The organism is Rhizobium leguminosarum (genome assembly GCF_010668065.1).
Lineage (GTDB): Bacteria > Pseudomonadota > Alphaproteobacteria > Rhizobiales > Rhizobiaceae > Rhizobium > Rhizobium leguminosarum_S.
Genome location: NZ_WUEN01000003.1, coordinates 459,686 through 514,416 on the forward strand (window position 1 = coordinate 459,686; position 54,731 = coordinate 514,416).

A 54,731-nucleotide genomic window follows, 5' to 3' on the forward strand; every position below is an offset into this window, starting at 1 on the left:
GCCAACCTCGGCAAACGCTGCGTTCCGCCAAAGGTCGGCGGCATTGCGAGATTGATCTCGGGCTTGGCGAACAGGGCGCGTTCGCTGGCGATGGCGAGGGGCACAGCCTCGGTGATCTCGCAGCCGCCGCCAAAGGCAAGGCCGTTGACGGCGGCGATGACGGGTTTTCGGAAGGCTTCCAGCCGCGCAGTCAATCGCTGTCCGCGCGCGACGAAATCGCGCATGGCGACATCGGCGCCCTGCGCCACGCTTTCTGAGAATTCGTAGATATCGCCGCCCGCCGAGAATGCCCGCTCGCCTGCGCCGGTGAGGATGATCGCCCGGATTGAACTGTCGGTTTCGATGGCGTTGAGGATCGCGAGCAAGCGGTCTATCAAGGCGTAATTCAGCGCGTTGAGCTTTTCCGGGCGATTGAGAGTGAGCGTGGCGATGCCGTCGCGGCTGTCGATCAAAACAGTGTCGGCCATTCGGTTTTCCTTTCCGGTATGCTGCGTCAGGAGAGTATGCCGCCGGCCGATGCTTGTGTATATTCACTAGTCGGTATACATAGCGACATGATCTCACACGCAATCCCGACGCGCGAACGCATCATCTCGGCGGCCGCCAAGCTGTTTTACAACGAGGGCATCAGGAGCGTCAGCGTCGATGCGGTGGCTGAAGAGGCCGGCGTCACGAAACGCACTCTTTACTACCATTTCGCCAGCAAAGACGACCTCATCGGGGCCTATCTGGAGGCGCGCGACCAGCCCAACCTCGCTCTGTTCAAACGCTGGTACGCGGAAACGATGGGCGAACCGGCGGATAAGGTGCAAGGCATCTTTCGCAATCTCGCCCGCGCAGCCCGCCATCCGAAATGGAAGGGCTGCGGCTTCCTGCGCACCTCTGCGGAACTCGTCAATATGCCTGGCCATCCAGCCATGAAAGTCGGGATTGAACACAAGAAGAGGGTCGAGGCCTGGTTGCGGGTCACATTCGAGGCGGCCGGAATCAAAACGGAAGCGCCGCAACTCGCCCGGCAGATCGTCCTGTTGCTCGATGGCTCGTTCGCCGTCGTTCTGTTGCATCGCGACCCGACCTATATGGAAGCCGCAGGCGAGGCGGCTGGTTCACTGACCCGCGCTGCGACCGCAAACGCAAACGCGTAAGGCGCTCGCTCTGAAGACCGCATCTTTCGCCTTCGGCATGGCCTGAGGTCGTTGAGCGGGAAGGGCATTATGTTGAGCCTCTAAACAACAGAACAATGCTGCACTGCCGAAAAAATCGCCACGCGCGCCGATGCGCGTTTTTTCAGCATGCCCCATTGACAATTCATCCTTGATGGCACTTCATAACATTGTTCCAGTAAAACAGACATGCGTCCATTATACTGGAACAAAAGGAACCATCCATAAGGGGAACGCCATGACCATTTCCTTTCGCACCGGCGTGATGTCGCTGGCCGTCGCCGCTCTGTTGTCCACGCCTGCGCTGGCCGAAGGCAGCAAGCTCGATGAAGTGCTGGCCCGCGGCCATCTCGTCCTCGGCACGGGCAGCACCAATGCGCCCTGGCACTTCAAGAGCGCCGACGACAAGCTTCAGGGATTCGACGTCGACATGGGCCATATCATCGCCAAGGCCCTCTTCGGCGATCCTGAGAAGATCGAGTATGTGAACCAGTCCTCCGATGCCCGCATCCCGAACATCACCACCGACAAAGTCGACATCACCTGCCAGTTCATGACTGTTACCGGCGAGCGCGCCCAGCAGGTTGCCTTCACCATTCCTTATTATCGCGAGGGTGTCGGCTTGATGCTCAAGGCGGATGGCAAATATGGCGACTACGCCGCCCTCAAGGCGGCAGGCTCCTCCGTCACCATCTCGGTTCTCCAGAACGTCTACGCCGAGGCGATGGTGCATGCGGCCTTGCCGGAGGCGACCGTCGACCAGTACGACTCCGTCGACCTGATCTATCAGGCACTGGAATCGGGACGCGCCGATGCTGTCGCCACGGACCAGTCGTCGCTCGCCTGGTACATGACCCAGAATCCGGGCCGCTATAAAGATGCTGGCTACGGCTGGAACCCGCAGACCTACGCCTGCGCCGTCAAGCGCGGCGATCAGGATTGGCTGAACTTCGTCAACACCGCTCTGCACGAAGCCATGACCGGCGTCGAATTCGACTTTTACGCCAAGTCCTTCAAGACCTGGTTCGGCAAAGATCTGACGCCGCCGCAGATCGGCTTCCCGGTCGAGTTCAAGTAACAGCCATGTGGAGCGGGATATGTTTCCCGCTCCACATTTAAAGAGTGAGAGCATGACGTTGTCCGAAAACCGCTCACATTTTTCGGCATCATGCTCTGGTCTGAAAGGGCGGCCCGCATGGGTTACACGTTGAATTTCGCTGCCGTCTGGCGCAATTTCGATTTTCTTTTGAGCGGGCTCGCGCTCAGCCTCGGCCTTGCAGTGATCTCGATCCTGATCGGCGCCGCGATCGGTCTTGTGGTGGCCTTCGCGCTGACGTCCAAAAGCCGCTTTGCGGTCGTGCCGGCGCGGGTCTATGTCACGGTCATTCGCAACCTGCCGATTCTCGTCCTGGTGCTTTTCGTCTTTTTCGCGCTGCCGCAGATGGGCTTGCGCCTCGACAAGATAAAAAGCTTCGTCCTGGTTCTGTCGCTTTATTCCGGCGCCTATCTGGCCGAGGTGTTCCGTGCCGGGCTGCTGTCTATTCCGAGAGGACTGACGGAAGCGGGGCTTGCCATCGGCCTGACGGGGATGCAGATCCGCAGCTCCATCATCGCTCCGCTGATGCTGCGCAACGTGCTGCCATCGCTGTCCTCGACGATCATCTCGCTCTTCAAGGACACCTCGCTTGCCGCCGCCATCGCCGTGCCGGAACTGACGTTTGCCGCCCGCAAGATCAATGTCGAGAGCTTCCGCGTCATAGAGACCTGGATGGTCACATCAGCCCTCTATGTCGCGACCTGTTTCCTCATCGCTGCCGTGATGCGCTTCGTCGAGCGCCGTCTGGCCCTGCCGAGATAGACCTGATGTCCCACACCTTTCTCGAACAACTCTGGATCGCCCGATACGTCATCATGAACGGCATTGGCGTAACCGTGTCGATCTCCCTGCTGGCCATCCTCGCGGGTTCCATACTCGGCGTTTTCGTCGGCTTGGCGCTCGTCTATGGCGGCGTTGTTTTGCGTCTGGCCGTGCGCGCCTATACGGATATCATCCGTGGCACGCCGGTACTCGTGCTGGTGCTGGCGAGCTACTATGTCTCTGCCGCCGTCGGCCTCGATCTCGGGCCGTTCTCGGCCGGCGTGCTCGCCCTTGCCATCTTCTGCTCCTCCCATGTCGGCGAAATCGTGCGCGGGGCGCTTCAGGCAATCCCGAAGGGGCAGACGGAAGCTGCCAAGGCGATCGGCCTCACCTTTACACAGACCTTCACCTCGGTGCTGTGGCCGCAGGCCATGCGCCAGTGCCTGCCGGCCTGGGTGAATACGGCGGCCGAGATGGTGAAGGCCTCGACGCTGCTCTCCGTCATCGGCGTCGCGGAGCTTCTCCTGCGCACGCAAGAGATCATCTCCCGCAATTTCATGAGCCTCCAGTTCTATTTCCTGGCTGGCGGTCTCTATTTCATCATCAACTACGGCATCGAGCACTTCGGCAAATATGTCGAGCGCAAGACTGCCCTGCCGTCCTGAGGAGTTCCCCCGATGGCCAAGACCATTCTCGACATCCAGGGTCTGCGCAAGACTTACGGCATCCACGAAGTCCTCAAGGGCGTCGATTGCGCCGTTGAGGAGGGCGAAGTCATTTCCATCATCGGCTCGTCCGGTTCCGGAAAGACCACCTTGCTGCGCTGCATCAACATGCTCGAAGAGTTCCAGGGCGGCACGATCAGCCTCGATGGCGAGGAGATCGGCTACCGCGCCGAAGGCACAACGCGGCGCCGCAAGAGCGAGAAGGAGATCGCGCGCCAGCGCGCGCTGACCGGCATGGCGTTTCAGCAGTTCAATCTCTTCCCGCATATGAGTGCCGCTGAAAACGTCATGCTCGGCCTCGTCAAGGTCAAGAAAATGGCGAAGCCGGATGCCCGCGCCATCGCCGAAAAATGGCTCGATCGTGTCGGCCTTTCCGCCCGCTCGAACCATTATCCCGGGCAGCTTTCCGGTGGTCAGCAGCAGCGCGTCGCGATCGCCCGCGCCATTGCCATGTCGCCGAGGCTGATGCTGTTCGATGAAGTGACCTCCGCGCTTGACCCGGAACTGGTGGGCGAAGTGCTCCAGGTCATCAAGGGGCTTGCCGCCGACGGCATGACCATGCTGCTCGTCACGCACGAGATGCGCTTTGCCTACGACGTTTCGTCACGCGTCATCTTCATGAACCAGGGCGTCATCTGCGAGGAGGGCGATCCGAAGGACATGTTCGTGCATCCGAAGACCGAACGGCTGGCGGAATTCCTCAAAACCTCGAGTTTCAATTAGGCGAAAAGAAAGATCCCGTGACGGTCGGCTGTGCGGATCGTCACGGGCGCTCTATCCAAGGGTCGACAAGCTCGATCCCCAAACCCTCGAAATCCTTTATATTGCGAGTGGCGAGAGTGAGATCGTGAGCAATCGCGGTGGCGGCAATTAAGCCGTCCATTGACGATAAGCCGCGTCCGCTTCGCTTTGCGAGCCCCAACAGGTCGCCCCAGGCTATCGCAACCGGCTGGTCCACAGGGATGACGCGCTGCTCGAAGCGCTGCGGCAAGTCCTGGGCAAGCCATTCAGCCAGCGCGTCGCGCTTCCGCCCGCTTTCCATCAATGCAACACCACGCCGGATCTCCGCGATCGATACGGTGCTGATGAATGAGCGATCCTCGTCGAGACTGTCCAGCCATTCTAGGACACGTGCATTGGGACGCGACCTTGTCACCTCGGAAAGCACATTGGTGTCCAGCAGAAGTCTCACAGCTGGAGATCATGCGGTTCGTCGCGCTGTCGTTGGAGGTCCAGATCGGCGCCACGCAGCGGCGATTGCATCAGAAACTCTGCGAGGGTGCCCTTGCGCGCGGTCTTGCGCTGCCATTCCTCGGCCGAAACGACAACGACGCTCGGTTTACCGTTGCGCATGATCGTTTGCGGCGTTGCTTGCGCGCGTTCGATAACCTCAGACAGCTTGGCCTTCGCACTGGCGACGGTCCAACTTTTATCCTCTGGTCGTGATGGCTGCATTCGCTATATCCTGACTATAGTGACTAACATGACTATATAAGCCGAACCGATCTAGCCGCAAGCAACTTTTCGGCAGGGAAGGACTTTGCCGGCTTTGGGCGGCCAACGCTGAGGAGTTTGCAAGGAATTGCGGGGACTCGCTCAATTTGCGCTCAGTCTGCATTCTCAGCGTGCAAATTCCAGGGGGAGGGATCCGAGACATCTTGGAAATCCTGAACACAGAATTTTGGCACGAGCTTTGCTTTCCTGTCTTGTATGCAAGATAGCCACACATCTGAGAGCACCCAGAAGACCATCGAGGAGACGATTGTCTCCGGGATTCTTTCAGCCAAAATTCGGCCTGGGACGCGTCTGAGTGAAAACCAGCTGGCAACGCTCTTCAGCGTGTCTCGAACCCGCGTCCGTGAAGCCATGATGCGTTTGGAAACACGCGGCATCGTGCATGTCAGTCCGAGACGAGGCTGGTTTGTTGTCGAGCCGTCCGCTGAAGAGGCGATCGCTGTCTATGAGGCACGGCGCGTCATCGAGGCCGGGTTGCTGCGCAGCATGCGTGTATTGACGGACGAGGGAAGCAAAGCTCTCGACGTGCATTTGAACGAGGAAAAGACCGCAATGGCTGCGGGCGACCGCCAGCGCCTGACGTATTTGATGGGTGATTTCCACATCCGCATCGCAGAATTGAGCGGGAACGCCATCATCGTCGATATCCTCCGCGATCTCACCGCGAGGACGATCCTCATTTCGATGCTCTATCAGTCTGAATTTCATGCAGCACAGTCCCATGACGGACACTGCCGCATCTTCGAGGCCATGCAAGCGGGCGATTTCGTCAGAGCTGCCGAGCTCTCTATCGAACATCTGGACGAAGTGGAAATGGGCCTCGACCTCACCACCCGGCCCGATCCGCTCTCGGAACTGCGCAGTTCCCTGTCACTTCCTCCCAAGACCGTGCCCTCGGTCTCCCAACTGTCAGACCCAAAAAACCACAACTTCAAAGGAGCAACTAAAACATGCTGACAAGACGAGTCTTCTTCGCAATCGCGACCCTGGCTGCAACCTTCGGCCTCGGCTCCGCGTCTTACGCCGATGCTCTCGCCGACATCACGGCGCGCGGTACGCTGCGTGTGGCGGTCCCGCAGGATTTTCCGCCCTTCGGCAGCGTCGGTACCGATATGGCGCCGATGGGCTACGATATCGATGTAGCCAATCTCATTGCCGAAAAACTGGGCGTCAAGACCGAACTCGTGCCGGTCACCAGCGCCAACCGCGTTCCCTATCTGCAGACAAACAAAGTCGATCTGGTCATATCAAGCCTCGGCAAGAATGCGGAGCGCGAAAAGGTGATCGATTTCACCACGGCCTACGCCCCCTTCTTCAACGGCGTATTTGCACCGGCCGATCTTTCGATCGCCAAGGTGGAGGATCTCGCCGGCAAGAGCATCGGCGTCACGCGCGGCGCTGTCGAAGATCTCGAGCTGACGAAGATCGCGCCGGCCGACGCGACGATCAAGCGCTACGAGGACAACAACGGCACCATCTCGGCCTTCCTGTCCGGCCAGGTCGACACCATCGCCACCGGCAACGTCGTGGCTGCTGCGATCCTCGCCAAAAATCCTCCCAAGCGCCCTGAGATGAAGTTCCTCATCAAGAACTCGCCCTGCTACATCGGTCTCAACAAGGAACAGGCAGCTCTTCTGGAGAAGGTGAACGGCATTATCGCCGCCGCAAAAACCGATGGCGCGCTGAACGCCATATCGCAGAAGTGGCTCGGCGCCGATCTCCCGTCGGATCTCTAAGGACCGGTCTCACGGATGTCGTCCCGCGCCCGCGCGCGGGACGACATGACGCTCCGTCGCCACAAGAGGGGACAATTCCTTGAGTTACCATTTCGAATTCGGCTGGCTGCTTGAATATTATCCTGAGATCATCAAGGGCATACTGATCACGCTGGAGCTTATCGCGATCGGCGGAGTGCTCGGCATATCGCTCGGCATCTTCTGTGCCTGGGTGCGTGCACTCGGCCCGGCCTGGCTGAAGCCTGTCGTTGCGACCTATGTCGAACTGATCCGCAACACGCCGTTCCTGATCCAGCTCTTTTTCATCTTCTTCGGCCTTCCGTCGCTCGGCTTCAAGCTTTCCGAACTGACGGCCGCCAACCTCGCGATGGTCGTCAACCTCGGCGCTTATAGCTGCGAAATTATCCGCGCTGGCATTCAGGCAACCCCGAAGGGCCAGTTCGAGGCAGGCGAGAGCCTTGCCATGACGCGCTTCGAAACCTTCCGGCATGTCGTTCTCGTGCCATCCCTGCAGCGCATCTGGCCGGCGCTGTCGTCGCAAGTGGTCATCGTCATGCTCGGCTCATCGGTCGTCTCGCAGATCGCCGCCGAGGATCTGACCTTTGCCGCGAACTTCATACAATCGCGAACCTTCCGCGCCTTCGAGGCCTACATTGTCTCGACAGCCATCTATCTTGTGCTGGCGATCCTGCTCCGGCAGCTGCTGGCGGTGGTCGGCGGGTTCATTTTCCCGAGGAGAGCAGCACGATGATCGAGTTCACACTCTGGGACATCCTGCGCAACCTGCTGCTCGCCACCCGCTGGACGATCCTGCTTTCGCTTGTCTCGTTCATCGGCGGCGGCGTGGTCGGGCTGGGGCTGCTGTTCCTGCGCATCAGCAAGCGCAAGGCATTCAGGACAGTCGCGAAATATTATATCGAGCTCTTCCAGGGCACGCCGTTGCTGATGCAGCTCTTCATCGCCTTTTTCGGTCTCGGCCTCTTCGGGATAGACGTGCCGGCCTGGCTTGCTGCGGGTTTCGCGCTGATCTTGTGGAGCGCTGCCTTCCTCGCCGAAATCTGGCGAGGCTGCGTCGAAGCGGTCGTGAAGGGTCAGTGGGAAGCCTCCGCCAGCCTCGGCATGGGCCGGTTGCAGCAGATGCGTTATGTCATCCTCCCGCAGGCACTGAGGGTCGCCATACCGCCGACGGTCGGTTTCTCCGTTCAAATCGTCAAGGGAACGGCGCTGACCTCGATCATCGGTTTCGTCGAATTGTCGAAAGCCGGCACGGTCGTCACCAATGCCACTTTCCAGCCCTTCACCGTCTACGGGCTCGTCGCCCTCATCTACTTCGCCCTTTGCTGGCCTTTGTCAAAAAGCAGCCAGATCCTGGAAAGGAAGCTCAATGTCGCTCATCGAAATCACTGAAGTCCGCAAGAGCTTTGGCACCACCGAGGTGCTGAAAGGCATCAATCTCGATGTGGAGGCCGGCGAAGTTATCGCCATTATCGGCAAGAGCGGTTCGGGAAAATCGACCCTGCTTCGCTGCATCAACGGCCTGGAGACCATCACTGACGGCTCCATCTCCGTGGCCGGCGCGCAGCTCCTCGATGACGAAGTCCATTTGAAGGCACTGCGCCTCAAGGTCGGCATGATATTTCAGCAGTTCAACCTCTTCCCGCACCTGACCGTCGGCGGCAACGTCATGCTGTCGCAGACCGTGGTCAAGAAGACCCCGAAGGCCGAAGCCGAGGCCACCGCCCGCAAGATGCTGGAGCGGGTGGGGCTGGGCCACAGGTTCGACGCCTATCCGGACGAGCTCTCGGGCGGCCAGCAGCAGCGCGTCGCCATCGCCCGCGCGCTCGCCATGCAGCCGACTGCACTTCTCTGCGACGAGATCACCTCCGCGCTCGATCCGGAACTGGTCGCCGAAGTTCTGGCCGTCGTGCGCGAACTCGCCGCAGAGGGAATGACACTGCTGATGGTAACGCACGAGATGAAGTTCGCCCGCGACGTCTGCAACCGCGTGATCTTCATGCATCAGGGCCGGGTCCATGAAGCAGGCCCGCCGGAGGAAGTCTTCGCCAAGCCGCAGACAGCGGAGTTGAAGCAATTTCTCGGTGTCAACTAGGAGGCAGTGAGAATAGCCGACTTGGCGGATCGAGCACTTTTATGGCGTGCTGCGTTTGCGCATCGATTATCCGCTCGGTAAGCGGGGTGCCTCTGGCCTATCTAACGCGGCTTGCTGTTCGATCTGCTGCCGCGTGGACTGCCAGGCGGTAGTTATCAAGGCCGGTTGGCAGGATGAGAACGCGAGGAGCCACTAGCGCAGTTCTTCATCCAGCTCCGCGTCGATAGCATCCAGAGCGGAAAGGGGCAGCATCTCTCCGCGCCTGAATTCCTCTTCCGCCCGCAGCAGCGAGCGGATGGCATAGCGGCGATCTTCTTCGCGTGCCATATCTTCGCGAATAAGGGTGCGTACATATTCGCTCGGCGTAGTGTACTGGCTCTTCCCGTTGGCGCGCATTTCATCGGGCAAGCTCACATGCAGGCTGCTGGTCATACAGCACCCTCCTTCAAATTTCTGAATCAATCGTTCTGGATCCGTACCTCAATGTCAATATTTGACATCGAGACGCTCGGTCTCTGCCTGCAAGAGGCTAGGCATACGGACCGGGATGCTCACTTCCCGCTGCTGGCGCCAACAAGCGCGCAGGCTCCAATCCGCAGGCGCGCGCGGGAATGGCAGGCAGGGCTGCCGCTCCCGGGATTGTCAGTCTTTTTTGCCAGTCGGCGCTGGCAGCAAGATGGGCTCTACCGAATGTTTCGGTGCCATCAGCTGTGCAAGAATGTCATCGGCCGAGTGGCTCGAACTGCCAATGCCGGCCTCGCGCAGCTGACGATCGAGGTCGCTGCCGTTTTCCAGCGCGGCCAGTTCAGCACCGGCTTCGATGCGGCCGGCAGTGATTTCCTGGCGTTTCTTGATACGTTCGAGACTTTCGACGGCGCTGCCGAGGCGGGTATTGATGCCCGACTGGCTATGGGCGATCGCCGATTGAGCGCGCAGCAGCGACTCATTGGCTTTGACATTCCCCACCTCGCGCTTCATCTGAGCAATGCGCGCTTCGGTCTCCTGGATCGTGCGCAGCATCTGCTGCTGGCGAGGCAGCAGCCGGTCGAGCTCTTCCTGGTCGCGCTGCACTTCGGCACGGATACTAGCAATGCGCTGAGCGAGACCTTGAGCCAGATCCGTGCGGCCTGCGGAGATCGCAGCGCGAGCGCTGTCGGTATCCTTGGTCTCCTTGGCGCGGTTTTCGTCAAGTCGGCGCATGACGCTCTTGTTGGACGCCATGATGCCGGCCAGATCGGATCGCGCACTGCGCAGCGACTGTTCAGCGTCGCGGATTTCTTGATCAAGGACGCGCATGGACTGGCTGTCGGCGGCCGCTTCCGCTGCCTCGTTGATGCCGCCGCGAATGGCGGTGAAAATCTTTCCCCAAGTGCTCACGCTGCAATCTCCCCGCTTTTCCATTCTTCAATCATATGTGCCGCATCGACGGCATTGGCAGCCAGAATCGCGACTTCCTCGACCACCGTCTCGGCCGGCGAGCGTGCTGACAGCGAGCCGAACAATTCATACCATTCCTCACCGTCGATCGTGGTGATGCCGAAGCTGGAGAGCGGCACGAACTTATGGGTCTTCAGCACCATACGTTCGAAGGCTTCTCGATTGGACACGTCCTTGCACGGCACCAGAACAGCGCTGACGAGGATGTCGCGCTCCCCGCTTACCGCGACGAAGACGTCGAGATCGCCTTTTTCCTTAAGAGTCACGCATATGACGTCGCCCTGTTCGGGTACGGCTACATCCACATCGCCCAGTGCGTCGGGATCGGCGGCGAACAGGCGCGTTAAAGTGGTGAGGTTCCAGGTCTCCAAAAAGTCCTCCATCGGTTGGAACATCAAAATATTTGGGTAATCGGTTTGCAACTTAAAGATCTGGTGCGCTAAATAAATTTCGCTAGGGTACGCGTTGGGAACGGGGGCGAATCGCTTGCCATTTATCGCTTCATTGATGCGGCGTGTATATCTCTCGCTCAGCGAATTGGCCTGGTCAGCCCTTTTTGTTATCCTCGTGATCCACCTGGTCGCCTCTTACCTGCTCTTCCTGCTGGCCGGCGAAGGCGATCTCGTCGGCAATCCGGTCGACTTTCTTTATTACTATATGGTGACGGCAACGACTGTCGGCTATGGCGATCTTTCTCCAAAATCGGGGCTCGGCCGATTAATTGCCGTCCTGTTCGTTCTTCCCGGCGGCATTGCCATCTTCACCGCTGTTCTTGGCAAGTTGTTGACAACTATCGGTACGATCTGGAGAAACCGCATGCGCGGATTGGGTGATTACAGCGAACGCGCCGGCCATATCATCGTTCTGGGCTGGCAAGAGGGGCAGACATACCAGACGCTGCGGCTGCTGCATGCCGAACGGCAGGCCAACGAACCGATGAGTGTTCTGGTTGCCAAGGACCTGCCGGAAAATCCCGCCAGCAATTACGCCGACTATATCAGAACCGAGCGGCTTGCCGATGCCGACGCTCTGGTGCGGGCCGGAGTGGCCCAGGCGCGCGCGATCATCGCGCGCGGCGCAAATGACGACGAGACGCTGGCTGCCGTGCTGATTGCCGAAGACCATGCGCCCAATGCTCATATCGTCGCCTATTTCGCCGACGACCGCACGGCACAGATGGTCAAGCAGCGCCGGCCGCGCGTGGAGGCCGTGGGCTCGCTCGCCGAGGAGCTGCTGTCGCGCTCCGCCCGTGATCCGGGCTCTTCGGAAATCGCCGCACGGCTGCTGTCGGCCGCTTCCACCGACACGGCGTTTTCGCTGCCGGTACCGCCTTTGCAAACGCCGCTACTCTATGGGGACGTGTTTTTAAGGCTCAAGCGTCAGCATAATGTGACGCTGGTGGGCATGCTGAGCCAGGGCATGACCGACCTCAATTGCCAGGACGAGACGCTGATGCGGGGCGGCGAGACCCTTTACTACATCAGCGGAATGCGGCTAGATCCCGCTGCCATCGCTTGGGCTCGAATGGGAGACGTATCATGATCGGCTGGTTCGGCAGAGACAAGAACGAAAGGCCCTTACCCAAAGAACTTGGCCCGTTGAGCGCCGCCATCGGGGGGGCGTTGGACATCGATTTCCTCTCCCTCGAAGCCGAGGCTTTGGCCGGCCAGCCGGCGATGCCGCTGCCACGCAGCGGCCCGTTCATCATCGCCGCCTACGGTGAGGTTTCGCTCGATGCCGCGACGGTTCTGTCGCGCTACTACGATGAAGACCATCGGATGATTCAGGTGATGTCGACGTCGGGCCAGCCGGGTGATGTCGACGACATCAGCTTTTATCAGCCCTGGGACAGCGTCGTGCCTGCCGGGCAGGGCGAATGGAACCGCTGGACCGGGCCGGACGGCCTGATCGGTCAGCCAAGCTACGATGCCGATGGCATCCTCTATAGCCGCTTCTGGGGCGAAGGCCCCGAGCGCACCCCATTGGCGGAGTTTGTCGAGAAGGTCGACGACGGTGAGGCGCAGCGCTCCATTCACCAGACCTGCATGCTGTATTATCGCCCGCTTGGCTCGACGCGCGAAATGCTTTTGATCAATGTCGAGCGCGACCTCGATCTCGGACAGAGCCAGGCAGGCAGCTCGGTGGAATTTCTGATCGGCTATGGACTCGCTCCGGCCGATGTTCGCCGCGTCTGAGGGGATCCTATCAATTTCAACGGAGGACTTTTTCAATGCTCGATTACGTGGCGGGTCTGCCTGCCTTCCTCGGCTATTTCGCCGTTGGTCTTGCCGCTTACGGCGTTTTCGCGGTGATCTACACATTCTTGACGCCGCAGAAGGAAGTCCAACTCATTCGCGCAGGCAATCTTGCCGCCGTCACGGCATTCTTGGGCGCGCTTGTTGGTTTCAGCCTGCCTCTGGCTTCGGCCGCAGCCAATTCGGTCAGCATCGTCGACTACATCATATGGGCGGTGGTCGGCATTCTGGCGCAGATCCTCGCTTACTATATTGCGAATTTCACCATGACGGATCTGCATGAAAAGATCACTGCCGGCAATATCGCCGCGGGCATATGGGGCGGCGGCATCGCGCTGGTCATCGGTATTCTCAACGCCGCCTGCATGACCTATTGAGGGGAGGGAATGATGCGCAGACGTAAGAGCGGGCACAAACGACCTTTCCTGGCCCTCGGCACTATCGCTGCCTCGACCCTGGCGCTGTCCGGTTGCGGCGATCAGACTCCTTCGGAGACAATGTTCACCTCCGTCGACCAATGCGTGACTTCCGGCATGGACCGGCAGGTCTGCCAGGCCGGCTATCAGGATGCCATGCGGGCCCATCTCGCCGCCGCGCCGCGTTTCAACGGCATGGCCGCCTGCGAGGCCGAATACGGCTCGGGCCAGTGCACGCAACAGTCGGCCAGTGCCGTCCCCAACAATACCGGCGGAGGCGGCAGCTTTTTCGTGCCGTTCCTGACAGGCTACGTGCTGTCTTCCGCACTGAACAACATCGGCGACTATTACAATTATCGCCGGCGCCAGGAGGAGAGTGGCTCCTACGGCTCGACACCGATTTATCGCAATCGCTCGGGGCAAACGGTGACAACGACTGTTCGCTCGGGCGGCAACGACACCGCGATCGCGCCCTCGCGTCAGACTGTTAAGCCGGTCAACGTCAACACCCGCACCGTTGCCCGTCAAGGCTTCGGGGGCCGTTCGTCCTTCAGTTTCGGCGGCTGACATGAAGCGCATCACCCTTCCGGCGCGTCCTGATTGGCTTGACAAGGCGCGCGCCGTCGGCTTCGGGTTTCACGTCATGTATGGCGAACCCTACTGGCTCGACGATGCCGCCTATACATTCACGCTCGATGAGATCGAGACACGGATTGAAGAGCCGAGCCAGGAACTGCACGACATGTGCATGGATCTGGTCGGTGATATCGTCAGAAGCGAAGAGTCGCTCGACAGGCTGGCCATTCCGGAGGATCTGCGCGATGTGGTGCAGCGCTCCTGGCAGCGCCGCGACCGGCACCTCTACGGCCGGTTCGATCTTGCTTACGACGGCACTGGCCCGGTAAAGTTGCTCGAATATAACGCCGATACTCCCACTTCGGTGTTCGAGACAGCCTATTTCCAGTTCAACTGGCTGACCGACCAGGTGGCTTTGGGTATCCTGCCCAAGGATGCGGACCAGTATAATTCCTTGCAGGAAAGCCTCGTTGAGGCGTTCGAGCAATTTTCCAAAGAACCGATCTTCCACTTCGCGGCGATGACCGACAATGAGGAGGATCGCGGCACGACGGTCTATCTGATGGACTGTGCAGTGCAAGCCGGCCATCGCGTTGAGCTTTTGGACATCCGCGAGATCGGCATCGATGCGCAGGGCCGTTACACCGACCTCCAGGATCGGGTGATCGACCGCTGCTTCAAGCTGTATCCGTGGGAATTCATGCTGCGCGAGCCGTTCGCTCGCAACCTCGTGCGCTCGGGCGATGTTTTCGTCGAGCCCGCCTGGAAGGCCGTGCTCTCCAACAAAGGGCTTCTGCCTCTGCTCTGGCAGCAGCACCCCAATCATCCCAACCTGCTGGCTAGCTATTTCGCAGACGACCCGGCGGCCTCGACCTTGAGCGACTATGTGCGCAAACCCCTGCTGTCGCGAGAAGGCGAGAACGTCACGATATTCCGAGATGGCCGGGAATTGATTTCCGCCCCCGGCGATTATGGTGACGAAGGTTTTATCGTCCAGGCCTATGCCCCGCTTTTCGAAAGCGATGGCGGCTTCGCCGTGCTCGGCAGCTGGATCGTCGGTGATCGCGCCTGCGGTCTTGCGGTCCGCGAGGACCGCTCGCGCATAACCGCCAACTTGTCGCGTTTCGTACCGCACGTCATCGTCGGATAAGAGGAGGTATATCGCTTCAGGCGCAGCGATCTTCGTCTATGCGTCGAGCGATGCCGGCCATCGGCGAACGAGCGATCTTGCGGCGTTCACCCAGGTCGATATGGGGAAGGTGTGTCTCATTGCGATTGCCTTGCAAGCGATACCCATTGGCATCTTTCACAGGTCGCACTTCATCCTTGAACCCACCCGGCTACATGTGAAAGTGGCGTAATCAACGTTATGGAACTATGTATGGGTATATCGGCTTGCATATTGTTTGGGCGCTTGCCGCAGCAAAGACCGGCTCAAATTCCGCGTTGGCTGGCGCCGGTGCCGCTATGACTGACGGAATTCGAGCCGCGTTCCTTTGCGGCGCGATCATCTCCATTGCATCGGCTATCACGGCCTTCTTCGTTAGAACGCCGGCTGGCGAGCATGCTACTCCTCGGGCCGAGCCAGCACGAAATCGTGCTCTATCTGCCAGAACTTGCCAGAGAAACCGAGCTCGTTAGCGCGTACCGAATCCTCAACGTGCTGGAACTTGGCAAGCAAGCTTTGCTTCACACCAAAGACGGCGTCAGAGTGGATGTACGGGTCGTCCGGATCAAAGATGTGCGTCGTGAGCGTCTCGAAGCCGTCGGCCTTGATAATGTAGTGCAGGTGAGCGGGCCTGTAGGGATGACGACCGAGCGCGCCGAGCAGCTTGCCAACCGGTCCATCGTCCGGGATCGGGTAATATTTGGGCTTGACTGCTCGAAACCAATAGCGGCCATCCACGCCGGTGCGGAAGATGCCGCGAAGGTTGAAGTCTGGTTGGATCCCCTTCTGCTGCACGTCGTAGAAGCCTTCGTCGTTGGCCTGCCAGACGTCGATGACAGCGGCGGCAATCGGCCTGCCATCAGTGCCGAGGATGCGGCCGCCGATCACCATGTCCTCGCCCTTCTGATCGAGGCAGATATTGGTGCCCATCGGCAGTTCCGGCGCGTCGGCAACGTGAAACGGACCAAGAACAGTACTTTCGGAGGCGCCTGAGGGCTTGCGGTTATTGATGGCGTCGACCAGCATCGACACGCCGAGCACGTCCGACAGCAGGATAAATTCCTGTCGCCATTCGTTGCATGTGTGCCCTGTGCGGGTGAGAAAAAGGATTGCCTCCATCCATTCGTCCTGCGTCGGCTCAAGCTCCTTTACCGCCTCGTGCAGCTTGCGTGTTACGACCTCCATCACGCGCTTCAGGCGCTGGTCTCCGGCGGTGGCGTTGCGGCTCGTGACCACCTCAACAGAGTTCTCTTCTGTGAAAAACCCCTTTTCATGTGCGTCAATCATCGCCTTATCTCCCCAAAACGGTGGTCAGCACGCGCCGCAGTTCGGCTGACGGATCGTCGACGATCGCTTCACTTCGCCAGGCGACATGATGGTCGGGACGCACGAGGAGGACACCGCTGTCGCGGATTTCGCGCATATTCGCCCAGTCGCCGGCAAAGTCCTGCCAGGGCTGACGTGGACCGATCAGGTGTGCGGCAATATCGATGCCCAGTTCCTTCCCAAGGGTTCGGGCGGCCTCGATCCAGCCCTGCCCGCCAATGCCGGTGAGCACGGTAAACTTGCCATGTCCGGCAAGGTCGAGCGTCGATAGCTTTTCACCTGTCGCAGAATACACCCAGGCATGCGGCAGCCTTGCACCTGGCCAGCTCGTCTGCTGGCAGTGCAGTTCAGGATCTCTGGCGAAGGCCGGTTCCGCCTGCCCATCCGTTACAATCGCGCCGGATCGATAGCGCTGGTTCATCTCGACGCCATGGCAATCGAACTCGTAGACTTTGTCGGCAATCGCCTTGCGAATGGCGGCGCGCTGTTCTTCAGCAGCAACCGTGTTGTTGCAGCGGGCATCCATGTTCTGCTGCATCTTCACCGGGTCGATCGAATCAAGCAGTCCCAGCGCCTTGAAGATCGGCCCGAATTCTTCGATCGACTTATTGGCGCGGGTGACGATCTGCTTGGCGACAGGCGCTCGCTCATCCTGATAGCTATCGAGAAGTTTCGGGTCAGCGGTGCCCTTGAGGACGAAAGCCAGCTTCCATGCGAGGTTGAATGCATCCTGGATCGAGGTATTCGAGCCGAGCCCGTTTGACGGCGGATGGCGGTGGGTGGCGTCGCCCATGCAGAAGATGCGGCCATTCGACATTGACGTGGCGTACATATTGTTGACGGTCCAGGTCGAGACCGACTTGATGGTCATCTCGAGATCGGGATCGCCGACCAGGTCGCGCACGACCTTCTTCGCATGCGCTTCATCCACCGAAGGGGGTGGCTGGTTGATATCGTAACCCCAGACGATCAGCCATTCGTCCCAAGGCCTGACCATACGCACCAGTCCCATGCCGATGCCGCCGACGTCAGCACCCGGCTGCAGCACCCAATAAAGCACCGAGGGACGATGGGCGACCAGTCGCGACAGATCGGCCTTGAACAGAATGTTCATCGAACCGGCAACGCCCATCTTGCCTTCGAAAGTCAGGCCCACATGTTCCGCAACCTTGGAATTGCCGCCATCGGCGCCGACCAGATATTTCGAGCGGATGGTGAATTCCTTGCCGGTCAGCCGGTCGAGACAGGTTGTCGTGACCCCGTCTTCGTCCTGCGCATGGCTCAGATATTCCGTCGACATGCGCGATTGGCTGCCGCGCGAACAGGCCGTCTTGAACAGCAGCGGCTCCATGAAGGTCTGCGGCAGATCGTTCATATGAGCCGGCGACGACAGCTGGTGCTCGGCGCGCGATAGCGGATGTTTACCCCAGCTCTTCATCCGGCCAATCTCCTCGCCGGTGAGCGAGGTGCAGAACACGTTCTCTCCCATCAGGTCTTGCTCGGCCGCGAACATATAGGCCTCGTCCTCCACATCGCGACCGAGATCGCGCAGCACTTCCATGGTGCGCTGGTTGGTGATGTGGGCGCGCGGCGTGCTGGCGAGCCAGCGGTAGCGGTTGATCACCAGGTTCTCGACCCCGTAGGACGAGAGCAGGGCAGCGGTGGCGGATCCTGCTGGGCCGGTGCCGATGATGAGTACGTCGGTGGTAATGTCAGCCATGAGGCCCTCCCCTATGCGTGAGATTGAGCGGCCCGCCCTTCAGGACACGGCGAACCGGGAAAAGCTGGATGCCGGTGCGCTCGGAGAACAATCCCCAGAGGCCGCGCGGCGCGAGAAGCATGATGGCGATGCCGAGAAGACCGAGCATCAGCAGGTACCAGGAGCCGTAGTCGGCCAAGAGGTTCTGTAAGAGAAAGAAGATGATGACGCCGAGGATCGGTCCCTCGATCGTGCCGATGCCGCCGATCACGACGATGAAGATGACATAGGCCGTCCAGTCGGTGACCGAGAAGGCGGCGTCCGGCGAAATGCGCGCCTTCTGCACGTAGATCAGCGCCCCGGCGATGCCTGTCATGAAGGCGGTGGCGAGATAGACCAGCGTCTTCATCCGTCGCGCATCGACGCCGACGGCGCGGGCTGCCTGCTCGTTGTCACGAACGGCGGCAAGGCCGAGACCCTGCTTGCTGCGCAGAAGACCATAGATGAAGCCGATTGTGGCGACGGCGAGGATCAGCGCCAGCCAGTAAGTTAGCGCGTCGCCCGCCTCGGAAGCCTTCATGCCGAAGAGGTCGCGCATCGCGCCAACGCCCATCATGTCGCGGGTCGCCTCCCGCGGCAACGAGGTGCCGGTGCCGCCGCCGAGTGCCTTCCACTGGGCCAGCAGCAACCGCACGACTTCGGCCACAACCCAGGTGCCGATGGCGAAATAGGGGCCGTAGAGCCGGAAGGTGAAGAAGGCCGTGGGAACGGCTAGGGCGACGGAAAATACGCCGGCAATCAGTATGGCCACAACAGGATCGACGCCGAACAGGATGACGCAGCCGAACATCGTATAGGCGCCAAAGCCGACGAAGACCTGCTGGCCGACCGAGATCAGCCCGGCATAACCGGCAAGCAGGTTCCAGTTCTGCGCCAGCACCAGCATGGTGAGGATGAAGAACAGGTCCTGGATGACGCCGCGGGAGACGATGAAGGGTGCGGCAAAGGCAAGCAACAGAAGGGCAACGACCGCGACAGCGGACAATGTCGATGCCCTGGTGCGTGTCTCCACCGTGAAGGAGGGAATGGCCATGGTCATCGATACACCTCAATCCACCGCGCGCGGGAAAAGGCCGCGCGGCTTGAACAGGAGAACGGCGAGGAATGCCAGATGGCCGGCAAGGATCTGCCATTCCGGATTGATCGCGGCCCCCACCGTCTGGGCAACGCCTAAGATGATGCCGCCAGCGAGTGTGCCCCAGAGCGAGCCGAGCCCGCCGATGATCACCACTTCGAAGGCGTAGATCAGCCGCGCCGGCCCTGACGTCGGATCGAAATTGGCGCGCGTCCCAAGATAGAGGGCGGCGATCGTCACCACGACCATGGCAAGCCCCGTCGCCATCGCGAAGATGCGCTGCGGCCGAATGCCCATCAGCCCTGCCGTCACCGGATCGTCCGAGGTTGCCCGGAAGGCACGGCCGACGGAGGTGCGGTAGATGAGCTGGTTGAGACAGACGATGACGGCGACGGCGGAAAAGAAGGTCATCAGCGGCATGATGCCGGCGGTGACCGGGCCGAGATTGACGGAGGCGCTCTCGAGACTGCCGGCAAAAACGCGGCGGCTATCGGCCGAAAATCCTTCGAGCAGGCCGTTCTGGATGACGATCGACAGGCCGAAGGTGACAAGCAGCGGCGGCAGGATATCCTTGCCGAGCGTACGGTTGAGCAGGAAATATTGCAGGCCCCAGCCGATGGCGAACATCAACGGCATCGCGATCAGGGCGGCAACGAACGGGTCAAGCCCGAGCGTCGTCACCAGGATCAGAATCAGGAAGGCGGCAAGCACGATCAGATCGCCATGGGCGAGGTTGACCAGCCGCATGATGCCGAAGACGAGGCTCAAGCCCGCCGCAAACAGCGCGTAGAGCCCGCCGAGCAGCACGCCCTGGAGAATGGTATCAAGCCAGTTCATGGTGATCCGTCCCGAAATAGGCCCTGTGGATGTCGTCGCGGCTGAGGTCGGCGGCGCGGCCGGAGAGCGTCACTCGCCCCTCCATCATGCAGTAGACGCGGTCGGCCACCTTCAGCGCCTGGGCGATATCCTGCTCGACGATGACGATTGAAGCGCCGGTCTCGCGGATACTGGGAAAGGCGGCGTAGATATCGCGAACCACGACAGGCGCAAGGCCAAGGCTGATCTCGTCGCAGAGCAGCAGCGCCGGATTGGACATCAGCCCACGACCGATCGCCACCATCTGCTGCTGCCCTCCGGAGAGTGCTGTGGCCGGATTGTTGCGCCGCTCCTTCAGGATCGGGAACAGCGAAAAGACGCTTTCGAGCGTCCACGGGCCGTCGACCTTGCGGCCATAATTGCCGATCAGCAGGTTTTCCTCGACGCTCAGCGACGGAAAGAGTTTCCGACCTTCCGGCACCATGGCGATGCCGCGCGCCAGAATGTCAGGCGCCGGCAGCGCGCCGATCGGCTCGTCGCGATAAAGGATCGATGCCGGCGCATTGGTGAGCACGCCTGAGATCGAGCGCATCAGCGTCGTCTTGCCGGCGCCGTTGGCGCCGATGATGGCAATGGTCTCGCCGGCGCCGACGATGATATCGACGCCGAACAGCGCTTGGAAATCGCCGTAGGAGGCGGTCAAGCCTCTGGTTTCGAGAAGCGCCATCAGATCTCGATCCCCAGATAGATTTCACGCACATCGCGCGACGCCATGATGTCCTCCGGCTTGCCGATGCCGATGACCCTGCCGAAATGCAGCACCAGCAGCCGCTCGACGACGGAATTCAGCGCATGCAGCACATGCTCGATCCAGATGACGGCAACGCCGCGCGCATGAATGGCGCGGATGGTTGACACCAGCGACCGGCACTCGCCCTCGGTCAGTCCGCCGGCGATTTCATCAAGCAGCAGCAGCTTCGGTTCCGTCGCCAGCGCTCGCGCCAGTTCCAGCCGCTTGCGCATCAGCAGCGACAGGCTTCCGGCCAGCACATTCGCCTTGTCGATCAGCCCTGTGTCCACCAGGATTTCGGCGCAGCGGTCCGACACCTCGGCCTCGCGCCGCCGCGAGCCGAAAGCGCCGGCGACCAGGAGGTTTTCGAAGACCGTCAGCTTCTCGAACGGCTGCGGGATCTGGAAGGTGCGGCCCATGCCCGACAGGCAGCGCGCCATCGGCGGCGTGCGCGTCACGTCGCTGCCGAGAAAGCGGATGCTGCCGCTATCGGCGGCGATATTGCCGGTGATCAGATTGAACAGCGTCGACTTGCCGGCGCCGTTCGGCCCGATAATGCCCAGCGCCTCTCCTTCGCCGACGGCAAAGGAAATCTGCTCGGCGACCGTCAATGCACCGAATTTCTTCGAGACCCCATCGAGTTCGAGAATTGCCAAACCCATTCCTCCCAGAACAGGCGGGGCCTCTAGCGGCCCCGTGCCAAAAATCAGGCGATCGCTTCCATCTTGCCGCCGACCGGAATGTTCGGCGCTGTCTTGTTGTCGGTGATGACGAGATCGTAGCCGCCGCCGTCCTTCAACCGCCACTGGCCGCCGACGAGCGGCGTCTTGGCGATGTTCTTGGCGGCAAACGGCGGCAGGCCCTTGCCGTCCCAGGCGATCGGACCGACCAGCGTATCGAGCTTGGTGGCGGCAATCGCCTGCGCGACGGCATCCCCGTCTGTCGGATCTCCGGCCCGCTTCATCGCATCCACCGCCAGTTCGAACAGCGCATGGGCAAAGCCGATCGGCTGCGTCCAGGGCCTGTTGGTCGCCTTGGTGAAGGCGTCTGCCACCTGTGCTGTACTTTCCCCGGTCAAGGACGACTTGAACGGATGGCTCGGCGTCCACCAGACTTCCGACGACAGATTGTGCCCGGCATTGCCGAGCGCCTCCACGGTCTGCGGGAAGAGCAGCGCCTTGCCGATCGAGGCGATCTTCGGCGCGAAACCCTGCTGCTTGGCCTGGTTCCAGAAGGTGGTGAAGTCAGGCGGAATGACGACGCCGGTGATGATTTCGCACTGGCCCGATTTGAAGGCATTGATCTGCGCCGAGAAATCATCCGTCATGTTCTGGTAGCGGCCGGGGTCGATCAGGCCATAGCCCATCTTTTCCAGCACCGGCGGGAAGCCGACGACCTTGTCGCCCCAGGCATTGCCGTCGCCATCGTTGGGGAACAGGCCGCCGACCTTCTTGTTGGTTTCGATCTGCGCCCACATGTTGGTGAAGACCGAGATGACGTCTTCGAGACCCCAGAAGAAGTGATAGGCGTAGTTGAACGGCTTCCAGGACGTGGGGTCGCCGGGATTGCCCTGCTGGCCGATGAACCATGGCTGCCAGGGCGCCACCGTCGAGATGCAGGGCATTTCCTCGGCCTCGCAGGTGGTCGCCACCGGATTGGTGGTCTCCGGCGTCGAGGCGACGAGGATCAGGTTCACCTCGTCGGTGACGATCAGTTCCTTGGCGACCTCAGCCGCCCGGTTCGGATTGGACTGGCTGTCCTTGACGACAACCTCATAGTTGAGACCCATCGACTTGGTGACCGCCAGAAAACTGTCGATGACGAACTTGTCGGCCTCGCCGAAGGCAGCTAGCGGCCCCGTCTGCGGGCTGACATAACCTAGCTTGATCGCGGCATCCTGCGCGATCGCAGGTGCGGCGAGCCCGGATGTCGCCGCCAATGCACCGGTGGCGACCGTCGTCTTCAGAAAATCGCGTCTGGTAAACATGTTTCCTCCTCCCATTTTTCTCTCCTCCCAGAGAGCGTGATGTCTGTCGTCAACCTATGCCGGCCGCGTGCCCTCCCAGGCATCCTGCAGCAGGGCACGAATGGATTGCCGGTCGATCGGCCTTGGATTCCAGTAGGGATTTTCGGTGGCGATCTCGGCTGCGCGATCGAGATCGGCTTCGCTGAGGCCGAGATCCTTCAGCGCCAGCGGTGAACCGATTTGTCTGGCGAAATCCCAAAGCCCGCCGCCGACCGAACCGCCGAAGATATCGGCGACCGGCGCCAGAAGCTCCGGCACGGCTGCGGCATTGTAGGCGGCGGTATGCGGCAGCATGATCGCATGCGTATCGGCATGCGGCGTATCGAAGGTGCCGCCCAGCGTGTGGCAGATCTTGTGGTGCAGCGCCATGCCGACGGTGCCGAGCACGGTGCCGCAGAGCCAGGCGCCGTAGAGCGCATCGGCGCGGACATCGGCAGCCCGCGGCACGGCGACGATGTCAGGCATACTGGTCTTGAAGGCCCGCAGCCCTTCGGCCGCCATCAGTGTCGAAATCGGATTGCGATCCCGAGCATAGAGCGCCTCGACCGCATGGGCCATGGCATTCAGCCCCGAGGTGACGCTCATGCCAACCGGCAGGCCAAGCGTCAGGGTCGGGTCGTAGATCACCACCTCAGGCAGGATGCTCGCATGGCGCACGGTGGTCTTGCGCCCGCCCTCAGTCTGGCCGAGGATAGGCGTCACTTCCGATCCGGCATAGGTCGTCGGAATGACGATCTGCGGCAGATCCGTGCGATAGGCGATTGCCTTGCCAAGCCCGGTGGTCGAGCCGCCGCCGAGCGAAACGACGCAATCAGCCTGCGTTCGGAGAACGACCTCCATCGCCTCTTCGGTGACATCGACCGGTGTGTGCATGACGGCGCCGGCAAAGACGCCGACAGCGAGAGAGCCCAGTTGCGCGGCCAGCGCTTCGGCATCGGCCTTCTGTTGCGGCGTCGAGAGGACGAGCGCATTAGCGCATCCGAGCTTTTCCACCCACTCGCCGGCGGCAGCGCTCTTGCCTTCGCCGAAGACGATATGGGCGGGGCTGCCGCTATAGATGAAATCGCGGCTCATATCTCGGCTCCCTGCCTGGCGCGGACCATGACGAAGGTCAGATCCAACAGCCACCCCTTGCCCCGCGGCTCGAAGGTTCGCACCAGCTCCGGCTTGACGGCGAAGATCGCGTCTTCGGCCAGATGCGGATCGCTGCCGTCATAGATATGCGTGGTGATCGTCTCGAAGCCCGGGGCCTTGATCATGAAATGAAGATGCGCGGGGCGGCGCAGCGGATAGCCCGCCTGCCGCAGAAGTTTTCCCACCGGCCCATCGTCCGGCACGCCATAGCCGCATGGCTTGATGGTCCGATAGTGGAAACGTCCATCCGAATCCGTGCGGAAGCCGCCGCGCAGGTTGAATTCCGGCTGCAGATCAGGCTGCTGGTTTTCGTAAAATCCTTGAGCATTGGCCTGCCAGGTGATGATCTCGGCATTTGCGATGGGATCGCCATCGAGATCCTGCACGCGGCCGGAAACATCAAACGTCTCGCCGATCCCGTCGAGCGCGATATTGCTGCCGAGCGGCAGTTGCGGAACGTCGGGGCGGAAGAAGGGTCCGCGCACGGTGTTGGGGGTGGCCGTCTTCGGACGGCGCGAATTGATTTCTTCGACCAGAGCCGAAGCGCCGAGCAGATCCGACAGCAGCACCCACTCCTGGCGCCGCTCGTCGCTGGCATGGCCGACATCGGTCAAGAATTCGATGACCTGCCGCCATTCCGCCTGGGTGGGCCGCACTTCGCGGATCAGGGTATGAAGATGCGTCACCGCTGCCGCGAGAACCTGCGGCAGGCTGTTGTCCCTTGATGGCGGTAGTCGTTGCGCGAACATGTCATGCGAGGTGGCCTCGCTGAAATTCAGCGCCATCGGACCCGGCGTCATGTGTCTCCTCCAAGGCAATGGCTGGTGGAGACAAATTTAGTCCAATCGCTACATGCGAGTAATGATTTTATTCGCGATTAATATATCATATCGTTATGAAGATAGACGAACGCCACCTTGTCCAGCTTGCGGCAGTCGTTAAAACCGGCGGGGTAACCGAGGGAGCGGCCCTGCTCGGCCTATCGCAGCCGGCTGTTTCGCGCACGCTCTCGATGCTCGAGGCTCGCATCGGCGAACCGCTGTTCCTCAAAGGGCGACGGCCGCTGCAGCCAACACCACTGGGGCGAGCGCTGGCCGATCACGGTCAGACCATGCTGTCGGCATCGCGCAAGGCCTCCGATGTCGTTGAAAGCTTTCGGGCCGGCAGGAGCGGCGTGGTGCGTGTCGGTGGTACGCCTTTTTTCATGGATGCTTTGATCGCGGGCATGATCGCCGAGTTCCAGAACCTGCATCCAGACGTGCGCATCGACCAGACCTATGGTTATTTTCCAGACCTCCGTGCCGCGCTCAATGCCGACCAGATCGACCTTGCTATCTGTCCGATCGATATTCTCGACGAGGGCTCCGGCCTTGAATTTCAGCAGATCCTGCCCGGCCGCAACGTCGTCGCCTGCCGGGTCACCCATCCTTTGCTGTTGAAGCGGCGACCTCAGCCGGCGCACCTGCTCGATTTTCCTTGGGTGGCGCCCCCGCCAGGCAGCCCGCTACTCACCGATCTGCGCAGCATGCTGCTGTCTTTCGGCGCAACCGAAGTCAAGATTCGCTATTCGGGCGGCTCCCTCATGAGCGTCGTCCACTACATGAAGGCGGCTGATGCGCTGACCATCATGCCGCACAGCGTCGTCTTCGCATTGCGCAACGAAAAGTCCATCACCGCCCTGCCCGTCCCCATCCCCCATTCGGAACGCGCGCTCGGTTTGCTGAAGCGTTCGGACGCACCCCGCACGCCCGCCGCCGATCACTTCGCCCGCCACATCCGCACAGGCTTCGATAACCTCAAGCATCTGATCAAGCGGCACGAGCAGTCAGTGGTCTGGGGAGCCTAGACGCTAGTTTCCCGGCGAGTGACCCACATGCCGGAACCCCCTATGTTCCAGGCACCTGCAAGGCGCCTGATCATCTCGATCTGGAGATCGGCGAAATGGCTGGCTGCGGTACAGTTGCAGAGAACGGATTTGCGGCATTGCAATAGGTGATAACGCAGCGCAATATAACTGTCATAAATTGGGGCAGTCAGGCGCCGTGCGATGAGGATTTGCATATATAAGTCGGATAGGGCACCTGAGCTTACCCTCTTGCTGCGAGAGGATTTGCCTATACCTTCGGATACCAAGATAGACAAATGGACCAAAATTAAGGTCGTCACGGACAGAGAGATGAGGGCAGACCTTTTGATTCAAATTGGCGGGGCGGGGTATGTGTTAACTCGACTCAGCGCGAATAGACGAGGCTAGCATGGCCGTTGCCGTCGCGTTATCACGACACCAACGCCGCATAATCCGAGCCGGTAACAGCATCCGAGTGCTGAGTTGCACCGAACGAGCTAGAGCCTTTAAGACCGGTTGCGAAGTATCGCCAAACTAGCCTCCTGAGATCAACATGCAGTTCAAGCGCAATGAAATTCACGAGCTGTCGATCTTTCTCGCGATAGTCCAGTACCGTAGTTTTCGGAAAGCGGCGGATCATCTAGAAGTAACGGCTTCCGCCCTGAGCCACAGCATGAAGGCGCTTGAGCAAAGGCTGGGCGTTCGCCTCCTTAATCGAACCAGCCGCAGCGTTGCGCCAACCGCCGCCGGAACAGCCCTCGCCGAGAAGATTTCTGCCGGGCTCGAGCTTATCAACTCCGGATTGGAGGACTTGAACGGGCACTATCAAGCTGGCGCCGGCAGCATTCGCATCAATGTTCTGAAAGATGCCGCCGTTCTGCTTTTGCGGCCAGCCATTCCGGTGTTCCAGCAGCGCTTCCCGAATGTCGAACTTGAGGTCGCCGTGGATGACCAGTTCGTCGATGTCACCGCGGACGGCTTCGATGCCGGTATCCGGTACAGCGGCACCATCCCGGAAGACATGATCGCAGTTCCTCTTACTCCTCCTTTAAAATGGGTCGCGGTCGCTGCCCCTGATTATCTCAGAAATCATGGTCGCCCAGTCTTGCCGGAGGACCTCAATTCCCACCACTGCATCCGGATACGGACGGGCCGCGGCCAGATCTACAAGTGGGAATTCGAACGCGGCGATGACCGGCGCGAGATCGACGTTCCCGGAGCGCTGATATCAGGCGAAACCGATCTTGCCATCAATGCGGCTCTGGAAGGCGCCGGGCTGTGCTATTGCCTGGAAAGGCTGGCAAGCCCCTATGTCTCCGCAGGGCGCCTGGAGGTCGTTCTTCCCAAGTGGGCGTCGATGGGCCCGCCGTTTTCGATGTATTATTCCAGCCGGCGGCAGCTCCCCTTCGGCGTCGACGCGCTGATCAGGATCGTTCGCGGGCTGAACGGATTGTAGAGGCTGCCTCCAATCGATGAGCCTGGCTCATCGGTTCAGTGATTTCCACTATATTGATTCATCGCTCCCCCACGTTGTACCGCTTCTATCGAACCTTCATCAGGAAGCGGACACATCACATGAGCAAGCGGATCATCTTTACCGGCGGCAGCGGCAAGGCCGGCCGCCATGCGGTTCCATATCTGATGGGGAAGGGATACAAGGTCCGCAACCTCGACCTCGTTCCCTTGAACTGCCCCGGCGTGCAGACGCTGATTACCGATCTCACCGATAGCGGCCAGACCTTCAACGCCCTGTCGATGCATTTCAGCGGCGAGGGTCTGCAAACGCCGGGCGGACCGGCCAAGGTCGACGCCGTCGTGCATTTCGCGGCTATACCGAGCCTGCTGCTCAAGCCCGACAACCAAACTTTTTCGATCAATGCGGTCTCGACCTACAACGTCATCGAAGCGGCGGTGAAGCTCGGCATTCCCAAGGTGATCATCGCGTCCAGCGAAACGACCTACGGCGTCTGTTTTGCCGAGGGCGACAAGGATTTCCATTCGTTTCCGCTCGAAGAAGACTATGACATCGACCCGATGGACAGCTATGGGCTCTCCAAGGTGGTCAACGAGAAGACGGCCCGCGCCTTTGCGATGCGCAGCGGCATCGACATCTACGCTTTGCGGATCGCCAACGTCATCGAACCGCATGAATACGAGCGTTTTCCAGGCTTCCTTGCCGATCCGCCATCACGCAAGCGCAACGCCTGGAGCTACATCGATGCCCGCGATCTCGGGCAGATCGTCGATCTTTGCCTGCAGGCCGACGGCCTCGGCTTCCAGGTCTTCAATGCCGTCAACGACACGATCACGGCAAGCGAGCCAACGCGGGATTTCCTCGGCAAATGGGCGCCGGACACGCCGATCCTCCGGGAGCTCGGCGAATTCGAAGCGCCGCTCTCGAACCGGAAGATCCGGGAGGTTCTCGGTTTCAAGGAAGAACACAACTGGCGGAAATACGTTACCGGCGCATGATGCCGCGAGGCGCATTTCCGGCACCGCCGATCAACAACTTTGAGGAAAGACCATGAAGACCACAAGACTTGGCAAGACAGGGCTTGAAGTCAGCCGCATCTGCTTCGGCTGCATGTCCTTTGGCAAACAGACGGACGAACGCCCATGGGTTCTGGGGCTCGAAGAGGCGCGGCCACTCTATAAGCGCGCATGGGATGCCGGCATCAATTTCTTCGATACGGCCAATGTCTACGCGCAGGGCACGAGCGAAGAGATCACCGGCGTCCTGCTCAAGGAACTGGCGCCCCGCCAGGAGATCGTGCTGGCGACCAAGGTGTTCGGCCGCATGCGTCCCGGCCCAAACGGCCAGGGTCTTTCCCGTGCCGCGATCCTTACCGAGATCGACAACAGCCTGCGCCGCCTCGGCACCGACTATGTCGATCTCTACCAGATCCACCGCTTCGACCCGTTCACGCCGGTCGAAGAAACCATGCAGGCGCTGAACGACGTCGTGCGCGCCGGCAAGGCCCGCTATATCGGCGCATCCTCGATGTGGGCCTGGCAGTTTTCCAAGCTCCAGCATGCAGCCGTGGTCAACGGCTGGACGAAGTTCGTCTCGATGCAGAACCAGGTCAGCCTCACCTATCGCGAGGAGGAACGCGAAATGCTGCCGCTGTGCGGCGATCAGGGTATCGCCGTCCTGCCGTGGAGCCCGCTTGCCGGCGGCAAGCTGACCCGTCCCTGGGGCACCGAGACCAAGCGCGCCACTACCGACCGCTACAACAAGAGCATGTATGAGAAGACCGGCGACCGGGACGTCGTCGAGGCCGTCGAAGCCGTCGCCAAGGCGCGCAAGACGTCCATGGCGCAGGTCGCGATGGCCTGGGTGCTGCAGAAGCCGGTCGTTACCTCGCCGATCGTCGGCGTCAGCAAGATGAGCCATCTCGAAGATGCGATCGCCGCGGTCGACTTCGAACTCACCGGTGATGAAGTCAAGGCGCTCGAAGCCCCCTACAAATCGCTGCACGTCGCCGGTTTCTGACGACAGCGCCGCGCGGCTTTTCAGACGCGCAAACGACACTGTAGCATTTTGAATTGCTGCACAGGAAGAGAACATGACGAAAGAAGCAATGGTCGCCGGCATCCCGCAGATGGGGTACGGCACATGGAACCGTTCGGCCGATGAAGCCCATCAGGGCGTCATCTGGGCGCTTGAAGCCGGCTGCCGCCACATCGACACCGCCCAGGGCTATGGCAACGAGCAGGATGTCGCCCGCGGCATCAAGGACGCCGGCGTGGCGCGCAGCGAAATCTTCATCACCACGAAGGTGAAGCCCGATAATTACGGCCCCGGCGCCGTCATGCCGTCGGTCAGGGAGAGCCTGGAAAAGCTCCGCGTCGACCAGGTCGACCTGTTGCTCCTGCACTGGCCGTCGCCGCACAATAAATATCCGCTCGCCGACTATCTCGGCCAGTTCGCCGAGGTTTTCGATGCCGGCCTTGCCAGGCAGATCGGCGTCTCGAACTTTACCAGGGCGCTGATCGACGAAAGCATCCGCCTGCTCGGCGATCGCACGATCACCACCAATCAGGTGGAGTGCCATGTCTATATGCAGAACCGCCCGATCATCGATTATTGCGAAAAGCTCGGTATCGCGGTCACGGCCTATTCGCCGCTGGCGCGCGGCGCCGTCGTCGGCGACCCGGTTCTCGAAGAGATCGGCAAAGCCCATAGTGCCACGAGCGACCAGGTCGCGCTCGCCTTCCTGATTGCCAAGGGGCATATCGTCATCCCTTCCTCCAGCAAGAAGGATCGCATCAAGCTGAACTTCGAAGCGCGCAAGATTACGCTGACGCCGGCCGAGATCAAACGGATCGAAAGCCTCGAAAAGGGCATGCGACTGGTAGACGGCGATTGGTGCCCCGTTTGGGACGTGTGAAGGTAGTTCGCTGCTCCTTCTTTCACCGCCGTTGACATCGAAATGACAGCCGCCGTTGATGCCGCGGTTGTGTTCAAAGAGGAGATAAATATGGATTATCGCAAGCTCGGTCCCAGCGGGACCGTCGTCACCGCCTATTGCCTCGGCACCATGACCTTCGGCGCGGAGGCCGATGAGGCCGCCTCGCACAAGCTGCTCGACGATTATTTCGCCTGGGGCGGCAATTTCATCGATACCGCCGATGTCTACAGCGCCGGCAAGTCGGAAGAGATCATCGGACGCTGGCTGAAGGCGCGCCCGACCGAGGCCCGCCAGGCGATCGTCGCCACCAAAGGGCGTTTTCCGATGGGCAATGGCCCCAACGATATCGGCCTGTCGCGCCGGCATCTTAGCCAGGCGCTCGACGATTCGCTCCGCCGCCTCGACCTCGAGCAGATCGACCTTTACCAGATGCATGCCTGGGACGCGCTGACGCCGATCGAGGAAACGCTGCGCTTCCTCGACGATGCGGTTTCATCCGGCAAGATCGGCTATTACGGCTTCTCCAACTATGTCGGCTGGCATATCGCCAAGGCCTCGGAGATCGCCAAGGCGCGCGGCTATACCCGCCCGGTGACGCTGCAGCCGCAATATAACCTGCTGGTGCGCGACATCGAGCTTGAGATTGTCGCGGCCTGCCAAGATGCCGGCATGGGCCTGCTGCCGTGGTCGCCGCTCGGCGGCGGCTGGCTGACCGGCAAATACAAGCGCGACGAGATGCCGACGGGCGCCACCCGCCTCGGCGAAAACCCCAATCGCGGCGGCGAATCCTATGCGCCGCGTAATGCGCTGGAGAGAACCTGGGCGATCATCGCTGTCGTCGAGGAAATCGCCAAGGCGCATGGCGTCAGCATGGCGCAGGTGGCGCTCGCCTGGACGGCGGCGCAGCCGGCGATCACCTCAGTCATCCTCGGCGCCCGCACGCCGGAACAGCTCGCCGACAATCTCGGCGCCATGAAACTCAAGCTCTCCGACGACGAGATGGCGAGACTGAACGATGTGAGCGCGCCTCAGCCTTTCGACTATCCCTATGGCAAGGGCGGCATCAACCAGCGCCATCGCAAGATCGAGGGCGGACGGTAGTTCGTAGACTGGGACGGTGGCCGAGCCACCGTCCGGTTCGCCTCGGCGTGGGACATGGCAACGATTGACGTCGCTTATTACCCATATCTTCGGGTCGAATAAGTTTGGCCGGGTTAGGCGTGCCAGCGGGATCGGACCTGTTATTCATCACCGCGTTGAGCTGGCTTCTCTCATGCGGAATGTGTCAAAGGCCCATGAACCGCCGCCAGCGACGCTGATATAGAGAAACAGGAAACAGAAGAGGATGGCTGCATCGCCACCATTGAGTGTCGGATAGAAATTGCGGGGAAAGTGGGACATGAAATAAGCCACGGCCATCATGCCGGAGAGGATAAAGGCCGTCGGGCGGGTAAACAGCCCAAGCATGATCAGGGCTCCGCCAACTACCTCCAACGTCCCTGCGAACCCCATGAACGAGAGGAGCTCAACCGCCCTGCCCTCGCGTGGTGGAAAATTTAGGAGCTTCTGGGTCCCGTGTGGGAAGAAAACCAGCCCGACGATGAATCTTAGAACTGACAGTGCACGAGGCGCCCAAACGCCGACTAAAGGATTGGAGATCAGATGTTGCAAGATATTCTCCTTGAGGTGAAAACGCATTGACCACGGAACGCTCCGCTGGGACGCCCCGCGGGCTTCGAAAACGGCAACTAGCGGATCACATTCAGCGACGGGTAAGGCGGAAAACCTGAGCCGGGGGAAAGTTGTTGAACACCCATCCGATGCTTTGAGAGACGAGACCGACACGGTCCAGCACCTGTTCGTGGGTCGGGCAACGCAGCCCATAGGTGAACTGATAAAAGCTGCCATCCGCCCTCAGGCGCGATAAAGCCCCTCTCAGAATGGCCAGGACCTTGCCTGGAGGCATCGATAAAAGCGGAAGACCGCTAATGACGGCACGTGCCTGTTGGTCGTGGCGCCAAGGCATATGCCGCAATCTTGCGGCGTCCATACAGAGCACATCGGCTCCTGGGTATCGTCGAAGGAGAACCTGGGCAAACTGCGGTGTATATTCGACGAGGACCAGGCCGGAATTTGGTATTCCACGCTGGACGAGCGCCTGCGTGAAAACGCCCGTTCCAGGTCCGAGCTCCAGCACTGGACCAACGCCCGCGCTTACCTCGGACGTTATCAGTTGGCCCAATGCCTTTCCGGAAGGAACGACGGACGCAATGCGAAGCGGATGCGCGGCCCAGGCGCGGAAGAATGGCAGGACATCGGACATGGGCTCTCTCCAATTATGTGGAACGCGTTTTGCGCCGTGGGGAGAGCCTAGAGAAAAGCTTGGGGTTTGAGTTTTAAGTGATGTTTAGTTTTGTTGGCAGCGCCCACGATGACCCATTGCGGGGGATGTCATTTCGCGGAACCCGACCGTCAAAGGCGCCTGGCATCCGTACCCGCCGAGTGCGGATGCGTAACGGGATGAGCTTTGGCAGAAAGGTTTTTTGCAACATGCTGGTGCTTGCTGTTGCCGAGTCCGACCCCTTGCTTATGCGCAGCGTGAACGAGCAAGGCTTTCATCGTCTTCACTGAGACATGGTCAGCGCGCATCACAAGCCTAATCAACGGATCTTTCAGGACGTCGACAATCGTCAAATCCTCATGGGTCATCGCTTTCTCCTGGTGAACAAGACCCTCAACTAGCTGGGTTTTCCAGCAGCGCGATGTCAAAAGCCGGACGAAAAGAAGGCGGTCGATGAAGATATGTTGCGCCAGCTCGTATCGCCGACACAGATTGCCTGAAGGAGGCTCAGCGCGTTCGCCGCAGTGAGCTTTTAGGCGCCGATCGTTCTGAATATGCAGCGTTTGACCGAGCTTTCCGCATCGGAGACATGCGGCTCAGCAATCCCTCCCTGTCCCAGAACTGATGTTTCAGCGCTGCCAGGACATGGACGATCACCAGCAATTTGGCGATGTTTGTCAGGAGTTCGTGGGCAGTTCCTGTCCAGGTGCCCCGATCGGGCATGAAAGACGCCGACATAAAGTTAAAAAACCTGACCTGTTCAACCTCGAGCCTTTCGGCGCCGTAGGGTGCAAGTGCCAGCATCCCGGTGATCGGAAGGCCAATCATCAACCCATAGAATATCCAATGGGTCACATGAGACGCCCAGACTTGCCAGCCCGGCATAGCCGCCGGCAAAGCAGGCGGCGGGTTTGCAACTCGCCAAAAAAGGCGAGCCAACCCCAGCAGCAAGATCAATATTCCGATCGACGCGTGGGCGGAGGGTTTCCACCCCGCCATCGACCCGCCGATCGGCACCCTTATCCAATTATCGCCGAACATTTGCTGAAACAGCATGAACAGCATGAGAATGGCGGTGATCCAGTGAAGCCAGATGGCCGTGCGGGTGTAGCGTTTGGCATGAACAATCATCGCCGTCTCCCAAAAACACTCGGTGTTTTGCTGTGTCAGCGTTCCGGCCGCCCCCAAAACCCTGGCCAGAGCCGAAGTTAGAGAACACGTGCAGAATGAACGCTCCCGGCGCAGCTACGGGGGAACGGTTTCTAGAACTTGTAGCCGACCATCATCATCGCTGACGGTTGCACATCGTCTTGAACGATCGGACTGTCGGCGGCATCGCCCGTCAGGAAGCCGACACCGGCCTGGCCGCGAATGAGCCAGTTTTCCGTCGCCATGTAGGTGACCGACGCTTCGACATCGAAACGCTTCAGTCCGGCGCCTGCATCGTATTGACGGAGACCCGAGCGGGCGGACTGCTCAGACGTCACACCAAAATAGCTTTCCATATGATTTTCGTCGGCAAGGGTGGCAGATGCACCAGCAGACAGGATGAACCGGTCGTATCGCTGGGACACGTTCGCCCCGAACTTACCCACCAGTCCGTCGCTGCCGCCGATGGTCTTGTCGATGGACGCATAGAGTTCCGCAGGTCCGACTTGATAGGATAGTTTACCGCCAATCACCGCGCCGGCATCGACATCGCCAAGGCCCCTGAGATGATCGGAATCATCTTCGGACCGACCCATTTCATATCCCCCCTTGACCGACAGCGTGAAGCCATTCGACTGGAGGACATCGACGGTCAGACCCGTCGGATCGATGCCGATCCTGTCGCCGATCCGCGCCGAGATGACGGGAATGGGGCGGACCTCGAATTCATCCGATCCCTCGAACTTCGGTGCATACATCGCTCCGGCGCCAACCACGACATTCCACTCGTGCAGCCTCTGACCGACCGCGCCGAAACGGCTATTGTCGAAACGTTGAGACGGCGGAACAGCGACAGCGTCCTGTTCATCGAGATCTGCGGCTTGTGTGTAGGTCGCCGACGTGAGCGCGATGATGGCGATCGCCAACAACGTGGCCCTCGTAGGTCGGACAAGCGTGATTTTGGTAGGCGACATTGGGCGCGGCTCCTGAGGTCTGATGCATAGGCGCGGGAAGCGAACACAACCTTGTGCTTGCTGACCGCACTATCTCAGAGCAGGAGGCCGGCTTGGGTTTTGTGATGTTAAGAGATGTTGCCGGCCCATCCTGGCTTGTCCTTGGGTGCGCTCCCACCGGCTATGGATTTCGCTCGATCAGCATCAGGATGCGAAGTTGGCTTAATATTAAAAAACAAATCTGCCCGTGACCGCCCGTGGGTATTGGGCGATTATAGTGCCTGAGCGATCGGAAACTTCCTGGACCAAAGGCACATTATGAGCGCGCATCTGCATCTCGTCGCCCCGGAAACCGGTTCGCGCATTCTGCTTGTCGAGGATGACCACGAGATCGCCTCGATGGTGGTGGAAATGTTGAGCGACAACAACTTCGAGGCAATCGCGGTAGGCTCTGCGGCCGACATGGACGTCGTGATGAGCAACCAGTCCTTCGATCTTGTCGTGCTCGATGCGATGCTGCCTGGCGAAGATGGCTTCAGCATTTGCCGGCGTCTCAGGGCGGCATCCGTCACACCGATCATCATGCTCACCGCGTTGAAAGACGATATCGATCGGATCATCGGGATCGAGCTCGGCGCTGACGACTACATCACCAAGCCGTTCAATCCTCGCGAGCTGATGGCTCGCATCAAAGGGCTGTTGCGGCGCGCATCCTACAGCACCGATCAGCGTGCTCCTCGAAACCCCATGGAATTTGCCGGATGGGTGGTCGATCCTGTGCCACGTCAGCTCATTAGCCCGGATGGCGTGCATGTCTCGATGACGACGGCAGAGTTCGACGTGCTTCTGGCCTTTTGCCGCAATCCAGGCCGGGTTCTTACACGAGAACAGTTGCTGGGACTAACGCATGCGGGTCTCGCGGGCCCGGTCGAGCGCAGCGTCGACGTCCATGTCAGCCGCGTGCGTCAGAAGATCGAGCCCAATGTCCGGGAGCCGACGTTCATCAAGACCGTTCGCCTAGGCGGCTACCTGTTCACTCCGAAGGTGGAGAGCCGATGATGCTGAAGCGGATGAAGGCCGGATCGATCCGGTGGCAGATCGCAGCCTCGGCGATCGCACCGGTTATCCTCGTTGCCCTCCTGCTGATCCTGACCCAGCCTTTGACACTCTACCAACCAGAAAGCCTTTCCTACGGGCGCGGCACCGCCTTGAAAATCGAGATGGTGACCGAGCAGGTACGTGCTGCTGAAACGCCGGAACAACTGGCGGCGCTCTTCGCCATAGTTTCTAACACTGGGCTGAAGGTGGAGGAGGTTTCACCCGCCGAGTTTGGCAACGACCCCAACCTGTCGATCTCACGGACAGACCCTCGACAGCTCGTGAGGAACAACCTGCCCGATCCGATCCTGACAAGTTTCCGTACAAACACGTCGACCGGCAAGCTGCACAATGTAATCGTGGTTGCCGTTGGTGATGGCAGGGCGCTCGCTTTTCAGCCCTCCCCGCCTCCAACCGCTAGCTGGATCACCGAAAAACAGATCAACCTTGCCTTGAAGGTCATGATCGTGATCGTCCCCATTCTCCTTGTGTCGCTCTATGCCGCGTCGACGATCACCGCACCACTCCTGAAGTTCGCCGCGGCCGCTGAAACGCTGAAGCGCGACGAGGGACCAGACCGCCCGTTCGATGAGAATGGCGCGGCCGAAATACACACTCTCGCGAAATCGCTGAACGACATGCGCAGCCGTGTGCGAAGCATGATCGAGGATCGGACGCGTATGTTGCGTGCGATCAGTCACGACTTCCGCACGCCATTGACACGCCTGAGATTACGGGCAGAAAGATCCAATCAACCGGAACTGAAAGCATCCTTTCTCGCCGACATCGCGGCTCTCAGCGATATGATCGACGACACCCTGATTTACCTCAGCAAGGAGATGGGAGCAGAGAAGCTTCTCAACGCCGATCTGCCAAGCCTGCTGGATACCGTGTGTGCCGACTTTACCGACATGGGCTACAACGTCCATTATTCGGGCCCCGAACGTTTTGCCTATCGTTGCAAGCCGCGCTGGCTGGCGCGCGCCGTGACTAACCTCGTGGAGAACAGCACCAAGTTCGCCCAGCAGGTCACCGTTACCCTGTCCGTACTTGAGGACAGATCGGTGCGCATCAGCGTGAAGGACGATGGCCCTGGCCTGCCTGCCGACCTGCACACGCGGGTGCTTGAACCCTTCTTTAAGGTCGATACTGCCCGGACGTCTTCGGATCGAACCGGCTTTGGCCTCGGGCTTTCCATCGTCGATGACATTGTCCGGGCTCATGGGGGTAAGACCGAGCTCATGAACGCCTCACCCCATGGTCTCATAGTTCACATCGACCTACCGGTCGAAGATGCAACTTCCGTGGTCTCGCCGCCCCAGCTCGCGAGTAATGCGAGCCGGGCAACAGCTTAGAGCCGGTTCGGGAAAGGGCATTGGCCGGGCGAGGCCGACGCGCGCAAGCGCCGCTCGCATTCCTCAATGTGAGGTTTCCCATCCCGCCAGTCATTTTCCCCGAAATAAAACTAAATCTATTCAAACACACAGAACCCCGCCGTTTGCGTATCGTGGCACCATACTCAGCCGAGGATATCGCCATGAATCACCAACTCGCGCACTTCATTCTGGTCTTTTCTGCAACGGGCCGCAGCCTCTCCGATCGCCACCAGACTGACCGACGCCGGTTATCTGACCTCCGTCCCGTGCTCGGTATCCGATCTCCGAAACGCATTTGGCTCGGCGGATTATCGCCTGGTTATCACCATCGGTCCGTGCGGACATCATGCCCCTCCCGCTGGTCATGGAGACTGTTTCGGCTTCGGTCAGCTCCGAACGGCGCGCAACTGTCCTCCTGATCATAATCCAAAAAATTCCAGTTATTCCAACGGACTCGCCCTTCGGAGGGAGACATGAAAGGCTGTGTCATGAATATCGATGTGACTGGTGAGTGGATTAGCGCCTTGCTCAACGTCGTCGATCTAAAAAGCGTGTTTCTCGCATCCCTGGTCGAGAAATTCATTCCCGTGCTGCCGTCTTATGTTTTGTTTCCAGCGATCGGCGCCGGAGCCTCAACGATCGAAGACCTCGTCATGAGATGCCTGATTGGCGCAACAGGGTCGATCGGCGGCGCACTCGGGTGGTATGGTGTCGGCGCCGCTATCGGCGAGCACCGTGTGAGATCCTTCGTCGAGCGCTATGGAAAATGGCTGTTTCTCAAAACGCCTCTCTATGAGCAGATGTCCGTATCCTATCGCAGCAATCCCTTCATGATCACCGTGCTTGGTCAAATGGTGCCAACCGTGCGAATATTCCACGCGCTGCCAGCTGGCGTCCTGAGATTGCCGCTGAGGTCATTTTTGCTTGCGACGGCGCTCGGCGCGCTGGTCTGGGTCAGTGTTTTGGCGGGTGCCGGCTATGCCTTGCATCTCAAAGGTTGGTCCGGTTCGGAAATCGGATTCGGTCTGTTCGCCGCGCTCGTCACCGCCGAGGCCGTCATAATGCTTGTGATGGCTGCTCTGAAGCATATCTCGAAGCACCGTCCGGCGACGTGTCGGCCGACTGCCGTCTCCATGAAAGGGCGGTGAAGGGTTCGACAAGCGTCTTAAGGGCGCCACGAACGGTCCCGAGCCGCTCAGTCTGCCGGTCGCGTTTCAGAAGCAAAGTTTCCCTGTCCGCGATACTGACGCGGCGAGCATCCAACGACGCGCTTGAACGCCTTGCTGAAGGCGCTTTCGGACTGGTAGCCCAACGCCGGCGCGACAACCGAAATCGGATCGTCGCCCTTCTCGAGACGGTCGCAGGCAAGCAGCATACGCCATCGGGACAAGTATTCGAGCGGTGTTTCGCCGACGGCGGCCTTGAAGCGCTCCGCAAACACCGATCTGGACATGCCGGCGGTCTCACCGAGTTCCGCCAATGTCCAGTTTTTTGCAGGCTCGCTGTGCATGGCTCGAATTGCGCTGCTCAAATGCTTGTCAGCCAAAGCGCAGAACCATCCTGTGCCGTGATGATCTTTGGCCAGGTGAATGCGGAGCGCCTGAAGCAGCATCATATGCGCAAGATATTGCGCCATGAGGTAGCCGCCTGGCAGATGCGAACGGACCTCCTGCATCATGCGTTCGATCGCCCACCGCAAGGCCTCCCGCTCCGCTTCCTGGCGAAGATGGACAATGGGCGGCAGCATTTCCAGCAGCATGTCGGCATGATTGCCGCCGACCGCAAAACGCGCACCCACGAGAGAAAAACTGCCGCCTCCATTGACGGTCACCACACCGCCGGCACGGGCGGGAGGAAAGATTGTTGAGGCCGTGACCGAAGGCAGGTCCAGATCGCTCGCGAGCCGGAAAGGCAGGCCGCGCGGCAGGACGAAGCAGTCGCCTTCTTCGAGGCGCACCACCTCGCCAATAGCGTCAACGGCCAACCAGCAGCCACCGGACAGGATCACGTAGCATTTGATCTGGCGTTGCTGGTCGCCGAACTGGATCGACCAGTCTCCCGTGGCTTCGAAGCCAGACGAGATTGTACTTGTGGGCTTCAGCAGGCTGAGGAACTCAGAGAGGGGGTCCATGACATTTCCGGACGATCGCGACGATAGTAGCGACTGTAGAGCATGGAGCGTCCGCTAACAATGCCTTACTTATCTAGGCATGGGTTTCGACGGGATGAGGCTTGGCAATAAGGTCACATGGTCCCTCGCGCAGCCACCAAGGAGCATATCATGATTGTCGTCACTACCCCCACGGGCGATATCGGCCACCAGGTCGTGGAACACCTGCTCGAGCACGGCGCTTCGGTCCGCGTTATCGTGCGCGATCCTACCAAGTTGCCAGACGCCATCCGTGACACGGTCGAGGTTGTTCAGGGCTCTCATGCGGACGCGGGTACCGTGAACCGCGCATTCGAAGATGCGGAGGCAGTGTTCTGGCTGGCGCCTGCGGATGCGAAAGCGGAAAGCGTCATGGCCGCCTATGTGGATTTTTCACGTCCCGCCGCGGCCGCCCTGAAGGCCAAGGGTGTAAAACGCGTCGTCAGTATCACCGCACTCGGGCGGACCACGCCGCTCGCCGGAGATGCCGGCTACGTCACCGGCTCGCTGGCTATGGACGATCTGATCGCCAGCACCGGCATCGACTTTCGGGCGCTGACCATGCCGTCCTTCATGGACAATCTTCTCATGCAGGCCACGTCGATCAAGAACCAGGGCGTATTCTTCTCGCCGATTTCCGGTGATTTGAAATTGCCAAGCTGCGCCACCCGCGACATCGCCGCCGTGGCGAGCCGCTTGCTGCTGGACGCCAGCTGGAGCGGCCAGGAAGAAGTCGCGGTTCTCGGGCCAGAGAACATCTCCTTCAACCATATGGCAGAGATCATATCGGACGTTCTCGGCAATCCAGTCCGGTACCAACGAATTTCTTTCGAAACCTACAAGGCTCGCTTCCTGCAGTTCGGCTTCTCCGAAGCGATGGCCCAGGGGATGACCGACATGGCCGATGCGAAGAACCAGGGCCTCGACCTCGGCATCGAAAGAACGCCTGAGAACACCACTCCGACCAGCTTCCGCCAATGGTGCGAAGACGTTCTGCGACCGGCACTCCTCGGCTGACCTTCAAGGAAAACGACATCATGCAGATGACAGGCAATACCATCCTCATCACCGGCGGCACCAGCGGCATCGGCCGGGGCCTTGCCGAAGCCTTTCACAGGCTCGGCAACCAGGTCATCATCGCCGGCCGCCGCCAACGCCGCCTCGATGAAACTACGGCGGCCAATCCCGGAATGCTCGCCTTTCAGCTCGACGTGCAGGACCCGGCCGCGATCGAAGCCTTCGCGGCACGTGTCCGAGAGAAAATCCCGGAGCTGAATGTCCTCGTGAACAATGCAGGCATCTCGCGGCCCGAGAGCCTGACGGCCGAGCCCGATCTCTTGGTCTCGCGCGACATCATCGAGACCAACATCATGAGCGTGCTGCATATGACGGCGGCCCTACTGCCGGCACTCAAGACGAAACCGAATTCAGCGATCATCACCACGACATCCGGTCTTGCCTTCGTGCCACGCAACAATTTCCCGACCTACTGCGCCAGCAAGGCGTTCCTGCATTCCTGGCTGCAATCGCTGCGCGTCCAACTTCGCGGCTCGTCAATCGAGGTACTCGAACTGGCTCCGCCTTATGTTCAGACGGAACTAAGCGGCCCGCATCAGCTGAGCGATCCCCATGCCATGCCGCTTGCCGCCTACATCACCGAAGTGATGCAACTCCTTGCCGATCCCAATCCGCCTGGCGGAGAAATCCTTGTCGAGCGTGTCAGAGGAGAGCGCTTTGCCGAACGGGATGGCGACTATGCGCAGCGCTTTGCGCTCTTTAACGGGCGTTAGGCCGTGGCGCCGTTCAAGGAGCGTCATCGCAACAGCTAAAGATCGGAGGTCGGGGATTGCCAGGCGAAGTCATGGCGCTCATCGCACATGCGCGAGCGAGCGAACTTTCTCCCACTTCTTCAGAAGACAGAAAAGAAGGAATGTCAGCATGAGCAATGTTCAAAATCAGCCCACCGCTGTTCACCGTCAGACGCGTGGAAAATTCATTCTTTGGACCGTCATCGCTTCCGTCGTCGCGGCCTTCGCCGCGTGGCTTAGCGCGGCACTCGCGTTGGAGGTCTGGGTCATGTTCGCCGGTTTTATCGCGTGGTTCACTCGACCGACCACGCTGACCAACAGCCTTGCCGCCATGCTGTGCCTGTGGCTAGGTCTTGCCATCGGCGCCGTATCGGGAATTCTGACCGGGATGCTAATTCCTTCGCTGGGACATCTGGCCCTGCCGCTGGTCGTCTTCCTGGTCGCCCTTTTGATCGTCGGATTGCGAACGCAGCACGTCACCGGCAATATGCTCGCTTGGTTCCTTGGTATGGTGACATGGTTTGCGGCCGAATTCGACATGACAGCCGTGTCTTTCCTCCACCTCACCGGTGCGACATCAATCGGCGGGTTGGCTGGCTACACTTGCCAGGCGCTCAACCGACGCTGGGCAGAGTAGAGGCCCGGCACCGCCGATTGATCTTCCGTTGGTGCAATGACATCAGGGTTGGATGTTCCTCGTGAAACCGACAGCAGACCGCCCTCCCGTCCACTGTTTTCATTTTCGCTTCCCCACATACGCCTTGCGTTCAGTTCAGCGGCATCGCCACCGGCCGCATCGGTGCACCGGTGGCTCCGCGCAACTTGATGCATGCGCCAAAAAAGGCGAATTCGTAGAGCTTGTCGCCAGCCAACTCTTCAAGATAGGCCATCTCGAGGATCGGCACGCCCGCTTCCGCCAGCAGATAGGTATGGACCGGGAAGAAATTGAGCTCGTGCGCCGACGGCGTCTGCTCCAGCGTCAGGTTGTCGGCGCCGATCATGACCGCGCCGTGCTTGGCGATATATTCCGCGCCTTCGCGGTTGAGGCCGGGCGTATTCTTGGTGAAGGCGATATCGGGCCACAGCAGCATCTGGCCGGTGCGCAGCAGCACCACGTCGCCGGGCAGGATCTTCAGCCCTTGCTTCTTCAGGCAATCCTCGATGTCGGCCTTGCCGATTGGATGGCTCGGCGGCAGCGTATCGACGCCATACATAGCCGCGATATCGAGAAGAATACCGCGTGCAAAAATCGGTGGATATTTTTCCGGGCCACAAATATCCCAGGCTCGGCTGCCGAGGTGATCCCGCGCCGTGAAACCATTGAAGATTTCGCCATTGTAGCCGAAGTGGTTGAACGTATCGATATGCGTGCCGCAATGGGTGTACATCGAGATACTGTCGCCGGAATAGGCGACGAGTTCGTTCTGTTGGCGCGTCACGCCCATGGTGTTGGCGACGATCTCGCCCTGCGGCGTGTGGGTCATCCAGATCTGGTAGGGCTGGTCGCCGGCGCCGAACCAGCCTGGCATGCCGACGAAATGGTCGACCGAGAGGTCGAAGACCTTCGAGGCATCGGTGCGGCCGATGATCGCCGAACGCGACTTCGCGTCGATCAGGTTCAGCATGCCGATCTCGTCGTCGCTGCCATAGGGGCTCTTCGTCACCTTATGGAATTCGGCATTGTAAGCGATGATCTTGCTCTTGGTCGCTTCGTCGACATAACACGCCATGCACATTGCAACTCTCCTTGTTCATGTTCGCAGCCGCCGGAGCGACTGCCTTCAAATTGTCTCGCCGCGAATGACCGGTTCGGCGACGAGCGCCACCGACAGCAGCCGCTCGTCGCCGCGCGCCAGCCCCGACAGCAGGAAGCCGACCGGCATGCCGGCGTCACCTGCCCCGCAAGGGATCGACACCCCGCACCAGTCCAGAAAATTGCCGAGCAGCGTGTTGCGCAGTGTCTTGCCGTTGGTCGCCACGAAAAGCTGGTCATCGGTCGTCAGCGGCTCGAGCAGCGGTGCCACATGCGCGACGGTCGGGAAGGCAATTAGCCGGTCGCCGACCAGCCGGTCCACCGCTTCGATCAGCTGCGTGCGGGCGGAGAGTATGTCGAGGTAGTGCGAAAGGGTGATCTCCTCACCGAAGCGGGTGCGCGAGACCACACGCGGGTCGATCAGTCCGGCATCCGGCCCGGTGATCCGCGCCTTATGCAGCCAGTAGGCCTCTGCCGTCACCAGGGCTCCGTGGCTGGCCGTCAGCTGCAGAATTTCCGCGAAGGCCGGGATCTCCAGCCGCGTGAACATGACGCCGGCGGCGGACAAACGCTCAACCGCCGCTTCGAAGGCCGCAACGACACCCGGCTCGGCAGCGTCGAAGACGACGTTGGTGGGAATGACGACCTCAAGCCCGGCGAGCGGACGGCGACTGGCCGTCGGTGCCATGGCTCCGCGCATCGCGGCATCGATCCAGACGGCATCCTGCACCGAGCGGCAGAGCGGTCCGAGCGAATCGAGGCTGCCGGAAAGGGGGAACACGCCGGTCATCGGATATCGTCCGCGCGTCGCCTTGTAGCCGACGATACCGTTCAGCGCCGCCGGGATACGCACCGAACCGCCGGTGTCGGAACCGATCGAGACCGGCACGAGACCTGATGCCACCGCCACGCCCGAACCGGAGGACGAGCCGCCCGGAATGCGGGCGACATCGGTGCTGCGAGGGTTTTTCGGCGTGCCGAAATGCGGATTGATGCCAAGGCCGGAAAAGGCGAACTCGCTCATATTGACCCGGCCCGTCGCCACCATGCCCGCCGAAGCCAGCGCGGAGACGACGGCGGCGTCGAGTGCGGCCGGCGCCTGATCGCGAAGAAGCAGCCTGGACCCCGCCGCCGTGACGCTGCCGGCAACATCGAAGAGATCCTTCCAGGCGACCGGAATGCCTTCGAGCAAGCCAAGCGAACGACCATCCTTCAGCCGCTTCGACGAGGCATGCGCCTCCGCCATCGCCCGCTCCCGCGTCAGCGAGATGAAGATCGCTTTGTCGTCATGGCTCTCGATCGCGTCTAAGACCTGCTCCGCCACCGTGACAGGATCGGCACTGCCGCCCTGGATGAGGGTGGAGAGCTGGGCGATCGAGAGGGAGCCGTAAGAAAGGGTCATTCTGTAGTTCCAGTTCTGCTCACGCCGCCACGAACTGCATCCAGCGGCGCACCAAATAATTGTGTTCGTCCATGGTCGTGTTCCAGACGGCGATCGAGTTGGCGCGCTGCCAGTAGGAGCCGCCGCTGCGCACCGCACCCGTCTTGACGCGGAGGAGGCCGTCGGGGCCTGGCAGGTCGGTCGCGGCCGGCAGGCCCTCGTACCAATAGTCCCATTCGGCCGGCGTCATGTGCGGCCGCGAGCGTGTCGGCGTCGACATGTAATAACCCTGCCGGGCCACCACCGCGCCGGGCCAGCCGGAGATCCACCAGTTGAGATAATCGTAGGCCGCGTCGAGCAGCCGGCCGGAGAGCCGTTTCGACAGGCAGAGCCCGCCATGCCAGGCGCGGTAACCCTCGGCGGGATTGGCGAGTTCGACGGGAAAGCCGCGCAGGTTCAGCTTGCTGATCCCTAGCGACCACATCGACTGGATCTGCGTGTCGCTCTTCGTCATCAGGTTCGCCGCGTCCTCGGCCGAACGCCAGAAGCCGCGGAAAAAGCCGGCCTTCTTGCGCTCTTCCAAAATGCACAGCAACCGATCGATTTCCTCAACGCTCATGTTGCCGAGATTGTTAAAGGTCATCAGCCCGGCCGACTGCGCCGCAAGTGCGGCGTCGAAGATGCCGATCGCCGGCTCGTTGACGAGCGCTGCGCGCCCGTGCCAACGCGGGTCGAGCAATGCAGCCCAGGAGGTCATCTGGTTGGAATTGGCCGCATCGGTGCGGTAGGCGAAGCTGTCGAAATTATGCGTCGTCGGCAGCATCGAGATGCGTTGCGAGGGCGTTTCGGCAAGCGCCAGGTTCGGTTGCACGAATAGCTTGGTCACCGGCGCATCGCCCTGCCCGATCCGCGCATTCGGTCCAATGCGCCCCGTTTTCGTCAGATCGGTGATCTCGTCCCAAAGCGTGATCCGCTCGATGTCGATCGGCTGGACGGCGCGCCAGTACCAGACGATATCGAGGTTGTGGAAGCACTGGTCGTAGATGTCGTAGGTCATCGGCTCCAGCGCCGCCTTGTGCTGGGCGGTCATGAAGTCCTGATTGTCGAATTCTATATCCATGCCGAGATCGCGCTCGGCACCGAGCCGAAGTTCTTCGAGAAGCGAAATCGCCGTGCCGAGGATGCGCAGCTTGATCCGGCCCTCTGTATGCAGGGCGGGCGTCGGAAAGCTCTTCGGCGTCGGCATTTTTCTCATGGCTGCAACTCCTCGATCCGCTTCGGCGCGACTTTTGCCACGCCGAGCCCGTTGAAGGCGTCAAACGATCGCTCGATCGCCGCGGGGGCGATGCCGTCGACGATGAAGACGATGCGGGAACGCCGGTCCCCGCCGGGCCAGGATTGCATATGGACGGGCGTATGGACCAGATGCTGCACGCCGTGGATCGCGACCGGAAAGTCCTCGCCCTCGATGTTGAGAATACCCTTGACCCGAAGGATACGGTCGCCGTGCCGATTGAGCAGCATGGTCAGCCAGATCCCGAAGGCTGTCCAGTCGACCGTGCCTTCGCTCACCAGCACGAAGGACCGGATGCCACCGGAATGGTCGCTGGCAAGAACCGGCCCCGGGTCATCGCAATAGAAGCCGCCCGGCGACTGCATTGCCTCGGCGCGGCCGGTTGTCATGTCCTCCATCAGACTGACGACATCGTCCGACGAAAGGACAATCGGCGCATCCGGATTGATCTGCCGGATCATCGCCGTAACCCGCGCGACCTGACCGGTCTCGGCGATATCGGCCTTGGTCAGCACCAAAAGGTCGGCCACGGCCACCTGCCGCATCGGTTCGCGATAGGCGGCAAGCTGCATCCCCGCATTGACGGTATCGACGGTGGCAATCACGCCCGAGGACCGGACATGATGCCGCAGAACCGGATCCGCCTTCAACGTCGAAAGGACGGGGAAAGGATCGGCAAGCCCGGTGCTCTCGATGATGATCCGGTCGAAGGGCGGGACGATGCCGCGCTCGCGCTTCGAATGCAGGTCGCGGATCGCATCGGCCAGTTCGCCCCGCACCGTGCAGCAAAGGCAACCGGACTGTAAAAGCACCATGTTTTCGTCGATGCGCTCGAGCAGGTGATGGTCGAGGCCGACCTCGCCGAATTCGTTGATCAGCACAGCGGCGTTCGAGAGCGCCGGATCGGTCAAGAGCCGGCGCAGCAGCGTCGTCTTGCCGGACCCGAGAAAACCGGTCAGCAACGTGACGGGCGTGAAGGCCGGAAACGCATCAGCCATGGCGGTTCGCCTCCAGCCGGTCGAGAAGCGGCTCGGCCAGCGGATCGAGCGGCCGGCCGGCAAGCCGCTCGGCCGCCGGCCAAAGATGTCCGAGATCTTCGATGATCTCGGTCTTTCCGGTCCGGGTCGACAGCAGGAAGGAGGATCCCTGCCAGTCGGAGATGGAGAGACCGAAGGCGTCGAGAATGCAGTTGGCGATCGCAACACGGCGGGCGCGCTCGCGCCGGCGGTCGATCCGCTCGGCGGAGCGGGTATAGACCCCGGGCCGCGCGACCGCGTCGGCCCAGTGCTCGTTGCCACCCAAAATGCCGCAGAGCGAACACATCGGCTTTGCCTCTTACTTCTTGCGCGGGAAGCGTTTGGCGAAGTCGTCGGCGATCTCGTTCATCGTCACGAACTTGACGCCGGGATGCTTGATCATGTGGGCGTAGAGACGCTCCAGCATCATCAGCACCTGCGGCCGGCCGGCGACATCAGGGTGGATCGTGATCGGGAAGACGGCGTAATCCATTTCGCGATAGACCCAGTCGAACTGGTCGCGCCACATCTGCTCGATGTCGTGCGGATTGACGAAGCCGTGGCTGTTGGGGGCCTTCTTGATGAACATCATCGGCGGCAGGTCGTCGAGATACCAGGATGCCGGGATCTCGATCAGGTCGGTCTCGTGACCGCGCTTCAGCGGCACCATCCAGTCCGACGGCTTCTTCGAATAGTCGATCTTGGTCCAGCTGTCGCCGACGCGGACATAATACGGCGTGAAGTCGTTGTGCATGAGCGAATGGTCGTACTTGATGCCACGCTCGAGCAGGAGTTCGTTGGTGACGTTGGAGAATTCCCACCAGGGCGCCACATAGCCGGTCGGCCGCTTGCCCGAGAGCTTGGTGACGAGATCGATGCACTTGTCGAGCACCTCCGTCTCCTGCTCGCGCGTCATGGCGATCGGGTTTTCATGGGTGTAGCCATGGATGCCGATCTCGTGGCCGGCATCGGCGACGGCCTGCATCTGCTCCGGGAACGTCTCGATCGAGTGGCCGGGGATGAACCAGGTGGTCTTGATGCCGAAGCGCTCGAACAGCTTCAACAGCCGCGGGCTGCCGACTTCGCCGGAAAACAGGCCGCGCGAGATATCGTCAGGCGAATCTTCGCCGCCATACGAGCCGAGCCAGCCGGCAACGGCGTCCACGTCGATGCCGAAGCTGCAGAAGATTTCTTTTGCCATTGCGGGGTCTCCTTGTGATGTTCTCGTTGATCCGGCTTTGATCGGCCGGCTTTTCAATGGGCGGGAATGACGGTGGCGTTTTCGGGCTTGAAGGCGAGCGCAACCAGCGCATCGACTGGAAACGCGCCGGGCGGATACTTGTCGACATGGGCTTCGAGCGCCAGCATGCGTCCGTCCGGCAGGGCGACCGAAAGATGCGAGATATGCCCGACGACGTCGAAGCGGCGGATCCTGGCGTCGATGACATTGCCGCTGGAGGCCTCAGCGATCGCGTCGCGGCCGCCCCCGTCGAGCGCATGCACCTCGACTGCTTCGGCAGGGATCACGACGCTCACCGCATCTCCGTCTGCGACCGCGCCATTGGCATCGCCGGCGAGAAGGCCAAGCGGCGTGTCGACCATGACATGTCCCTTTTCGTGGCCCTTGACCGCACCCTTGAAGATCGTGTTGCGGCCGATGAACTGCGCGACGAAAGGCGTGTTCGGACGCGTATAGAGCTGATGCGGCGGGCTGATCTGTTCGATCCGGCCTTGGTTCATCACGACGATCCGGTCGGAAAGCGCCAGCGCCTCGGACTGGGCGTGGGTCACGAAAACGAACGTCACGCCGAGCTCGCGTTGCAGCAGTTTCAATTCGCTCTGGATCGTCTTGCGCAGGTTGGCGTCCAGGGCGCCGAGCGGTTCGTCGAGCAACAGGATATCTGGCTCGACCACGAGGCCACGCGCAAGCGCGATACGCTGTCGCTGGCCGCCGGAAAGCTTGTCGCAGCGCTTGTCGGCGACGTCCTCGAGACCGAGCTTTTCGAGAATGCGATCGACCTTTGCATTGCGTTGTGCCTTTTCCATCCGCTTCACGTCGAGGCCGTAACCGATATTGTTGCGCACCGTCATGTGCGGGAAGAGCGCATAATTCTGGAAGATCATCGAGGTCGGCCGCTGCGCCGGGCCGATATCGTTGATCCGCTCGCCCCTGACCATCAGATTGCCGGAGGAGATGCTTTCGAAGCCGGCGATCATCCGCAGCGTCGTCGTCTTGCCGCAGCCGGACGGGCCGAGGAACGCGATGAACTCGCCCTTGTCGACGGTGAGGTTGAAATCGATCACGGCCGGCGTTCCGTTGTCGTAGACCTTGCCGATCTGGTAGAGCTCGAGGTCATGTATCATGTCGGTCATTCCGGGTTGCGGGTTAAAGGACAGGCGACCGGAGCCGCCTGCCAGGTGGCGCCCTCACCGCATCTCGCGTGGGATGCCCGGGCGCTGGGGGTAACGCATCAGGCGCTGAGGAATTCGTCCCACTTCTGGATGAGGTGGTCGTATTCGTCCGGCCACTGGTGCCAGTAGGCGACGTTTGCCGCGCGGGTCTCGAGCGAACCGCCGTCGCGCAGATCGCCCTCCTTGATGCCGCGCTCAGCCGCACCGACCCATGGCTTGCCTTCGTACCAGAAGGCATATTTCTCCGGCGCCATCTTCTCCTTGATGTTGGTGGTCGGCGAATAATAGCCCTGCTCGGACACAGTGATGCCTGGTTCGCCCGACAGCCAGTAATCCGCATAGGCGACGACGGCCTCCTTGTTCGGCGTGCCCTTCAGCATGGTGTTGCCGATCGACCAGGCGCGATAGCCTTCCTTCGGGATGGCGTATTTGCAGGGCTTTCCCTGCGCCTTGACGGCCATGACCGCCGGCTGCCAGGCGTCGCAGACGACGATTTCGCCGGATGCCAGGAAGTTGACGAGTTCGCCGAAATCGCCCCAGAGCGCACGGAACTGGCCTTCCTTCTTTTTCGAGATCAGGAACTTCGCGGCTTCGTCGATTTCCGCGGCGGTCGGATTGCCGGGGTTTTTGACATTGGAGAGGCCAAGCGTGTTCATCGCCATGACCGCCTGGCCGAAGGCCGTCAGCGGGTCGGTGTTGAGGCCGGACTTGCCCTTGTACTTGCTGTCGAAGATCGCCGTCCAGCTGTTGGCTTCCTCGTCGGAGAGCACCTCCGGATTGTAACCGACAGAATCGAAGTTGAAGACCGAAGGCACCATCCAGAGCGCCGTCTGCGTCTCGTCCGTCCAGATCTGACCGACGATCTGCGCCTTGGGGTCGAACTTCGGATCAGGCTTGGTGAAGATCTCGCGGATATTCGACCAGCTCTTCAGGCCCGCGGTTTCGATCGGGTCGGCATTGTCGGTCATGACGACGGAGGGAAGGCGCTCGCCGATCGTTTCCCAGACGTCATAGTCCTTCGAACCGGAGAGGATCCGGGTCTGCGCGTCCGGGAAGGTCGCCGCCGTGCCTGATGTCGTGCCGACGCCGCTTGCCGCCTTGAAATCGGCCAGGATGCGTTCCTGCACGGTGACCGAAAGGCCGATCGTGCGCAACTGCTCGCCGGCGAGGCTGGCGGCCTGCGCATAGGCCGCCCGCGAAGAGAGGAAGTGCGTGCCGCCGCCGATGGCAAGCGCCATCGCGCCTGCGGATCGCTTCAGCAGTGAACGTCGATTCATGTCCATCGAAATTGTCATTGTCGTTCTCCGGTTTTTTGTTCCCCGGGATGGCCTTCATGACCACCCATCGTTCTCGTCCAGCCTCGGCGTCAGGGCGGGATCAGGCCTGACGCGCCCGCCGTCAGTATCGGCCCACGAGGAGCCCTCCATCCACGACCAGCGTCTGGCCGGTCATGTATCTTGCGCTGTTTGACGCCAGGAAGACGATCACGTCGGCAATGTCCTCCGGTTCGCCGAGCCGCCCCATCGGGATGAAGGCGCTTGCCGCTTCCGCGCCCTTCGGTCCGAGCGAGTTCTCTTCCGATAGAAGCTGTGCGGTGCGGATGTAGCCGGGCGCCATGCCGTTGACGCGGATGCCGTCGCGGGCGAGTTCGACAGCCAGGCCGCGCACGAGGCCGACGACACCGGCCTTGGCGGCGGAATAATGCACGTGCTCGTCCCAACCGTAGGCAACACCCATGATCGAGGAAAGAGCCACCACCGCGCCTGATTTGCGTGCCTTCATGCCCGGTACGGCCGCACGGACCACGCGGAAGATGCCCTTGAGATCGATGTCGAAGGTCAGCTCCCACTTGTCGTCGTCGAGCACATCGAGCGGTGTCTTGTGGGCGATGCCGGCATTGGCGATAATCACGTCGAGGCGGCCGTAACGTTTCTCCACGTCGGCGACCAGGGCATCGACGGCCGACGTCGAGCGGACGTCGAGTTCGATGAATTCGGCCGCGCCGCCCGCATCCTCGATCTCCGCCACGGCGGCGCGCCCCTCGACCTTCAGGACATCCGTGACGATCACGTGGTCGCCGAGCGCGGCGAATGCCTTGGCAGTCGCCTTGCCGATGCCGATGCCGGCGCCGGTGATCAGTACGATGCGGGGTGTCGAAGAGATCGTGGTCATTCTGTTTTCCTGACTAGAGCATGACGTCGCCGGAGTTCGGGCCAAGCGTCTGGCCGACGAACAGGCTGGCGGCGGGCGATGCGAGAAACGAAACGGTGGCGGCAACCTCTTCCGGCTCGCCGAAACGGCCGAGCGGCAGCTCGGCGGCCTTGCGGACGCGCCATTCCTGCGAGAGTTCGCGCACCAGTGGCGTGTTGATCGGCCCCGGGGCGACGGCATTGACGCGCACGCCGCGGTTCGAAACCTCGCGGGCGAGCGATTTCGTCATGCCGATGATCGCCGCCTTGGCGCCGGCATAATGGACGAGTTCGATGCCGCCGATCTGGCCGAGCTGCGAAGCGACGTTGATGATGACGCCATCGCCGACGGCGAGCATCGATGGCAAAGCCAGCTTGGTCATCAGAAAGGTACCGCGCACATGGATCGCGAACATCCGGTCGAAATCCGCGAGTTCGAGGTTCTCGAACAGTGCCTGGTGGACGATGCCGGCACAGTTGACGAGCAACCGGGGATGGCCGAAGGCCGAAACTGCGACGTCGTAGACGTTCGCCGTATCCGTCTCGGAAGAAACGTCGCCGGCAACCGCAACGGCCTTCCCGCCGGCAATCGCGATCTCGTCGGCTACCGCCTGTGCGCGGTCGAGGTGGAGATCATTGACGAGCACGGCATAGCCGTCCTGCGACAGCCGGGCTGCGATCGCGCGGCCGATGCCGGATCCTGCACCCGTGACGATAGCTGAAGGTATCGGCATCACGCCTCCTCCTGGATCGCGACTCGCTTGGCGCGGCGTATGGAAAGCATCATCAGAACGGCGTAGACGCCGAGCAGCGCGAAAGAGAAAATCGTCGTAAGCACCCCAAAGGCGAAGACGTTTGGATGCACCTCCACCGAGAAGGTGCCGTAAATGGCGAGCGGCAGCGTCAGGTCGCGGCCGGACGCAAACAGAGTGCGCGAGAATTCGTCATAGGACAGCGTGAAGGCAAAGAGCATGGCCGAGAGCACGCCCGGAAAGATCAGCGGGAACGTCACCTTGCGGAAGGTGCGCGCCGGCGACACGCCGAGCGACCACGACGCCTCCTCGACGCTCTGGTCGAAGCGGTTGAGGATCGCCAGCATGACGAGAAAGGCGAAGGGGTAGGTATAGACCACGTGCAGCACGAAGGCCGTTCCCCACCAGTGCCGGTCGATGCCGAGCGCGTTGGCGACCAGCGCCATGCCGAGGCCGACCAGAACGCCGGGAACCATCATGCCGAGGACGATCAGGTAGAAGACGACGCCCGAGCCGGGAAACCGGCGACGGAAGGCCTGTGCCGAGGTGACGCCGAGCACGGTGGAGACGATCATCGTCATCACCGAGAGCACCAGCGAGCGGACCAGGGCTTCGTTGATCGGCAGCGGCGCGATGCGCGACGGCGGCGTCAGGCCGAAGAGATGCTTGTACCAGTAGGTCGACCATTCGATGATCGGGAACTGCGGTCCGCCTTCCGGCCCTGTCTGGAAAGACAGAATGGCGAGCACCACCATCGGTGCGTAAAGAAAGATTAGGAAGAGCGCGGTGTAGACGCCGAGTGAAAGCTTGATGCCGCCTGCCTGCATGTCAGAGCTCCTTCCTGAGATCGACGACGCGCAGGAGTGCTGCGACCACAATGCCCATGAGCACGGTGAGCACGACGCCGACGACGGCGGCGAAGGCCCATTTCAGCGATCCGACCTGGGTGACGATGATATTGCCGAGGAGGTTTACCTTGCGGCCGGAGAGGGCGGCGGCAGTCGCGAACTCACCAAGCACCATGACGGAGACGAAGATCGCGCCGACCACCACGCCCGGCATGGTGAGCGGCAGGATGATAGTGCGGAAGATGCGCCAGAAGCCCGCACCGAGATCCTGCGCCGCTTCGATGACGCTCTGGTCGATGCGGCCCATCATGAAGGCGATCGGCCCGACCATGAAGACGCAATAGATCTGCGTCATGCCGATGATGACCGAGAGTTCGGAGAACAGCAGCACCTCGATCGGCTGGTTGATGATGCCGAGACCCTGCAGGATGAGATTGATCGCCCCCTCCTTGCCCAGCATCGGCCGCCAGGCGAGCACGCGGATCAGGAAGGAGGTCCAGAAAGGGATGACGCAGAGGACGAGAAGCGCCGTCTGGATCGTCTTGTTCTTGACGAAGAGGCCGACATAGAGGGCTGCCGGATAGCCGACGACCAGCGTCGAGACAAGCACGATCAACCAGATCCTGACCGTCGTCCACAGCGCGCTGAGATAGGTGTCCGTAGTGAAGAAGGTCACCCAGCTCTTGATGGTGAGATCAGGCGTGATCTTGAAGGTGGTCTGCGTCCAGAAGGACACGTAGATCATCATCAGGATGGGCGTTACCAGGAAAAGCAGCATCCAGATGACGCCCGGCGCCAACAGCCAGAGCGTCTTGCCGGATGCCTTCCTGACCGGTTCCACGGTGGTCTCGGTCTCGGCTGTTGTGGCACTTATCGACATCAATCAGTCTCCCGTCCCGCGTTGCGCGGTAAGAGTGTCAGGCGTAAACGAGGGCATCCCGGCGCTTCCAGACGAGCGCGTAGCGCGACTGGGGCGCACAGGCAGGCGGCATGCTCTGGCTCAGATGAGATTCCACTTCGAAGACGCGACCGTCATCGAGCGAGAAGAAGGAGTTGATCGCGGCGCCCGAATATTCGTCGGCGACGAAGGTCGCCTCGAGCTTCACCTCGTCATCGGCAACAGGCGCTTCGGCCGCGCGGATCGCAACACGGTCGTAGCGGATCGCGTAGCCTGTGCGGTCGTCGCGGAACTGCATTTGGTCGCCGAGCGGGAAAGCACCATAGGGGCCGAGGAAGCTCTCCCCGGCGAGCCGGCCTTCGAAAAGATTGTAGCAGTTGAGAAAGCCCGCCACCGACAGCGACTTCGGCCGGTTGTAGATCGTATCGGCGTCTGCCGCCTGCGCGATCCGGCCGCAGTCGAGCACCAGCACCATGTCGCCCATGGCAAGCGCCTCGCTCTCGCTGCCGGTGACGTGCAGGAAGGTGACGCCGCAGCGCTCGCGGATCAGCCTGAGCTCGCTGCGCATGCGGGCACGAAGATTGGCGTCGAGTGCGCCTAGCGGCTCGTCGAGCAACACCAGCGACGGTTCGGTCACCAGCGTGCGGGCCAGCGCCACGCGCTGCCGTTGACCGCCGGAGATCTGCGCGACGCCGCGATCCTCGAGGCCCGACAGGCCGACAAGCGCAATCATCTCCTTGACCCTAGCCTGCACGATAGCAGGATCGGTCACCGGATTTTCGACGCGGTTTTCCAGCCCGAAGGCAATGTTCCTGGAGACTGAAAGATGCGGAAAGAGGGCAAAATTCTGGAAGACGAAGCCGATGTCGCGCCGGTGCGGCGGCACCGTCTCGATACGCTGGCCTTTGAAAATAACGGTGCCGAGATCCGGCTGCTCGAAACCGGCGATGACGCGCAGCAGCGTCGTCTTTCCCGATCCGCTCGGCCCCAGAAGCGAAACATAGCTGTCGTTCGGCAGCGACAGGTCGATGCCGTCGAGCGCGTTCAGCGTACCATAGGCCTTGGTGACACCCGCGAGCTTGAGAACCGAAGACAAGAGCCTCTCCATCTTGCGTCAGCACGCTTGCCGCCGCATCCCTGCGACATGGCAGCCGGAACCGTTCGCGCGCAG

The 54,731-nt window shown here is 60.9% G+C and carries 61 protein-coding genes (1 of these 61 cut by a window edge); 27 read left to right on the forward strand and 34 right to left on the reverse strand.

Features of this window, described 5'->3' with window-relative positions:
- Positions 1-467: the 5' portion of a crotonase/enoyl-CoA hydratase family protein gene (locus GR198_RS10540; RefSeq protein WP_164068796.1), read on the reverse strand. The gene continues 337 nt to the left of window position 1, outside the view; only the first 467 of its 804 coding nucleotides appear in the window; the start codon lies at positions 465-467; the stop codon falls past the left edge of the window.
- Between the two features lie 87 nt (positions 468-554).
- Here GR198_RS10540 and GR198_RS10545 point away from each other — a divergent pair, with 87 nt between their 5' ends.
- From GR198_RS10545 to GR198_RS10565, 5 genes are all read left to right on the forward strand, one after another.
- Positions 555-1,145 (forward strand): TetR/AcrR family transcriptional regulator, encoded by a 591-nt coding sequence (locus GR198_RS10545; RefSeq protein WP_409514052.1) that lies wholly within the window; start codon positions 555-557, stop codon positions 1,143-1,145.
- A 256-nt stretch (positions 1,146-1,401) separates the two neighbouring features.
- On the forward strand, positions 1,402-2,241 hold the full coding sequence (locus GR198_RS10550) for a transporter substrate-binding domain-containing protein (RefSeq protein WP_029871147.1): 840 nt from the start codon (positions 1,402-1,404) through the stop codon (positions 2,239-2,241).
- 117 nt (positions 2,242-2,358) lie between these two features.
- On the forward strand, positions 2,359-3,021 hold the full coding sequence (locus tag GR198_RS10555; protein ID WP_025397316.1) for an amino acid ABC transporter permease: 663 nt from the start codon (positions 2,359-2,361) through the stop codon (positions 3,019-3,021).
- Positions 3,022-3,026: 5 nt separating this feature from the next.
- Complete coding sequence (locus tag GR198_RS10560) at positions 3,027-3,686, forward strand: amino acid ABC transporter permease (RefSeq protein ID WP_011648868.1); 660 nt, start codon at positions 3,027-3,029, stop codon at positions 3,684-3,686.
- Positions 3,687-3,698: 12 nt separating this feature from the next.
- Positions 3,699-4,469: an amino acid ABC transporter ATP-binding protein gene (locus tag GR198_RS10565; protein WP_164024457.1), complete on the forward strand. Its 771-nt coding sequence runs from the start codon at positions 3,699-3,701 to the stop codon at positions 4,467-4,469.
- A 40-nt stretch (positions 4,470-4,509) separates the two neighbouring features.
- Here the strand turns inward: GR198_RS10565 and GR198_RS10570 are convergent, their stop codons facing one another.
- Positions 4,510-4,938 carry a type II toxin-antitoxin system VapC family toxin gene (locus GR198_RS10570; RefSeq protein WP_164068801.1) on the reverse strand — a complete coding sequence of 143 codons (429 nt, stop codon included), beginning with the start codon at positions 4,936-4,938 and terminating at the stop codon, positions 4,510-4,512.
- Positions 4,935-5,201: a type II toxin-antitoxin system Phd/YefM family antitoxin gene (locus GR198_RS10575; RefSeq protein ID WP_164068802.1), complete on the reverse strand. Its 267-nt coding sequence runs from the start codon at positions 5,199-5,201 to the stop codon at positions 4,935-4,937. Before GR198_RS10575 ends, GR198_RS10570 begins: the two co-directional genes overlap by 4 nt.
- A gap of 255 nt (positions 5,202-5,456) precedes the next feature.
- Between GR198_RS10575 and GR198_RS10580 the strand changes: the two genes are divergently transcribed.
- From GR198_RS10580 to GR198_RS10600, 5 genes are all read left to right on the forward strand, one after another.
- Positions 5,457-6,218, forward strand: a complete 762-nt coding sequence (locus GR198_RS10580; protein ID WP_029871143.1) for a GntR family transcriptional regulator — start codon at positions 5,457-5,459, stop codon at positions 6,216-6,218.
- Positions 6,212-6,997, forward strand: a complete 786-nt coding sequence (locus tag GR198_RS10585) for a transporter substrate-binding domain-containing protein (protein ID WP_164068805.1) — start codon at positions 6,212-6,214, stop codon at positions 6,995-6,997. Before GR198_RS10580 ends, GR198_RS10585 begins: the two co-directional genes overlap by 7 nt.
- Positions 6,998-7,076: 79 nt before the next feature.
- Positions 7,077-7,748 (forward strand): amino acid ABC transporter permease, encoded by a 672-nt coding sequence (locus tag GR198_RS10590; protein ID WP_011648874.1) that lies wholly within the window; start codon positions 7,077-7,079, stop codon positions 7,746-7,748.
- Positions 7,745-8,404: an amino acid ABC transporter permease gene (locus GR198_RS10595; protein WP_011648875.1), complete on the forward strand. Its 660-nt coding sequence runs from the start codon at positions 7,745-7,747 to the stop codon at positions 8,402-8,404. The genes GR198_RS10590 and GR198_RS10595 overlap by 4 nt, the downstream gene beginning before the upstream one ends.
- On the forward strand, positions 8,382-9,107 hold the full coding sequence (locus GR198_RS10600; RefSeq protein WP_011648876.1) for an amino acid ABC transporter ATP-binding protein: 726 nt from the start codon (positions 8,382-8,384) through the stop codon (positions 9,105-9,107). Before GR198_RS10595 ends, GR198_RS10600 begins: the two co-directional genes overlap by 23 nt.
- A gap of 192 nt (positions 9,108-9,299) precedes the next feature.
- On the opposite strand, the gene GR198_RS10605 is transcribed toward GR198_RS10600, so the two are convergent.
- The 3 genes from GR198_RS10605 to GR198_RS10615 form a co-directional block, all read right to left on the reverse strand.
- The gene (locus tag GR198_RS10605) at positions 9,300-9,539 is read right to left on the reverse strand and encodes a CopG family transcriptional regulator (protein WP_164068806.1); all 240 of its coding nucleotides are present in this window, start codon (positions 9,537-9,539) and stop codon (positions 9,300-9,302) included.
- Positions 9,540-9,749: 210 nt separating this feature from the next.
- Positions 9,750-10,484 (reverse strand): PspA/IM30 family protein, encoded by a 735-nt coding sequence (locus tag GR198_RS10610; protein ID WP_164024462.1) that lies wholly within the window; start codon positions 10,482-10,484, stop codon positions 9,750-9,752.
- Complete coding sequence (locus tag GR198_RS10615) at positions 10,481-10,927, reverse strand: YjfI family protein (protein WP_029871137.1); 447 nt, start codon at positions 10,925-10,927, stop codon at positions 10,481-10,483. The genes GR198_RS10610 and GR198_RS10615 overlap by 4 nt, the downstream gene beginning before the upstream one ends.
- Positions 10,928-11,030: 103 nt before the next feature.
- Between GR198_RS10615 and GR198_RS10620 the strand changes: the two genes are divergently transcribed.
- From GR198_RS10620 to GR198_RS10640, 5 genes are read left to right on the forward strand one after another with little or no spacing between them, the layout of a single operon-like run.
- On the forward strand, positions 11,031-12,086 hold the full coding sequence (locus GR198_RS10620; protein WP_164068808.1) for an ion channel: 1,056 nt from the start codon (positions 11,031-11,033) through the stop codon (positions 12,084-12,086).
- On the forward strand, positions 12,083-12,739 hold the full coding sequence (locus GR198_RS10625) for a YjfK family protein (protein ID WP_029871135.1): 657 nt from the start codon (positions 12,083-12,085) through the stop codon (positions 12,737-12,739). The genes GR198_RS10620 and GR198_RS10625 overlap by 4 nt, the downstream gene beginning before the upstream one ends.
- 35 nt (positions 12,740-12,774) lie before the next feature.
- Positions 12,775-13,176 carry a DUF350 domain-containing protein gene (locus tag GR198_RS10630; protein ID WP_029871134.1) on the forward strand — a complete coding sequence of 134 codons (402 nt, stop codon included), beginning with the start codon at positions 12,775-12,777 and terminating at the stop codon, positions 13,174-13,176.
- A gap of 12 nt (positions 13,177-13,188) precedes the next feature.
- Entirely contained in the window at positions 13,189-13,782 is a 594-nt protein-coding gene (locus tag GR198_RS10635) for a DUF1190 domain-containing protein (protein WP_113545732.1), read from the forward strand.
- A gap of 1 nt (position 13,783) precedes the next feature.
- Positions 13,784-14,941, forward strand: coding sequence for a glutathionylspermidine synthase family protein (locus GR198_RS10640; protein ID WP_164068810.1), 1,158 nt, complete (start codon positions 13,784-13,786; stop codon positions 14,939-14,941).
- A 417-nt stretch (positions 14,942-15,358) separates the two neighbouring features.
- Here the strand turns inward: GR198_RS10640 and GR198_RS10645 are convergent, their stop codons facing one another.
- The 9 genes from GR198_RS10645 to GR198_RS10685 are packed head-to-tail and all read right to left on the reverse strand — an operon-like array spanning position 15,359 to position 24,685.
- Positions 15,359-16,243 (reverse strand): intradiol ring-cleavage dioxygenase, encoded by an 885-nt coding sequence (locus GR198_RS10645; RefSeq protein ID WP_222285650.1) that lies wholly within the window; start codon positions 16,241-16,243, stop codon positions 15,359-15,361.
- 7 nt (positions 16,244-16,250) lie between these two features.
- Positions 16,251-18,005: an FAD-dependent oxidoreductase gene (locus GR198_RS10650; protein WP_164068814.1), complete on the reverse strand. Its 1,755-nt coding sequence runs from the start codon at positions 18,003-18,005 to the stop codon at positions 16,251-16,253.
- Complete coding sequence (locus GR198_RS10655) at positions 17,998-19,083, reverse strand: branched-chain amino acid ABC transporter permease (protein ID WP_164024469.1); 1,086 nt, start codon at positions 19,081-19,083, stop codon at positions 17,998-18,000. Before GR198_RS10655 ends, GR198_RS10650 begins: the two co-directional genes overlap by 8 nt.
- Positions 19,084-19,092: 9 nt before the next feature.
- Positions 19,093-19,956, reverse strand: a complete 864-nt coding sequence (locus GR198_RS10660) for a branched-chain amino acid ABC transporter permease (RefSeq protein ID WP_164068816.1) — start codon at positions 19,954-19,956, stop codon at positions 19,093-19,095.
- The gene (locus GR198_RS10665) at positions 19,943-20,662 is read right to left on the reverse strand and encodes an ABC transporter ATP-binding protein (RefSeq protein ID WP_164068818.1); all 720 of its coding nucleotides are present in this window, start codon (positions 20,660-20,662) and stop codon (positions 19,943-19,945) included. Before GR198_RS10665 ends, GR198_RS10660 begins: the two co-directional genes overlap by 14 nt.
- Positions 20,662-21,381, reverse strand: a complete 720-nt coding sequence (locus GR198_RS10670) for an ABC transporter ATP-binding protein (RefSeq protein WP_029875781.1) — start codon at positions 21,379-21,381, stop codon at positions 20,662-20,664. Before GR198_RS10670 ends, GR198_RS10665 begins: the two co-directional genes overlap by 1 nt.
- A 50-nt stretch (positions 21,382-21,431) precedes the next feature.
- Positions 21,432-22,712, reverse strand: a complete 1,281-nt coding sequence (locus GR198_RS10675) for an ABC transporter substrate-binding protein (protein WP_164068821.1) — start codon at positions 22,710-22,712, stop codon at positions 21,432-21,434.
- A gap of 54 nt (positions 22,713-22,766) precedes the next feature.
- Positions 22,767-23,825: a maleylacetate reductase gene (locus GR198_RS10680; protein ID WP_164068823.1), complete on the reverse strand. Its 1,059-nt coding sequence runs from the start codon at positions 23,823-23,825 to the stop codon at positions 22,767-22,769.
- Positions 23,822-24,685, reverse strand: coding sequence for a dioxygenase family protein (locus tag GR198_RS10685; RefSeq protein ID WP_164068825.1), 864 nt, complete (start codon positions 24,683-24,685; stop codon positions 23,822-23,824). Before GR198_RS10685 ends, GR198_RS10680 begins: the two co-directional genes overlap by 4 nt.
- Before the next feature lie 95 nt (positions 24,686-24,780).
- Between GR198_RS10685 and GR198_RS10690 the strand changes: the two genes are divergently transcribed.
- The 6 genes from GR198_RS10690 to GR198_RS10715 all read left to right on the forward strand — a co-directional run bounded on the left by GR198_RS10690 (position 24,781) and on the right by GR198_RS10715 (position 31,244).
- Complete coding sequence (locus GR198_RS10690) at positions 24,781-25,731, forward strand: LysR family transcriptional regulator (RefSeq protein ID WP_029875785.1); 951 nt, start codon at positions 24,781-24,783, stop codon at positions 25,729-25,731.
- Positions 25,732-26,284: 553 nt separating this feature from the next.
- Complete coding sequence (locus GR198_RS10695; RefSeq protein ID WP_029875786.1) at positions 26,285-27,187, forward strand: LysR family transcriptional regulator; 903 nt, start codon at positions 26,285-26,287, stop codon at positions 27,185-27,187.
- A gap of 119 nt (positions 27,188-27,306) precedes the next feature.
- Positions 27,307-28,203 (forward strand): NAD-dependent epimerase/dehydratase family protein, encoded by an 897-nt coding sequence (locus GR198_RS10700; protein WP_164068827.1) that lies wholly within the window; start codon positions 27,307-27,309, stop codon positions 28,201-28,203.
- Between the two features lie 52 nt (positions 28,204-28,255).
- A complete protein-coding gene (locus tag GR198_RS10705; RefSeq protein WP_164068829.1) occupies positions 28,256-29,224 on the forward strand; it encodes an aldo/keto reductase in 969 nt (322 codons plus the stop codon).
- 73 nt (positions 29,225-29,297) lie between these two features.
- A complete protein-coding gene (locus tag GR198_RS10710) occupies positions 29,298-30,122 on the forward strand; it encodes an aldo/keto reductase (RefSeq protein WP_164068832.1) in 825 nt (274 codons plus the stop codon).
- Positions 30,123-30,212: 90 nt separating this feature from the next.
- Entirely contained in the window at positions 30,213-31,244 is a 1,032-nt protein-coding gene (locus tag GR198_RS10715; protein WP_164068834.1) for an aldo/keto reductase, read from the forward strand.
- A 147-nt stretch (positions 31,245-31,391) separates the two neighbouring features.
- On the opposite strand, the gene GR198_RS10720 is transcribed toward GR198_RS10715, so the two are convergent.
- From GR198_RS10720 to GR198_RS10740, 5 genes are all read right to left on the reverse strand, one after another.
- A complete protein-coding gene (locus GR198_RS10720; protein ID WP_246711093.1) occupies positions 31,392-31,805 on the reverse strand; it encodes a DoxX family protein in 414 nt (137 codons plus the stop codon).
- Positions 31,806-31,905: 100 nt separating this feature from the next.
- Positions 31,906-32,466: a class I SAM-dependent methyltransferase gene (locus GR198_RS10725; protein ID WP_164068837.1), complete on the reverse strand. Its 561-nt coding sequence runs from the start codon at positions 32,464-32,466 to the stop codon at positions 31,906-31,908.
- Positions 32,467-32,615: 149 nt separating this feature from the next.
- Positions 32,616-32,852: a hypothetical protein gene (locus GR198_RS10730; protein ID WP_164068839.1), complete on the reverse strand. Its 237-nt coding sequence runs from the start codon at positions 32,850-32,852 to the stop codon at positions 32,616-32,618.
- 139 nt (positions 32,853-32,991) lie between these two features.
- Positions 32,992-33,615 carry a cytochrome b gene (locus GR198_RS10735; RefSeq protein ID WP_164068841.1) on the reverse strand — a complete coding sequence of 208 codons (624 nt, stop codon included), beginning with the start codon at positions 33,613-33,615 and terminating at the stop codon, positions 32,992-32,994.
- 131 nt (positions 33,616-33,746) lie between these two features.
- On the reverse strand, positions 33,747-34,607 hold the full coding sequence (locus GR198_RS10740; RefSeq protein WP_164068843.1) for a MipA/OmpV family protein: 861 nt from the start codon (positions 34,605-34,607) through the stop codon (positions 33,747-33,749).
- 297 nt (positions 34,608-34,904) lie between these two features.
- On the opposite strand from GR198_RS10740, the gene GR198_RS10745 reads away from it, so the two are divergent.
- The 3 genes from GR198_RS10745 (at position 34,905) to GR198_RS10755 (ending at position 38,208) form a co-directional block, all read left to right on the forward strand.
- The gene (locus GR198_RS10745; RefSeq protein WP_164068845.1) at positions 34,905-35,645 is read left to right on the forward strand and encodes a response regulator; all 741 of its coding nucleotides are present in this window, start codon (positions 34,905-34,907) and stop codon (positions 35,643-35,645) included.
- The gene (locus GR198_RS10750) at positions 35,645-37,039 is read left to right on the forward strand and encodes a sensor histidine kinase (RefSeq protein ID WP_164069049.1); all 1,395 of its coding nucleotides are present in this window, start codon (positions 35,645-35,647) and stop codon (positions 37,037-37,039) included. The genes GR198_RS10745 and GR198_RS10750 overlap by 1 nt, the downstream gene beginning before the upstream one ends.
- A 494-nt stretch (positions 37,040-37,533) precedes the next feature.
- Complete coding sequence (locus GR198_RS10755) at positions 37,534-38,208, forward strand: DedA family protein (RefSeq protein ID WP_164068847.1); 675 nt, start codon at positions 37,534-37,536, stop codon at positions 38,206-38,208.
- 47 nt (positions 38,209-38,255) lie between these two features.
- On the opposite strand, the gene GR198_RS10760 is transcribed toward GR198_RS10755, so the two are convergent.
- Positions 38,256-39,191: an AraC family transcriptional regulator gene (locus GR198_RS10760; RefSeq protein ID WP_164068849.1), complete on the reverse strand. Its 936-nt coding sequence runs from the start codon at positions 39,189-39,191 to the stop codon at positions 38,256-38,258.
- Between the two features lie 150 nt (positions 39,192-39,341).
- Here GR198_RS10760 and GR198_RS10765 point away from each other — a divergent pair, with 150 nt between their 5' ends.
- The 3 genes from GR198_RS10765 to GR198_RS10775 all read left to right on the forward strand — a co-directional run bounded on the left by GR198_RS10765 (position 39,342) and on the right by GR198_RS10775 (position 41,654).
- Positions 39,342-40,226 (forward strand): NmrA family NAD(P)-binding protein, encoded by an 885-nt coding sequence (locus GR198_RS10765; RefSeq protein WP_164068851.1) that lies wholly within the window; start codon positions 39,342-39,344, stop codon positions 40,224-40,226.
- A gap of 20 nt (positions 40,227-40,246) precedes the next feature.
- Complete coding sequence (locus GR198_RS10770; RefSeq protein WP_164068853.1) at positions 40,247-40,999, forward strand: SDR family oxidoreductase; 753 nt, start codon at positions 40,247-40,249, stop codon at positions 40,997-40,999.
- A gap of 148 nt (positions 41,000-41,147) precedes the next feature.
- Positions 41,148-41,654 (forward strand): DUF1097 domain-containing protein, encoded by a 507-nt coding sequence (locus GR198_RS10775; RefSeq protein ID WP_164068855.1) that lies wholly within the window; start codon positions 41,148-41,150, stop codon positions 41,652-41,654.
- Between the two features lie 130 nt (positions 41,655-41,784).
- Here GR198_RS10775 and GR198_RS10780 read toward each other — a convergent pair whose 3' ends face one another.
- The 13 genes from GR198_RS10780 to GR198_RS10840 form a co-directional block, all read right to left on the reverse strand.
- The gene (locus tag GR198_RS10780) at positions 41,785-42,753 is read right to left on the reverse strand and encodes a cyclase family protein (RefSeq protein ID WP_164026940.1); all 969 of its coding nucleotides are present in this window, start codon (positions 42,751-42,753) and stop codon (positions 41,785-41,787) included.
- Between the two features lie 45 nt (positions 42,754-42,798).
- The gene (locus tag GR198_RS10785) at positions 42,799-44,172 is read right to left on the reverse strand and encodes an amidase (RefSeq protein ID WP_164068857.1); all 1,374 of its coding nucleotides are present in this window, start codon (positions 44,170-44,172) and stop codon (positions 42,799-42,801) included.
- Between the two features lie 19 nt (positions 44,173-44,191).
- Entirely contained in the window at positions 44,192-45,406 is a 1,215-nt protein-coding gene (locus GR198_RS10790; RefSeq protein ID WP_164051301.1) for an ABC transporter substrate-binding protein, read from the reverse strand.
- Positions 45,403-46,443 (reverse strand): CobW family GTP-binding protein, encoded by a 1,041-nt coding sequence (locus GR198_RS10795; RefSeq protein WP_164068858.1) that lies wholly within the window; start codon positions 46,441-46,443, stop codon positions 45,403-45,405. The genes GR198_RS10790 and GR198_RS10795 overlap by 4 nt, the downstream gene beginning before the upstream one ends.
- Positions 46,436-46,768: a hypothetical protein gene (locus tag GR198_RS10800; protein WP_029875725.1), complete on the reverse strand. Its 333-nt coding sequence runs from the start codon at positions 46,766-46,768 to the stop codon at positions 46,436-46,438. Before GR198_RS10800 ends, GR198_RS10795 begins: the two co-directional genes overlap by 8 nt.
- Positions 46,769-46,780: 12 nt before the next feature.
- Entirely contained in the window at positions 46,781-47,662 is an 882-nt protein-coding gene (locus tag GR198_RS10805) for a polysaccharide deacetylase family protein (RefSeq protein WP_007812620.1), read from the reverse strand.
- 53 nt (positions 47,663-47,715) lie between these two features.
- Entirely contained in the window at positions 47,716-48,825 is a 1,110-nt protein-coding gene (locus GR198_RS10810) for an ABC transporter ATP-binding protein (protein ID WP_164051303.1), read from the reverse strand.
- 107 nt (positions 48,826-48,932) lie between these two features.
- Positions 48,933-50,168 carry an ABC transporter substrate-binding protein gene (locus GR198_RS10815; RefSeq protein WP_003550275.1) on the reverse strand — a complete coding sequence of 412 codons (1,236 nt, stop codon included), beginning with the start codon at positions 50,166-50,168 and terminating at the stop codon, positions 48,933-48,935.
- Positions 50,169-50,271: 103 nt separating this feature from the next.
- Positions 50,272-51,045, reverse strand: a complete 774-nt coding sequence (locus GR198_RS10820; RefSeq protein WP_164068859.1) for an SDR family NAD(P)-dependent oxidoreductase — start codon at positions 51,043-51,045, stop codon at positions 50,272-50,274.
- Positions 51,046-51,058: 13 nt separating this feature from the next.
- Complete coding sequence (locus tag GR198_RS10825) at positions 51,059-51,796, reverse strand: SDR family NAD(P)-dependent oxidoreductase (protein ID WP_164051304.1); 738 nt, start codon at positions 51,794-51,796, stop codon at positions 51,059-51,061.
- Complete coding sequence (locus GR198_RS10830) at positions 51,796-52,641, reverse strand: ABC transporter permease (RefSeq protein ID WP_029875719.1); 846 nt, start codon at positions 52,639-52,641, stop codon at positions 51,796-51,798. Before GR198_RS10830 ends, GR198_RS10825 begins: the two co-directional genes overlap by 1 nt.
- 1 nt (position 52,642) lies before the next feature.
- Positions 52,643-53,542, reverse strand: coding sequence for an ABC transporter permease (locus GR198_RS10835; protein ID WP_062942047.1), 900 nt, complete (start codon positions 53,540-53,542; stop codon positions 52,643-52,645).
- A 37-nt stretch (positions 53,543-53,579) separates the two neighbouring features.
- A complete protein-coding gene (locus GR198_RS10840; RefSeq protein ID WP_204337062.1) occupies positions 53,580-54,668 on the reverse strand; it encodes an ABC transporter ATP-binding protein in 1,089 nt (362 codons plus the stop codon).
- Positions 54,669-54,731 lie beyond the last annotated feature (63 nt).

Bases quoted from the DNA above. Each gene is read 5' to 3' on its own strand.
- GR198_RS10545 (WP_409514052.1), top strand. From the start codon at position 555: ATGATCTCACACGCAATCCCGACGCGCGAACGCATCATCTCGGCGGCC.
- GR198_RS10550 (WP_029871147.1), top strand. From the start codon at position 1,402: ATGACCATTTCCTTTCGCACCGGCGTGATGTCGCTGGCCGTCGCCGCT.
- GR198_RS10555 (WP_025397316.1), top strand. From the start codon at position 2,359: ATGGGTTACACGTTGAATTTCGCTGCCGTCTGGCGCAATTTCGATTTT.
- GR198_RS10560 (WP_011648868.1), top strand. From the start codon at position 3,027: ATGTCCCACACCTTTCTCGAACAACTCTGGATCGCCCGATACGTCATC.
- GR198_RS10565 (WP_164024457.1), top strand. From the start codon at position 3,699: ATGGCCAAGACCATTCTCGACATCCAGGGTCTGCGCAAGACTTACGGC.
- GR198_RS10575 (WP_164068802.1), bottom strand. From the start codon at position 5,201: ATGCAGCCATCACGACCAGAGGATAAAAGTTGGACCGTCGCCAGTGCG.
- GR198_RS10580 (WP_029871143.1), top strand. From the start codon at position 5,457: ATGCAAGATAGCCACACATCTGAGAGCACCCAGAAGACCATCGAGGAG.
- GR198_RS10585 (WP_164068805.1), top strand. From the start codon at position 6,212: ATGCTGACAAGACGAGTCTTCTTCGCAATCGCGACCCTGGCTGCAACC.
- GR198_RS10595 (WP_011648875.1), top strand. From the start codon at position 7,745: ATGATCGAGTTCACACTCTGGGACATCCTGCGCAACCTGCTGCTCGCC.
- GR198_RS10600 (WP_011648876.1), top strand. From the start codon at position 8,382: ATGTCGCTCATCGAAATCACTGAAGTCCGCAAGAGCTTTGGCACCACC.
- GR198_RS10605 (WP_164068806.1), bottom strand. From the start codon at position 9,539: ATGACCAGCAGCCTGCATGTGAGCTTGCCCGATGAAATGCGCGCCAAC.
- GR198_RS10615 (WP_029871137.1), bottom strand. From the start codon at position 10,927: ATGGAGGACTTTTTGGAGACCTGGAACCTCACCACTTTAACGCGCCTG.
- GR198_RS10625 (WP_029871135.1), top strand. From the start codon at position 12,083: ATGATCGGCTGGTTCGGCAGAGACAAGAACGAAAGGCCCTTACCCAAA.
- GR198_RS10630 (WP_029871134.1), top strand. From the start codon at position 12,775: ATGCTCGATTACGTGGCGGGTCTGCCTGCCTTCCTCGGCTATTTCGCC.
- GR198_RS10635 (WP_113545732.1), top strand. From the start codon at position 13,189: ATGCGCAGACGTAAGAGCGGGCACAAACGACCTTTCCTGGCCCTCGGC.
- GR198_RS10640 (WP_164068810.1), top strand. From the start codon at position 13,784: ATGAAGCGCATCACCCTTCCGGCGCGTCCTGATTGGCTTGACAAGGCG.
- GR198_RS10650 (WP_164068814.1), bottom strand. From the start codon at position 18,005: ATGGCTGACATTACCACCGACGTACTCATCATCGGCACCGGCCCAGCA.
- GR198_RS10655 (WP_164024469.1), bottom strand. From the start codon at position 19,083: ATGACCATGGCCATTCCCTCCTTCACGGTGGAGACACGCACCAGGGCA.
- GR198_RS10660 (WP_164068816.1), bottom strand. From the start codon at position 19,956: ATGAACTGGCTTGATACCATTCTCCAGGGCGTGCTGCTCGGCGGGCTC.
- GR198_RS10665 (WP_164068818.1), bottom strand. From the start codon at position 20,662: ATGGCGCTTCTCGAAACCAGAGGCTTGACCGCCTCCTACGGCGATTTC.
- GR198_RS10675 (WP_164068821.1), bottom strand. From the start codon at position 22,712: ATGTTTACCAGACGCGATTTTCTGAAGACGACGGTCGCCACCGGTGCA.
- GR198_RS10680 (WP_164068823.1), bottom strand. From the start codon at position 23,825: ATGAGCCGCGATTTCATCTATAGCGGCAGCCCCGCCCATATCGTCTTC.
- GR198_RS10685 (WP_164068825.1), bottom strand. From the start codon at position 24,685: ATGACGCCGGGTCCGATGGCGCTGAATTTCAGCGAGGCCACCTCGCAT.
- GR198_RS10690 (WP_029875785.1), top strand. From the start codon at position 24,781: ATGAAGATAGACGAACGCCACCTTGTCCAGCTTGCGGCAGTCGTTAAA.
- GR198_RS10695 (WP_029875786.1), top strand. From the start codon at position 26,285: ATGCAGTTCAAGCGCAATGAAATTCACGAGCTGTCGATCTTTCTCGCG.
- GR198_RS10700 (WP_164068827.1), top strand. From the start codon at position 27,307: ATGAGCAAGCGGATCATCTTTACCGGCGGCAGCGGCAAGGCCGGCCGC.
- GR198_RS10705 (WP_164068829.1), top strand. From the start codon at position 28,256: ATGAAGACCACAAGACTTGGCAAGACAGGGCTTGAAGTCAGCCGCATC.
- GR198_RS10710 (WP_164068832.1), top strand. From the start codon at position 29,298: ATGACGAAAGAAGCAATGGTCGCCGGCATCCCGCAGATGGGGTACGGC.
- GR198_RS10715 (WP_164068834.1), top strand. From the start codon at position 30,213: ATGGATTATCGCAAGCTCGGTCCCAGCGGGACCGTCGTCACCGCCTAT.
- GR198_RS10725 (WP_164068837.1), bottom strand. From the start codon at position 32,466: ATGTCCGATGTCCTGCCATTCTTCCGCGCCTGGGCCGCGCATCCGCTT.
- GR198_RS10730 (WP_164068839.1), bottom strand. From the start codon at position 32,852: ATGACCCATGAGGATTTGACGATTGTCGACGTCCTGAAAGATCCGTTG.
- GR198_RS10735 (WP_164068841.1), bottom strand. From the start codon at position 33,615: ATGATTGTTCATGCCAAACGCTACACCCGCACGGCCATCTGGCTTCAC.
- GR198_RS10740 (WP_164068843.1), bottom strand. From the start codon at position 34,607: ATGTCGCCTACCAAAATCACGCTTGTCCGACCTACGAGGGCCACGTTG.
- GR198_RS10745 (WP_164068845.1), top strand. From the start codon at position 34,905: ATGAGCGCGCATCTGCATCTCGTCGCCCCGGAAACCGGTTCGCGCATT.
- GR198_RS10750 (WP_164069049.1), top strand. From the start codon at position 35,645: ATGCTGAAGCGGATGAAGGCCGGATCGATCCGGTGGCAGATCGCAGCC.
- GR198_RS10755 (WP_164068847.1), top strand. From the start codon at position 37,534: ATGAAAGGCTGTGTCATGAATATCGATGTGACTGGTGAGTGGATTAGC.
- GR198_RS10760 (WP_164068849.1), bottom strand. From the start codon at position 39,191: ATGGACCCCCTCTCTGAGTTCCTCAGCCTGCTGAAGCCCACAAGTACA.
- GR198_RS10765 (WP_164068851.1), top strand. From the start codon at position 39,342: ATGATTGTCGTCACTACCCCCACGGGCGATATCGGCCACCAGGTCGTG.
- GR198_RS10770 (WP_164068853.1), top strand. From the start codon at position 40,247: ATGCAGATGACAGGCAATACCATCCTCATCACCGGCGGCACCAGCGGC.
- GR198_RS10775 (WP_164068855.1), top strand. From the start codon at position 41,148: ATGAGCAATGTTCAAAATCAGCCCACCGCTGTTCACCGTCAGACGCGT.
- GR198_RS10780 (WP_164026940.1), bottom strand. From the start codon at position 42,753: ATGTGCATGGCGTGTTATGTCGACGAAGCGACCAAGAGCAAGATCATC.
- GR198_RS10785 (WP_164068857.1), bottom strand. From the start codon at position 44,172: ATGACCCTTTCTTACGGCTCCCTCTCGATCGCCCAGCTCTCCACCCTC.
- GR198_RS10790 (WP_164051301.1), bottom strand. From the start codon at position 45,406: ATGAGAAAAATGCCGACGCCGAAGAGCTTTCCGACGCCCGCCCTGCAT.
- GR198_RS10795 (WP_164068858.1), bottom strand. From the start codon at position 46,443: ATGGCTGATGCGTTTCCGGCCTTCACGCCCGTCACGTTGCTGACCGGT.
- GR198_RS10800 (WP_029875725.1), bottom strand. From the start codon at position 46,768: ATGTGTTCGCTCTGCGGCATTTTGGGTGGCAACGAGCACTGGGCCGAC.
- GR198_RS10805 (WP_007812620.1), bottom strand. From the start codon at position 47,662: ATGGCAAAAGAAATCTTCTGCAGCTTCGGCATCGACGTGGACGCCGTT.
- GR198_RS10810 (WP_164051303.1), bottom strand. From the start codon at position 48,825: ATGATACATGACCTCGAGCTCTACCAGATCGGCAAGGTCTACGACAAC.
- GR198_RS10815 (WP_003550275.1), bottom strand. From the start codon at position 50,168: ATGACAATTTCGATGGACATGAATCGACGTTCACTGCTGAAGCGATCC.
- GR198_RS10820 (WP_164068859.1), bottom strand. From the start codon at position 51,045: ATGACCACGATCTCTTCGACACCCCGCATCGTACTGATCACCGGCGCC.
- GR198_RS10825 (WP_164051304.1), bottom strand. From the start codon at position 51,796: ATGCCGATACCTTCAGCTATCGTCACGGGTGCAGGATCCGGCATCGGC.
- GR198_RS10830 (WP_029875719.1), bottom strand. From the start codon at position 52,641: ATGCAGGCAGGCGGCATCAAGCTTTCACTCGGCGTCTACACCGCGCTC.
- GR198_RS10835 (WP_062942047.1), bottom strand. From the start codon at position 53,542: ATGTCGATAAGTGCCACAACAGCCGAGACCGAGACCACCGTGGAACCG.
- GR198_RS10840 (WP_204337062.1), bottom strand. From the start codon at position 54,668: ATGGAGAGGCTCTTGTCTTCGGTTCTCAAGCTCGCGGGTGTCACCAAG.